Below are 45447 nucleotides of genomic sequence, written 5' to 3' on the forward strand. Positions count from 1 at the left end.
ATATCGCAATGGCGACTGTTTTCAGCCACGCGATCTCTTTTTTCGTTTTCGCTTTCTGCTGTTTCGTTTGTTTCGCTGCCTGCTTTCGTTCTACGCGAGAACGATATTCACCAGACATAAGCAAATCCTGCCTTTCTTACAAGTTTTCACTTCAACGGGTGAAGTACACGTTGTCTACTACACTAATATAATCAATTCTCGGCTGGTAGCCAAGCGGAATGGAATGTCCATGCCGTTCGATCTCTTGTTTCGGAATTGACTTTCGTCCGCCGGCTTCCTGTTTATTCCACCAAGCGATCAAATGAGAGGCGTCAAGCAAATACGTTTCATTGAGCAAAGAAAAACGCAAAATCGCAAAACAAATGCCGCCGTGGGCGACAACTTGCTCCATATGGCGGATTTGATGAGCGTGGAAATTTTTCAGCGGAAACACCGTTTTGTTTTTTGTCTCTTTCGCCTCAAAGTCGATGTACTTGCCGCGGTACACACCGTTGTAGTCGGTCGTCGACGCTTGCCGGAAGTAGGCTTCGGTAATGACGGCGGCGCTCCGTTTCGGATAGTCGACGCGCACGATTTGCACCGGGGTCGGCTTTTTATGGATGACAGCGATGCCGCGTTCCCGGTAATATTCATTCGTCGCGTTTAAGTCGTCTTCGAGCGTCATGCCGCGATTGGCATAATCGGCCGCCGGCCGGCGCGCGGCGTTCGGCTTGTTTCCGCGATACTCTTTTCCGCCCGGGTATTTGAGTGCCATCGCGTTCATCTCCTTTGAATGGTTTTTATTATACCATACGCTCCGGTCATATGCGCTCTTTTTCTTTTCCTCCTTTCGACTGAAGGCAAGCGAAGGAGGTCAATGTCGAATGGCGGCTGCTTGCCACTTTCTTTGCCGAATTCGTTCTACTTTTGTCGCCGCAGCAGGAGTCGTCCTTCCCGCCGCGAATGGAATATCATCATGCGAGAAATGGGGGAGAGGGAATGGAAAAACGGCTCGTGAAAAAAGAGGAGATCGAAAAGCAGCTGCAGGAAATTGTTGCACTCATCGAGCAGGTCGATGCGAAAATGGAAAAAGTGATCGCCGATGTCATCGAAGAGCGTTATACGCAAAATCAAGCGCAGCTCGGGCGGCTTGAAGGGCAGATCGCCGGCGTGGAACAGCGGCTTGAGAAGGAGAAGCAGCGTGCTGCACTTCCGCTTTCGTCGAAACTGTATTTGGTGTGAGCCGGTCGGTATGGTATCATTAAACAGAAGCGCATCGCGGCAAAACGCATCCGTTCTCCGGGCCATAGGGCACATGGGCAAACCGGATTTGCCGGCATGGATAAGGAGGAGGCGCCATGGAAAAAGAGCTTAAGGCGTTGACGAAGCGGCTGCAACAATACAACGAACAGTTGCTTTTGATCGCCCGGCGCGCCCGCGAGCGGAACGAGGAGCCGGATTTTTTTGGCGACGTGAAACCGATGGCCGAAGAGGTGCAGGCCGTTGCCGAACGGTGGAAGGACGCCGCTTCCCGCTGGGTCCGCCATGCGCGGCCGAAATATGTCCATGAGCGGCAAATTGAAGCCGCCGCCGACCATATGGCGAAGCTGTGCGTTGAGGCATTTTATCCATCCGTTCCTGAGCGCCGCATCAAGCAATACAGCCAGGCCGTCGCTTATACGCTGGCGCTCGTCAAGGAACGGCTTGACGACACGAGCGAAGCAGGCAAGGAGAGGCTTTGACAGGGCAGGAGAAAGCGGCCGCACGGAAAAAGGGGCTGACCCAAAACGCGAGTGCGTTTTGGATCAGCCCCCTTTTTTGTTTTATGTGTCTTTGCCTGTTGTGATCGAGACAGGGCCGCCTTCTGCAGTAGCGACGGTGTTGATCTCGTATTCGACCCGCTCCGTATGCTTGGGCGGCGCTGGTTTTCCATGTTTCGGCTTTTCATGGTCATGGCCTTTCAATTTATGGTTAAAGTGGACGCCTCGACCCATCGCCAATCCCCCCTTGCACGACAATTCCTCTTGCCTCTTTAGGGTGGGAAGAAACATCGTTTTTTATGCGTCTTGAGGAACAGGGGCAAAAAAAAGAAGAGAAAAGCTCCCTCATCGTCCTACAGCCCAGCGTATTCCCCTGCTTCATCCGGCTGAGAGGCGCCGGCTTTTTCGAGCTCACGCACGAGATCGCGGTACTCGGCGAGCGAAATTTCCCCGCGCAAATACAGACGGCGGGCAAAATCAAGCAGTTCGTTCGCCTCAGCCGGTTCGCAATGTTTGACCGCCATAAACTTATGCTTTAACTCCGTCACGTTCATTGATGCTTTTCCCCCTTCCCCCTTTTTTACATCGTACCATGAAAATAGGAAGAAAGAATGATTTCGGAAAATTAAAACTTCCGACAAGAGATGACATGTCCGTACACGCCATCGGGCGCCGTCACATATACTAGTGGCAGCCCACCTCTTCGGCCTGGAAGGTTGGTGGCTCATCAGCATGAATGTTGTTCGTTTGCGTGCGAAACAGCGCACGGCCGCATCTTGCCTGTACGAGCCGCTTTCTAGGCAAGGGGGAATGGACACCAACAATGGGGGAGAAGGAATATGCATCGTTACTCGCGCCCGTTTTTACCACCGCCCACGTATGGTCCGTATGGCTTAGGCAGCCATTATCATCCTTACTTCCACTATGGAGGTTCATCTTTTCCATCGGCGCCGGGGCACTGGCCCTTTTTTCCGTCCACCCATGCCGCCCCGCCTCCCCATCCGGCGTCATACCCAAAGCCGGGGCAGCTTTTGCCGCCGCCGCGCCCGTCGTTTCTCGCCCAGTTTAAAAACAGCGACGGAACGTACGATATCAACAAAATGATGAGTACCGTGGGGCAAATGATCAATACGGTCAATCAAGTGAATGGCGTGTTGAAAGGATTGCTCGGTACGTTTAAAAAATGAAACCGCGTCATGGCGCGACGGTCGAGCGCGCTTGAAAAAGGGAAACCGCTCCGCCGTTTGCACGGGGAGCGGTTTTCACGTTGTCAAATGAGCAACTCATACACTTCATTGAGCTGATACACGCGCTCATAATCGCGCTCATCCATCGCATAGCGGATTTCATGGGGCAAAATGCGGTCCAAAAAGGCGCTTTCTTCTTGCGTCAAGTCGCGGACAAATTCCCCTTCGCCTCGGTATGGTTTGCTGATCAGTTTTTTGTAAATGCGTTTTGGGGTGTCGCCGTGGTGATCCAAATAGTTGGACAGCACTTCGCGCAAGTAAGCGAGTGTTTGTTCCATCATCGTCCGCCCCCTTCAAAAAAAGAGACAAACTCTTTGCTTGTGTTTGTGCGGCCTTGGACGTACGGATTTTCTTCCGTCACGTGGTCCGGGTCGAGGTTTGTTTTGATGACAAGCATCGGCTCATCCGACGGCTCGTTGATCAGTCGGTCGTTCAATTGTTTGAAATCGGGCAGTTTCGCCATTCGTTTTGCACCTCCTATCAGTAGCGTAGCTTGTCAGCCGAGAAAGTATGTATGCACATCGTGTTGGCCGCAGCAAGGCAAGCGAATGGCAAACAATAAGGGGGTGATGGCGGTGACAGACCACAACGACAACTGGAAGCGGAAAAACAAATACACGAACCACCGCGAGGAAATCGCCAACGAATGGGTGATCAAAAAAGGAACGCCGGAAGAGGGCGAACGTTCCGGAAATTCACCCCATAAACAATAGAAGCTGGATAAGAAACAAGCCGCTCCCCATGAAGGGAACGGCTTGTTTCACGTCCAAGCGCGGCGCTGGCCGCTGCCAAAATGGTTTTTGAACGCACACACAGGCTGGATCGTCTTCAATCGATATCGATATATTTCCGTTTTTGCGGCAGCTGGATGGTGAGCGTCCCATTTTGAAACGAGGCTTTCACCTCATGCTCAGCGACCGGATACGGAAACGGAATCAGCCGCGCCACGCGCCGCCGTGCGTGGCGGCGTTCGTATACATGGCCGTGATGATCTGCCGATTCAATTGTTTCATTGTGATCGACGATCAGCTGCAGCCCATCTTCCTGCCATTGCAAGCTGATTTGTTCCCTTTTGATGTCAGGCAGCCGGACAATGATTTGGTAATCGTGCTTCGTCTCTTTCACCTCGATCGGAATGTACGCTGCAGCAAACGTTTGTGCGAAATAGTCATCGAGCGTTTCAAACAGTTTTTGCAGCGGCCGTTCATCAAACCATTGATTCATCATTTTCCGCAAATGATGGAACGGGTGATGGCCTCCCCCATTGGCTGGTGGTTGAAACGATTCATTCATTGCGCTCTCCTCCTTTTTTCAAAACAGCGAAATGGTTCTGTCGGGACGCTGCCGATTGGCAAAGCGATTCACTGTCAATGTATGTACAGAGCGCAAAAAAAGCTACTTCATACTTTTTTAGAGAGTTTTCATCTTGTTTTAACCCGGATGGAATATAATGACACCACCATCCATGAGATGCACATCAATAACGCTGTCGGTTGCCCGGCGGCGGGAGGAGGGATGGCGCGATGCATTGGGTTCATCCTATTTCGCGCAGGAGACTCCCACTTCAACGACCAAAGGGAGTAAGTGGGAGAGGAATGTGCGTTCCCCCTTTCTTTTGTGTATGATATAATAAAGGCATGGAGAAAACCGTTCAATAAAGGCACTCCAATAACGGCTGCTCGATGGATGGAGTTGGTTGCAGGAAACGTTGCAACCGTAAAACATCGAGCGTAGGTCTGTCTGTTGTGTGTGGAAGCCAAGTACTGCCAACAGACACACCGAGAGAATCGGTAACGATGCAGGCATGACCTGCGTCGTTGGGTAGTCGTCAACCTGCCCCCTGATGCAACCCCAAGTCAAGGAAGGAGGACGAAGTCCGTTTGCACTTCTGGGGAGTTGCAAGCCCCCACTTCAAGCGTTCGCGAAGTGGGGGTAGTTGACTGGCTGGTGACATTGTTTTTTCGGGAACAGCCGTGTCGCTTCTTTCTTATCAAGTGTTTGAAATCGTTCAAGCCATTGTTGATTGGATCGTTGACCGCCATTCATAAACAGCTGCCTGCGCCGCTTTTTGCCGATTCATTTTTGAGGGCGTCCCTAACAGGCGCCCCATTCCTTTTTTGACTGCTGGCTGCCCGTTGGCGGTGAACGGCTTGACGAACACGATAAAGAGCGGTATATCCAAACGGTGCGCGGCACGGGATATGTGATGCGGCCATGAAGAGGGAGGCGATTCGCCGGCTTTCGCTGAAAGGGAAGCTGACCGTTTTGTCGGCCGGGGCGATTTTCATTACGTATTTTGTGTTTACGTTTTTGCAATATCATATGGTCAAACAATGGCTGCTGAAGGAAGAAGAAAAAACGATGGAACAAACGGTGGCGGAAATTGAAACATATTACGCGGAAAAACGTAATCTATCATGGGAAGGGATTCGCCGCAGCCGCGCGTTTTTGGAAAAGCCGAATGAACGCTACCAGCTCATTCGCGTTACGGATGAGAAAGGAAACGTCATCGTCTCCGTTTCAAATGGGGCGGCGGTGTCGCTATCGCCAAGCGAGATGCCCGACAAGCGGAAGATGGATGAGCATTTCATCAACAATGAGCGATTTTTGCTGCTCCGTCAGCCGCTGCATATCGGCAACTTGCATGGAACGATCGAGATCGCCCGTCGGTTGGCGAGGTTCCAGCAAGTGACCAACACACTCTTTCTCATCATGACGGCGATCGGCTTTTTGGCCATGGCGGCAAGCGCTGTCGCCGGCCGGTTCGTGGCGCAAAGCTTCGTCCGGCCGTTGCAAACGCTGGCCAAAACGATGGCGGACATTCAAAACAACGGGCTGAAACGGCGCATTGATGTGCCTCCGGCGCGCGATGAAATCGCGGAACTGATGGTGATGTTCAACGGCATGATGGATGAAATTGAGCGGTCGTTCGCCATGCAGCGGCAATTTGTCGAGGATGCGTCCCATGAACTGCGCACGCCGCTCGCCATTTTGCAAGGCCATCTTTCGTTGCTGCAACGATGGGGAAAGCACAATCCAGAGATTTTAGAAGAATCGCTCGAGGCGGCGGTGAAAGAAGCGGAGCGGCTGAAGCGGCTCGTTCTCGAGCTCCTTGACTTGTCGCGCGCCGAGGCGATCACGGTGCCGGATGAGGTCGCGCCGATGGATGCCGCGGCGGCTGTCGGACAAGTCGTCAAAAATTTCCGCGTCTTGCACCCGGATTTCCAATTTCTGATTGACCAGCCGGATAAGCCGATTGCGCGCGCGGCGATGGCGAAACATCATTTTGAACAATTGCTGTTCATTTTGCTTGACAATGCGGTAAAATATTCTCAGCGAGTGAAACAAATCGCGATTTCCTTGCGCGAGGAAGGGCCGTTTGTCATCGTGTCCATCCGTGATTATGGCATCGGCATTCCGAAAGAAGAGCTGAAAAACGTTTTTTTGCGCTTTTACCGCGTCGACAAGGCGCGCAGCCGCGAACAAGGCGGCGCCGGGCTCGGCCTTTCGATCGCCAAGGAGATCATCGATAAGTACGGCGGGCAAATTGCGTTGGAAAGCGAAGTTGGGAAAGGAACGACGGTGGAGCTCGCCATTCCGAAAGCGGAATAGGAGAGGAGCGTGAGGCAATGGGACATCCCCATGAGGAAGAGGCGGCAAGCAAAAAAGTGATTCATCACCTCGTTGAAAAATTCCGCAAGCGCGGGGTGAAAATCGCGACATGCAAACCGCGGACGATGATGTCACTGTCATGCTTAGATGAGATCGACAAAATGAGAGGATGAATCGAAGAAAAGAAAATGGAAGCGAAACAGCGCATCATTCCGGCCATTAAAACGATGAAGCAATTTGACGCCTTTTTGTCAAGCGGTTACACGGTCGGCGTGTTGCTTGAGGTGCATATTGCCCAGTTAAAAAGCATCTTTGCCTATGCGCGCCGGCATGGCAAGGAGTTGATCATTCACGTCGACTTGGTGCAAGGGCTGAGCCATGATGAACATGCGGCGGAATACCTTTGCCAAGAGTTCCGCCCGCATGGCCTCATTTCGACGAAAGCGGGCGTCATTATGAAGGCGCGGCAAAAACGAGTCTTGGCCGTGCAACGCATCTTTTTGCTTGATTCTCATGCGTTGGAGAAAAGCTATCAGCTGATCGCCAAAACGAATCCGGACTGCATCGAAGTCATCCCGGGCGCCATGCCGCACATCATCCGCGAAGTGAAAGAACGGACGGGAAAACCGATTTACGCCGGCGGCCTCATCCGCACGGTCGACGATGTCGAGCGGGCGCTTGCAGCTGGGGCGGTGGCGGTGACCACGTCCAACGAAACATTATGGCGCCACTACAATGGATAATGCGTTGAGCTGGCCAAATCGGCCGCAGTCTGCTATAATAAAAGCAACAAGTTAATCATCAGTCAGGAGACAAGGAGAGACCATGCATGCATGGTAGGCGAAGGCTTATCGTGTTTGCAATGGTCTCTTTTTGTCTTTTTCAAAGGAGGAATCATGCATGGCGTTCTCAAGCAAACATCGGAGCGATGTTCTTCAAGCGATGAGCGAAAAACAATATGATCTTCTGATCATCGGTGGAGGGATCACCGGCTCTGGCATCGCCTTGGATGCCATCTCGCGCGGCATGACGGTCGCGCTTGTCGAGATGCAAGATTTCGCCGCCGGCACGTCAAGCCGCTCGACGAAGCTCGTTCACGGCGGCTTGCGCTACTTGAAGCAGTTCGAGGTGAAGCTTGTCGCGGAAGTCGGGCGCGAACGGGCGATTGTGTATGAAAACGGCCCGCACGTCACTACACCGGAGTGGATGCTGCTGCCCATTTACCGCGGCGGGACGTTTGGCAAATGGAGCACGTCGGTCGGCCTTTGGCTGTATGACCGGCTGGCTGGCGTCAAGCCAAGCGAGCGGCGCACGATGCTTGATGCCCGGCAGACGTTGGAAAAAGAGCCGCTCTTAAAGCGCGACGGCCTCCTTGGCGGCGGCTATTACGTCGAGTACCGGACGGACGATGCCCGCTTGACGATCGAGGTGGTCAAAAAAGCGGTCGAGCTTGGCGTCGACGCCGTCAACTATGTAAAAGCCGAACAGTTTTTGTATGACGAGCGCGGCCGCATCACCGGCGCCCGCTGCCGCGACCTGCTCGGCGGACGAGTGTATGACATCCGCGCCAAAAAAGTCGTCAATGCTGCTGGACCATGGGTTGATGCGCTGCGCGACAAAGACGGTTCGAAAACCGGCAAGCGGCTTCGGCTGACAAAAGGCGTCCACATCGTCATCGATCAAAAGCGTTTTCCGCTCAAGCAGGCAGTCTATTTTGACACCCCGGACGGCCGGATGGTGTTTGCCATTCCGCGGGATGGGAAAACGTATGTCGGCACGACCGATACATTTTATGACGATGATCCCGCTCATCCGGCCATGACTGAAGAAGACCGCGACTACTTATTGCAGGCGATTCACTACATGTTCCCGTCTGTCGGCATCACCGCGGCCGATGTGGAATCAAGTTGGGCCGGCGTCCGTCCGCTCATCTATGAAGAAGGGAAAGACCCGTCGGAAATTTCCCGCAAAGACGAGATTTGGACATCGCCATCCGGCCTCATTACGATCGCTGGCGGCAAACTGACCGGCTACCGGAAAATGGCGGAAACGGTCGTTGACCTCGTCGCCAAACAATTGGAAAAAGAAGAGGGAAACACGTTCCGTCCGTGCCAAACGAAACAATTGCCGATCTCCGGCGGCGATGTCGGCGGCTCGCACCGCCTCCCTGCCTTCATCGCCGAAAAAGCGGAAGAAGCGGTGCGCTATGGATTGACGAAAGAAGCGGGAGCGCGGCTGGCGAGACAATACGGCACAAATGTCGACCAGCTGTTTGCTTTAAGCCAGCAATACGACCGCTCGTCCGGCTTAACGCGCGAAACGTTCGTCCGCCTCGTCTACGCCATCGAGGAAGAAATGGCGGTCAAACCAGTCGACTACTTCATCCGCCGCACCGGAGCGCTGTTGTTTGATATTGATTCGGTCCGGCGTGAGAAAGAGGCGGTTGTTGCGTTTATGGCGCGGTATTTTGGGTGGACCGAGGAAGAGCGGGACATGTATGGGAAGGAACTCGATCAGGAACTGCGGCGTGCGGTGTTGGCAGAGGAAGGAGCGAAGTGAACCAATGATCATGAAGGAAATGATGAGCGCCTGAATCCAGGCGCTTTTTTGATGGATCTTTTCGTAAAAATTAAGTAAAATTTAAATAAAAAATCAAAGTGAGGGAAGAGGATGGCAGTTACATACAATCCGCAAACGAAGCAGTTTCATTTGCGGGCGGGCAAGGCAAGCTACGTGATGCAGCTTTTCCGCTCCGGCTATTGGCGCGCGGCGCGTTCCGCGACCGCGAACGTCCGATTTTAATCAACAATTGGGAAGCGACGTACTTTGATTTTAACGAAGAAAAAATCGTCAACATCGCGAGAACAGCAGCGGAGCTTGGCATCGAACTGTTTGTGCTTGACGACGGTTGGTTTGGCGAACGCGACGACGACCGCCGTTCCCTCGGTGATTGGGTGGTCAATCGGCGCAAACTCCCGAACGGCCTGGACGGGTTGGCGAAACAAGTGAACGAACTCGGGCTGCAGTTCGGCTTATGGGTCGAACCGGAAATGGTGTCGCCAAACAGCGAACTGTACCGGAAACACCCCGACTGGTGTCTCCATGTGCCCAACCGCCCGCGCTCGGAAGGACGAAACCAGCTTGTGCTCGATTATTCCCGCCAAGACGTGTGCGACTATATGATTGAAACGATCTCGAACGTGCTTGCGAGCGCCCCCATCACTTATGTGAAATGGGACATGAACCGCCATATGACGGAAATAGGCTCCTCCGCCCTGCCGCCCGAGCGCCAGCGCGAAACGTCGCACCGCTATATGCTTGGGCTCTATCGCGTGATGGACGAGATCACCGCGCGTTTTCCGCACATTTTGTTTGAAAGCTGCTCCGGAGGCGGAGGGCGGTTTGACCCGGGGATGCTGTATTATATGCCGCAAACATGGACGAGCGACAACACTGACGCTGTCTCGCGCCTGAAAATCCAGTACGGTACAAGCCTCGTTTACCCAGTGAGCGCCATGGGCGCCCACGTCTCGGCGGTGCCGAACCACCAAGTCGGGCGGGTGACGTCGCTCAAGACGCGCGGCCATGTCGCGATGTCAGGCAACTTCGGCTATGAGCTCGATATCACGAAATTGACGGAAACAGAAAAACAAATGATTAAGCAACAAGTCGCGTTTTACAAGGAAGTACGCCGCCTCGTCCAGTTCGGCACGTTTTATCGGCTGCTAAGCCCGTTTGAAGGCAACGAGGCGGCGTGGATGTTCGTCTCTGCCGACCGCTCGGAAGCGCTCGTCGCCTACTTCCGCGTTCTGGCCGAAGCGAACGCGCCGCTGTCGCACTTGCGCTTAAAAGGGCTTGACCCGAATCAAGACTACGAAATCGAGGGACTTGGCGTTTACGGCGGCGACGAGCTGATGTATGCCGGAGTGGCGGTGCCGCACCGCTTGGGCGATTTTACCAGCATGATGTGGCGATTGAAAGCTGTTCGATGATGGGGGAATGATGCGGCCTGAGCGGATGCATCAGGGCGAAACAAACGAATCGAACCCGGCATGTTAGATGCCGGGTTCAAACTGTTTGAGCTTCTCGATGATGCGACGCTTCCGATAGAGCATCTTCCCGGTTTCGGCGATGTCTTCCATAAACGATTTGTTAAACAGCGAACCGAAAATGACACCGATGATCGGAACGGCTTGAAACAGCTTTTTCCACCCGTATTGGTCGCGGAACGTCATCATCACTTCCCGCCAGCCTTGCAGTTCGGAAAAGACGCGCCCGCGTTCATTGGAGAACGACGAAAGTTCGTCCAAAATCGCTTTTTTCCCGACGATGTCCGCCGCGGCAAACTGCAGGCATTTGACGACAAACACGCGCTCCTCTTTTTCCTTCGGGTCATATCCGTACACGATGGCGATCTCTTGCAGCGTTTTCAGCGCTAAGCCGAGAAGCGCCGGAATGTCCACCGCCAGCGTCAGCGCCCCGCCAATTCCAGTTGCCGCCCCTTGCAGCTGGGCGAACGTGACGCGCGCATCGATCAACTCATTGCAGACGCGGTCCATCGTCTCAAGCGGCAAGTGCGGCACTTCGGCAAGCGACGATACGCCAAGCTTGTCCAATACCTTTCCTTCATTCACCAAGTATTGCCCGCCGCTTTGAATATAGCTGCCCAATTCATCAAGCAGCTGCCCGAGTTTTCGATGGACGACTTTTGGCGTCAGCTTATCGAGCACTTGAAACGGCAAGCGGCCGAGCTTTTCCCAAAACCATAGGTCTTTTTGGGAGTGTTCCCACTGTTCGATTTGCTTTAGTTCTTTTTGCAGCTCCAGTATGGCATCCATGCTTGGGCCTCCTGTTCCTTCTTTATGTTTAGGATAAGTTGATTGTAACGAATTATACGGATGAAGGAAGGGCTTTGTTTCTAACAAGAAGCTTGTCGGTATAATCAAAATCGGAATTTTTCGTTGACGGATAGTAAAATTTTAACTAAAATATTTATTAGACTAGATGACCTTAAGGAGGCCCTCTCATGATCCCCATCTTAAAACAGCAATTTATCGAACTTTTCGGCGGCTTGGGCGAAGGCATCCGCGCTTTCTTCGCCCCTGGCCGCGTCAATTTGATCGGTGAGCATACGGATTACAACGGCGGGCATGTGCTGCCGTGCGCGCTTGCGATCGGCACGTATGTGCTTGTTCGGCAGACGAAAGAGCCATTTGTCCGCTTTTATTCGCAAAACTTCCCGGAAGCGGGAGTGGTCACGGTCTCTTACGGCGACTTGTCTTATCGTCGCGAACACGGTTGGGCGAACTACCCGAAAGGGATCTTGGCCGCGTTTCAAGCGTTACGTCCGCTTGAGACCGGATTGGATATTTTGTATTACGGCACGATCCCGAACGGCGCCGGGCTGTCGTCATCCGCGTCGATTGAGCTTGTGACCGCGGTGATGCTCAACGAACTGTTCAGGCGCGGGCTTGATCAGCTGGAGCTTGTGAAAATGAGCCAAAACGTAGAAAATAAATACATCGGCGTCAATTGCGGCATTATGGATCAGTTTGCCGTCGGCATGGGGAAACAAGATTGCGCCATTCTATTGAACTGCCAGACGCTCGAGCACCGCTATTTGCCATTGGTGCTTGACGATTGTGCGATCGTCATCGCGAACACAAACAAAAAGCGCGGCCTGGCGGACTCGGCGTACAACGAGCGGCGGGCGACGTGCGAGGCGGCTCTCGCGAAGCTGCAAAGCGTGCGGAACATCGCCTCGCTCGGCGAGCTGACAAGCGCAGAGCTGGCCCGTTATGAACATCTTCTTTCCCCGCTTGAGCAAAAACGGGCCCGCCATGCGGTGACGGAAAACGAGCGGACTCTTGAAGCCGCCCAGGCGCTTGAGCAGGGAGACCTCGTCCGCTTTGGCGAGTTGATGAAACAGTCGCATTTGTCGCTGCGCCATGACTATGAAGTAACCGGAGCCGAACTTGATACGCTCGTGGAGGCCGCATGGTCGCACGAAGGAACGGTCGGGGCGCGCATGACCGGAGCCGGATTCGGCGGCTGCACGGTGAACATTGTGAAAAAGGCATGCGTTCAAGATTTCATTGAACGGGTCGGAAACGCGTATGCCGAAAAAATCGGTTATGAAGCAAGCTTTTATGTCGTTGACGTTGGTGACGGGGCGAGAGAACTCACGGAACTGGAGGAGATGAGCCGATGATTTTGGTTTGCGGAGGGGCAGGGTATATCGGCAGCCATGCGGTGTACCGTCTGCTTGAAAAAGGGGAGCGCGTGGTCGTGGTGGATAACTTGCAGACGGGGCACCGGGAGGCGGTTCACCCTGATGCGGTGTTTTGCCAAGGCGATATTCGCGACCGCGATTTTTTGCGCGAGGTGTTTCGCCAGCATGACATTGAGGCGGTCATTCATTTTGCGGCGAACTCATTGGTCGGTGAAAGCATGGAAGAGCCGCTGAAATATTACGACAACAATGTGTACGGCACACAAGTGCTGCTTGAAGTGATGAGAGAATTTGGTGTCAAGCAAATCGTCTTTTCTTCAACCGCCGCGGTGTATGGGGAGCCGAAACAAATCCCGATCATCGAAACCGATCCGACCGAACCGACGAACGCGTATGGAGAAACGAAGCTGGCGATGGAAAAAATGATGAAATGGGCGGACCGCGCCTATGGCATCCGCTCGATTTCGCTCCGCTACTTTAATGTCGCCGGGGCGTACGGCACGACAATCGGTGAGGACCACAACCCGGAGACGCATCTGATTCCATTGATTTTAAAAGTGCCGCTTGGCCAGCGCGAGGAAATCTACATTTTCGGCGATGACTACGACACGCCCGACGGCACGTGCATCCGCGACTACATTCATGTGCTTGATCTCGTCGATGCCCATTGGCTGGCGCTCGAGAAATTGCGGAGCGGGGCAGACAGCGATGTATACAATTTAGGCAACGGAAATGGATTTAGCGTCAAAGAAGTGATCGAAGCGGCGCGGCAAGTGACCGGACACCCGATCCCTGCCCGCGTCGTGGCGCGGCGGCCGGGCGACCCGGCGCGGCTTGTCGCTTCATCGGAAAAAGCAAAGCGCGAGCTCGGCTGGGAGCCGAAATACCCGTCCATTACGGATATCGTCGCGTCGGCGTGGGAGTGGCACAAAGCGCGGCCAAACGGATATCGGGGTGTGTAAACATGGAAACGATTTTTGCGGCGATTGAACAACTGATCCGTTATGCCGAGCAACGCGGCCTTTTAGCGCCGGAAGATGTGGTGTACGCGCGCAACCGCCTGCTGGCAACGCTCCGACTCACGGAATGGCAGCCGGCCGAGGTCAAGGACGTTCCCTTGGCCTCGCCCGCTCCCATATTGGACGCTATGATTGATTGGGCGTATGAACAAGGATTGTTGGAAACGAATACAACGACCGAGCGCGATATATGGGATGCGAGACTGATGGACTGCGTCATGCCGCGGCCGTCGGAAGTGATCCGCGCCTTTTACGAGCGATACCGCCGCGACCCGCAGGAGGCGACGGACTGGTTTTATTCGTTGAGCCAAGCGTCCAATTACATTCAAACGGCGCGCATCGCCAACAATCAGCACTGGAAAGTGTCAACCATCTATGGAGAATTGGATATCACCATTAACTTGGCGAAGCCGGAAAAAGACCCGAAGGAAATCGCCAAATTAAAAGAGATGCCGTCATCCTCGTATCCAAAATGTGTATTATGCAAAGAAAACGAAGGGTATGAAGGAACGTGGCGTCATCCAGCCCGTTCCAATCACCGTGTCATCCCGATCACGTTATTGGATGAACAGTGGTATTTCCAATATTCTCCCTATGTGTACTATCATGAACATTGCATCGTCTTTTCCGCCGAACATGCGCCGATGAAAATGGAGCGGAAGACGCTTGAGCGTTTGCTCGATTTCGTCGAAAAGTTCCCGCACTATTTCATTGGCTCGAACGCCGATTTGCCGATTGTCGGCGGCTCGATTTTAGTGCATGACCATTTCCAAGGCGGGCGCTATCCGTTTGCGATGGAAAAGGCGGAGATCGAAGAGTGTATCCCGCTGCCATCGTTTCCGTCGGTCACAGCCGGCATCGTGCGCTGGCCGATGTCCGTCATCCGTTTGACTGGACCAAAAGAGGACGTGTTGGATGCGGCTGCCTTTTTGTATGAAACATGGCGGACGTACAGCGACCCAAGCGTCGAGATTATGGCCTACAGCGGCGATGTTCCGCACAACACGATCACCCCGATCGCCCGGCGGCGCGGCGATTTGTTTGAGTTGGACATCGTGTTGCGCAACAACCGGACGTCAGCGGAACATCCGTACGGCATTTTCCATCCGCATGAAGAATTGCATCATATTAAAAAAGAAAATATCGGCTTGATCGAAGTGATGGGGCTGGCGGTGCTGCCGGCACGGCTTGCCGTGGAACTGGAGACGCTGGCCGATTATCTCGTGCATCGGACAAAAAAAGAAGACTGGGACGAGTCGATGCATAAACATTGGGATTGGTGCGAAGCCATTCGCTCGGCCTATCCGGACATCACGAAGGACAACGTCCATGACATTTTGCGGCACGAAGTCGGGCAACGGTTTGTGACCGTGTTGGAACATGCCGGGGTGTTTAAACGGGACCAAAACGGGAAAGAGGCGTTTCGCCGCTTTCTGCAGCACGCGGTGGAGCGCATGTCGTCTCTTGTTTAAATGCGGCGAAAAAACGCGTTTCATATGAAACAGAAAGGGGGGCGCGAACAGACGATGGCTACGTTAAAAGAAATCGCGGAAAAAGTCGGCGTTTCGGTCGCGACGGTGTCGCGCGTGCTTAATTACGATGCAACGCTGTCCGTTTCCGATGAAACGAGAAGGCGCATTTTTGAAGTCGCCCAAGAGTTGAACTACAAAACATTGCGGGAACGAAGCCAGCAAGCGCGCGAATCGTTTCGCTTCGGGCTCATTCACTGGTATTCGGAGCGCCAGGAAATCGATGACCCGTATTATATGGCGATTCGCCTCGGAGTGGAAAAAGAGTGTTTTGACCGCGGCATCGAACTCGTCAAATTGTTTAAACAGCACGGCGCCTATCCGATCGAACGGATGGAGGCGCTCGATGGCATCATCGCTGTCGGAAAATTCGGGTCGAAGGAAGTCGAGGTTTTTGCCGCCGGGGCCAAACAAATTGTGTTTGTCGACTGTTCGCCTGATGAGCATCGGTTTGATTCAGTCGTCATCGACTTGCGTCAAGCGACGGTGACAGTGCTTGATTATTTGCTTCGGTTGGGGCATACGAAAATTGGTTATATCGGCGGCCGTGAATATGTCGACGGGGAAACGCCGATCCGCGATGAGCGCGAAGCGGCGTTTTACGAATATTTGTATGTCAAAGGGCTGTATGATTCCCGCTATGTATGGATCGGTGCCTTCACTGCTGAAGATGGCTATCGGCTGATGAAAGAGGCTGTTTCAGGCGGCGACTTGCCGACGGCGTTTTTCATTGCCAGTGATTCGATGGCGATTGGCGCCCTGCGTGCGCTGCATGAAGCCGGGATCGCTGTTCCGGAAGAGGCGGCGATTGTCGGATTCAATGATATTCCGACGGCAGCATTTCTTCACCCGCCGCTTTCGACGGTGAAAGTATACACAGAATTTATGGGTGAAACAGCGGTTGAGCTGCTCATCGAACGGTTGACGACGAAACGAGCGATTTGCAAAAAGGTCGTCGTGCCGACAGAGCTCGTCATCCGCTCAAGCAGCGAGGGCAACGAAAAGGGGAGCGGTCGATAAGCCGCTCCCTTCTGCATTAATGGAACTCGATATCAACGCGTTTTTTCGTTCCTGTCGTTGTTTTCGGGATATGAATGTCAAGCACACCGTTTTTGTACGTCGCGCGAATGTTTTCCGTCGCCGCATCCGCCGGCAGGGTGATCGAACGCTGGAAGCGACCAAAGAAGCGTTCGCGCCGGTGCATTTGTTCTTCTCTTACATCGTGTTGGCGTTGAATCGTGCCGCTGATCGTCAACACGTTATTGTGCACATCAATGTGCACATCCTCTTTCCGCTCCAGCCCCGGTAAATCGCACGAAACGACGTATTCGTTGGCCGTTTCATGCATGTCGATGCGCGGCATCCAGTGCTGCTCATCCATATGAGTGAACAGCGATGGAAAATCACTAGCAAAAAAGCGGTTCATATCCCGGCGAATCGATTCCAAGTGCCGGAACGGGTCATACGGAATTAACGCCATAACTGCCATCCTCCTTAACAAGAAATGTTTTTTCGCTCAGTAGTATGAACCGGATTCGTCTGTTTTATGTATGATTGGCTTGCAATTGTTCCATCACCGTCAAATACGCTTGAATGAGTGCTACTTTCATGCCATCCGGCAAGTCAGAAGCGGCCACCCGCTTAACGGCGTAATAAAACTTCACTTCGGACGATTGCCGCACGCGCGGATGCGTCCATTCATCGCGCAACTCTTGCCTTATCGTTTCATACAAAAGAGTTTGGCTTTCTTGTTCATCAAGCGGTCCGGCCGCCAGCGATCGGTTCGGCCAAAGTCGGCGGTAGCCGTCAAGCAGTGCAGAAAATGGATAGGTCACGGCTGTTTCCCTCCTTAAAAAATATACATAGCGATCCTCGAGGTCTGCTCCTTGCAACATATTCTTTTTAAGAAATTATATCATACAGCAGTCGAAGCGATTCGGGAGGCCAAGTCGAATGTAGATAGTGGGGGCTGGTTTCGTTTGCTGTCGTTGTAAGGCAGCCCAACCGTGGGACGCACGGGGATGGCTTGGTTGACAGCCTGCCGTGGGGCGGGTGTTCCCAAGAATCTCCCACCTCTAAGCGTTAGCGTAGGTGGGAGAGCGTTCAACCTAAAAAAGTAGTTGACATAAGGTGAGATAGTGTATAAAATAAAAATCGCCGCTTCGACGGAATGTCGGAGTGCAACGATCGAACAATCATGAAATAAAAAAACTATTGACAAATAGTTAACACTGCGTATAATGAATAATTGCCGCGACGAAATGAACGCGGTAATAATTAGAAGAGAATCAGTAGTTGACATTTTTGAAAGATTGTTTATAATAGTAACTGTCGTTCCTTGAAAACTGAACGAAACGAAGCGCGAAAGAAAAGCTGAGGCCCGCGGGTCGCCGCGATGGGCAAATGTTCTTCGCCTGCAGGGATTTACAATCCCGAAGGCGAAGGTGATTTGACCCCGAGCGGCGGCGGGCCGAAGCTGGACAATGCGAAAAGCCAATCAACTTTCTTTTGGAGAGTTTGATCCTGGCTCAGGACGAACGCTGGCGGCGTGCCTAATACATGCAAGTCGAGCGGACCAAATCGGAGCTTGCTCTGATTTGGTCAGCGGCGGACGGGTGAGTAACACGTGGGCAACCTGCCCGCAAGACCGGGATAACTCCGGGAAACCGGAGCTAATACCGGATAACACCGAAGACCGCATGGTCTTTGGTTGAAAGGCGGCCTTTGGCTGTCACTTGCGGATGGGCCCGCGGCGCATTAGCTAGTTGGTGAGGTAACGGCTCACCAAGGCGACGATGCGTAGCCGGCCTGAGAGGGTGACCGGCCACACTGGGACTGAGACACGGCCCAGACTCCTACGGGAGGCAGCAGTAGGGAATCTTCCGCAATGGGCGAAAGCCTGACGGAGCGACGCCGCGTGAGCGAAGAAGGCCTTCGGGTCGTAAAGCTCTGTTGTGAGGGACGAAGGAGCGCCGTTCGAAGAGGGCGGCGCGGTGACGGTACCTCACGAGGAAGCCCCGGCTAACTACGTGCCAGCAGCCGCGGTAATACGTAGGGGGCGAGCGTTGTCCGGAATTATTGGGCGTAAAGCGCGCGCAGGCGGTCTCTTAAGTCTGATGTGAAAGCCCACGGCTCAACCGTGGAGGGTCATTGGAAACTGGGGGACTTGAGTGCAGGAGAGGAGAGCGGAATTCCACGTGTAGCGGTGAAATGCGTAGAGATGTGGAGGAACACCAGTGGCGAAGGCGGCTCTCTGGCCTGCAACTGACGCTGAGGCGCGAAAGCGTGGGGAGCAAACAGGATTAGATACCCTGGTAGTCCACGCCGTAAACGATGAGTGCTAAGTGTTAGAGGGGTCACACCCTTTAGTGCTGCAGCTAACGCGATAAGCACTCCGCCTGGGGAGTACGGCCGCAAGGCTGAAACTCAAAGGAATTGACGGGGGCCCGCACAAGCGGTGGAGCATGTGGTTTAATTCGAAGCAACGCGAAGAACCTTACCAGGTCTTGACATCCCCTGACAACCCAAGAGATTGGGCGTTCCCCCTTCGGGGGGACAGGGTGACAGGTGGTGCATGGTTGTCGTCAGCTCGTGTCGTGAGATGTTGGGTTAAGTCCCGCAACGAGCGCAACCCTCGCCTCTAGTTGCCAGCACGAAGGTGGGCACTCTAGAGGGACTGCCGGCGACAAGTCGGAGGAAGGTGGGGATGACGTCAAATCATCATGCCCCTTATGACCTGGGCTACACACGTGCTACAATGGGCGGTACAAAGGGCTGCGAACCCGCGAGGGGGAGCGAATCCCAAAAAGCCGCTCTCAGTTCGGATTGCAGGCTGCAACTTGCCTGCATGAAGCCGGAATCGCTAGTAATCGCGGATCAGCATGCCGCGGTGAATACGTTCCCGGGCCTTGTACACACCGCCCGTCACACCACGAGAGCTTGCAACACCCGAAGTCGGTGAGGTAACCCTTACGGGAGCCAGCCGCCGAAGGTGGGGCAAGTGATTGGGGTGAAGTCGTAACAAGGTAGCCGTACCGGAAGGTGCGGCTGGATCACCTCCTTTCTAAGGAGAAAAGCGAAGGCGAGCGTTTCGCCGCGATGAGCAAATGTTCTTCGCCTGCAGGGATTTACAATCCCGAAGGCGAAGGTGATTTGACCCCGAGCGGCGGCGAGCCGGAGCTAGACAATTCGAAAAGCGGAGGCCGCAATGGCCAACCTACCAATCCATCGCGCTTCTGTTTCGTTCAGTTTTGAAGGAATGAGAAATTCCTTCAAAAGCGCCTGTGCCTGCGTCTGCTAGCAGGTTCAGGGAAGTAGCTTCGTTTGCGTCTGCGTCTACAAGCGGATTCGGAGAAGCCGAATTCCTCGACGCAAACCAGCGAAGAAGCGAATTCAAAGGAGCTACTTTGCGCCTTCGTCTTCCAGCAGGTTCAAGGAAGATGGATTCCTCGGCGCAAAGCTGCAAAGAAGCAGACTCAAGGCAGCAGCTTCGTTCCTTGAAAACTAGATAACCGGAAACGCAAAGGAAGAAGCCGAGAGCGCAATAGGTTAAGCTAGAAAGGGCGCACGGTGGATGCCTTGGCACTAGGAGCCGATGAAGGACGGGGCAAACGCCGAAACGCTTCGGGGAGCTGTAAGCAAGCGTTGATCCGGAGATGTCCGAATGGGGGACCCCACTGTCCGTAATGGGGCAGTATCCATGCCTGAATCCATAGGGCATGGAGGGCACACCCGGGGAACTGAAACATCTTAGTACCCGGAGGAGAAGAAAGCAACCGCGATTCCCTGAGTAGCGGCGAGCGAAACGGGAACAGCTCAAACCAAGAGGCATGTCCTCTTGGGGTTGTAGGACCGCTCACGATGGGAGTGAGAAAGGGACGGGGTAGACGAACCGGTCTGGAACGGCCGGCCAGAGAAGGTGAGAGCCCTGTAGTCGAAACTTCGTTCCCTCCCGAGCGGATCCTGAGTACGGCGGGACACGAGGAATCCCGTCGGAAGCAGGGAGGACCATCTCCCAAGGCTAAATACTCCCTAGTGACCGATAGTGCACCAGTACCGTGAGGGAAAGGTGAAACGCACCCCGGGAGGGGAGTGAAAGAGAACCAGAAACCGTGTGCCTACAAGTAGTCAGAGCGCGTTCATGCGTGATGGCGTGCCTTTTGTAGAATGAACCGGCGAGTGACGATGGCGTGCGAGGTTAAGCCGAAGAGGCGGAGCCGCAGCGAAAGCGAGTCTGAACAGGGCGTGTGAGTACGTCGTCGTCGACCCGAAACCAGGTGATCTACCCATGTCCAGGGTGAAGGCCGGGTAACACCGGCTGGAGGCCCGAACCCACGCACGTTGAAAAGTGCGGGGATGAGGTGTGGGTAGGGGCGAAATGCCAATCGAACTTGGAGATAGCTGGTTCTCCCCGAAATAGCTTTAGGGCTAGCCTCGGGTTTGAGAGTCTTGGAGGTAGAGCACTGATTGGGCTAGGGGCCCCAAACGGGTTACCGAACCCAGTCAAACTCCGAATGCCAACGACTTATGCCCGGGAGTCAGACTGCGAGTGATAAGATCCGTGGTCGAGAGGGGAACAGCCCAGACCGCCAGCTAAGGCCCCGAAGTGCACGTTCAGTGGAAAAGGATGTGGAGTTGCGGAGACAACCAGGATGTTGGCTTAGAAGCAGCCACCATTTAAAGAGTGCGTAATAGCTCACTGGTCGAGTGACTCTGCGCCGAAGATGTACCGGGGCTAAACGTGCCGCCGAAGCTGCGGGATGACCGTTGGTCATCGGTAGGGGAGCGTTCTAAGGGCAGAGAAGCCAGACCGGAAGGACTGGTGGAGCGCTTAGAAGTGAGAATGCCGGTATGAGTAGCGCAAACAGAGGTGAGAATCCTCTGCGCCGAAAGCCTAAGGGTTCCTGAGGAAGGTTCGTCCGCTCAGGGTTAGTCGGGACCTAAACCGAGGCCGAAAGGCGTAGGTGATGGACAACAGGTTGAGATTCCTGTACCACCTTCTTCCCGTTTGAGCGATGGGGGGACGCAGGAGGATAGGGCGAGCAGGCGGCTGGAAGAGCCTGTCCAAGCCGTGAGGCTGATCCGCAGGCAAATCCGCGGATCATAAGGCCAAGCGGTGACGGCGACGGATTGATCCGGAAGTCCCCGATTTCACACTGCCAAGAAAAGCCTCTAGCGAGGGAAGAGGTGCCCGTACCGCAAACCGACACAGGTAGGCGAGGAGAGAATCCTAAGGCGCGCGGGAGAACTCTCGTTAAGGAACTCGGCAAAATGACCCCGTACCTTCGGGAGAAGGGGTGCGCTTTGGGGTGGAGAGCCCTGAAGAGCCGCAGTGAAAAGGCCCAAGCGACTGTTTATCAAAAACACAGGTCTCTGTGAAGCCGAAAGGCGACGTATAGGGGCTGACACCTGCCCGGTGCTGGAAGGTTAAGGGGAGCGCTTAGCGGAAGCGAAGGTGCGAACCGAAGCCCCAGTAAACGGCGGCCGTAACTATAACGGTCCTAAGGTAGCGAAATTCCTTGTCGGGTAAGTTCCGCCCCGCACGAAAGGTGTAACGACTTGGGCGCTGTCTCAACGAGAGACCCGGTGAAATTATACTACCTGTGAAGATGCAGGTTACCCGCGACAGGACGGAAAGACCCCGTGGAGCTTTACTGCAGCCTGATATGGAATTTTGGTATCGCTTGTACAGGATAGGTGGGAGCCTGGGAAGCCGGAGCGCCAGCTTCGGTGGAGGCGTCGGTGGGATACCACCCTGGCGGTATTGAAATTCTAACCCGCACCCCTTAGCGGGGTGGGAGACAGTGTCAGGTGGACAGTTTGACTGGGGCGGTCGCCTCCCAAAAAGTAACGGAGGCGCCCAAAGGTTCCCTCAGAATGGTTGGAAATCATTCGGAGAGTGCAAAGGCACAAGGGAGCTTGACTGCGAGACGGACAGGTCGAGCAGGGACGAAAGTCGGGCTTAGTGATCCGGTGGTTCCGCATGGAAGGGCCATCGCTCAACGGATAAAAGCTACCCCGGGGATAACAGGCTGATCTCCCCCAAGAGTCCACATCGACGGGGAGGTTTGGCACCTCGATGTCGGCTCATCGCATCCTGGGGCTGTAGTCGGTCCCAAGGGTTGGGCTGTTCGCCCATTAAAGCGGTACGCGAGCTGGGTTCAGAACGTCGGGAGACAGTTCGGTCCCTATCCGTCGCGGGCGCAGGAAATTTGAGAGGAGCTGTCCTTAGTACGAGAGGACCGGGATGGACGCACCGCTGGTGTACCAGTTGTCCCGCCAGGGGCACCGCTGGGTAGCTATGTGCGGACGGGATAAGCGCTGAAAGCATCTAAGCGTGAAGCCCCCCTCAAGATGAGATTTCCCACCGCGTCAGGCGGGTAAGATCCCTCGAAGATGACGAGGTCGATAGGTCCGAGGTGGAAGCGTGGCGACACGTGGAGCTGACGGATACTAATCGATCGAGGGCTTAACCTAGAAAAGCGCAGGCGAGCGGTTCGCCGCGACGGGCAAATGTTCTTCACCTGCAGGGGTGCTAGCACCCCGAGGGGGAAGGTTATTTGACCCCGAGCGGCGGCGAGCCGGAGCTAGACAATGAAAAGTGAAAGCGCCGCGGCTTCTTCCGACGGTTATCTAGTTTTGAAGGAATGAATTCTTCTCATGATGCGGAAGTAGTTCAGTGGTAGAACACCACCTTGCCAAGGTGGGGGTCGCGGGTTCGAGTCCCGTCTTCCGCTTTTTCATCATGCGCTCGTAGCTCAATTGGATAGAGCATCTGACTACGGATCAGAAGGTTAGGGGTTCGAATCCTCTCGAGCGCGTTTATTAACTAACTTCAAAAAAGATATTGACAAAAAAAACAATTAGCGATTATATTTTTATTGCAATCGTTTCTAAGACAAGTCCTAATGATATTGATCATGCGGGTGTAGTTTAATGGTAAAACCTCAGCTTCCCAAGCTGAAGTCGTGGGTTCGATTCCCATCACCCGCTTTCCTTTATTTTATCGTGAATATCGTATGGATATTGTTCCAGCAGCTCAGCTGGATAGGGCAACGAGCAAAGTCATCTTCGAAATGGCTACGAGTTGTCCCGACGCATCAAGCTTCCTTGAGTAGGCTTGTAGAGGAAGGGACAGCGGGAATGTTGGGGTGTCCTGTTGATTATGTCCCAGCAGCTCAGTAGGATAGAGCAACGAGCAATAGCTTCTTTGAAACAACTGCGAGTTGCCCCGACGCATCGGGCTTCTTCGAATCGGCTTGTAGAGGAAGGGGCAGCGGAATAATGAGAGTGTCATCATGATTACTATGTCCCAGTAGCTCAGTAGGATAGAGCAGCGGCCTTCTAAGCCGTCGGTCGGGAGTTCGAGTCTCTCCTGGGACGCCACTTACATAAGAAAAAGAACGCGCAAAAGGCGCTGGAACGAAGTTCCCTGATCGCTAAGTCTATGTGCGAGAGGGGAATTTTTTATTTGGTTATAAGAGCCGACAGTGGGAATATTGGAGTGTTCTGTCGATGATGTCCCAGCAGCTCAGCAGGATAGAGCAACGAGCAATAGCTTCTTTGAAACAACTGCGAGTTGCCCCGACGCATCAAGCTTCCTTGAGTAGGCTTGTAGAGGAAGGGGCAGCGAGGATATTGGAGTTTCCTAATGGATTGTGTCCCAGTAGTTAAAACGGTTACGTGCTTTTTTATTTTCCCTCGTCTTTTTAGCATTTGTAGACGTAAAAGAACAAAGTGGTTCGTGGCCGTAACCACCATTGAAAGTTCCTTTGGTTGGCCTCATCGCATATTGGGTCGAATTTTGTCTCGCAAATGAAAACAAATTGAAACGTTCATGGCGGCGAAAGTTTGTTAAAATGTATAGGATGGAAATAAAATTCGAAAACGTGCCATACAATGAACATGCATGGCAAATATACGAGTCAGGTGATCGACATGGGGTTTGAACAGCAACTTGTTCATAAAACATTTTACGAGACGCTCGTCGAGGCGGGGGAACGCGACGTTGTCAGCGCGCTTGGCGATATGTTTTTCACGGCGCATCGGGATGGCGCTGATTTGTCGTCGATTCGCTTTGCCCAAGGGGAAGTGTATTTCCACCGCCGCGACTACGAAGCGGCGATCTTGAAATGGGAACAAGTCCATCACGACGATTTGCGTCCGTGGGCGCAAAAAAATATCGCCGACAGCTACTATGAGCTTGGACGGCTCGAGCTGGCCGAGGAGCTGTACCGTTCGATTGAGACGGAAAGCGAAACGTTGCATGCGGAAATCATTTTGCGCCTGTTTTCGCTCTACCGTGAGTTGGGGGAAAACGCGAAAGCGGATGATATGATTAAGCGCGGTGTGACGTTGTATCCGGATTATCCGAACATGACCGAATGGGCGCGCGCCTTTTTCGAGGAGCAAGGTGATTGGGAAAGCGCCGTCGAGCTTGCTTTAGGAGAGGCGGTGCGGACGTCGGCGCGCCGCTGGGCGGACATCTTGACCGGTTATGTGGAACAAGGACATGCGCGAACGATGGCGCCTGCGCGGTTTTCACGCTGCCTGGCGCTGTTGTACGAAACGGATCGGGTGAAGTTTGAACGGCTTGTGCAGGCGCTATGGAACGGTTATCGGGATGGTGACCTCTATTTTTCGTGGCTCGCGGAGTGGAATCGCCTCTATGATGAGTTGTCGATCGGCCGCGACTACGACTGGAAGCGAATTCCTGGCCTTTTAGAGGAAGCCTATGCAGGATTGATGAAAGGCCCGTACCGATTGAAAGAGTTGGTGGAAGTGGTGCCACCGCTTGTCAAAAGCTGGGTGAGTTTAGCCGACGGTCCGGAGACAGCGGTGGCCGCGGCTGCCTTGTTGGCGTGGAGTGAGAAATTTCCTGAGGCGTTTGAAGAAGAGACGGTCAACGACGCCGCTAAGCGGCTCGTCCATGCGAAACGGCAAGCTGGGGAAGCGGGTGTGTCGCTATTTGAAGAAATTGCCGATTGGGCGGAAGAGCAGCGGGCGGGCTCGCATTTCCGCTTCCGCTGGTTCGTGCGGCAGCTGTCTGATTCGCGGACCCATTTCGTTTTGGTCGCTGGGGCGTCGCGTCATGAGCGGTTGGCGTTTTTGCGGACGTTGGTCGGCGAGGCAGCGTTGGCGGCGCCATCTGCGCCGGTGCTTGCGTGGAGAAACGGCGGGGAGATGGAAGTCGCGAAAATCAGCGACGACCAGTTTACCGTTTTTTCGAGCATTGACGAATTTCAACAGGCAACGGGCGGCCGCGGAAGCCGATTCTCCGATGACGCTGTCATTGAATGCACGGCGCCGTTTTCACTCGTGCCGCAAGGGATTGTCTTGTTGGATATCGGCCCGCTCGGCGGGCGCGCTTCATCCGACCATGAAGCGCTTGTGTCGTTTTCGCTTGCTGACAGCATTCTTTTTCTTCTCAACGGCGAGGATCCGTTTTCTAGCGCCGATGAACAGTTGATGCTGCAGCTTCGCGAGCGGGCGCCGTCTGTGCCGATGTACGTTTTGCTTCCTCCGGGCGACGGGATGGTGGATGAAGAGGAGACGGCGAGAATCGTTGAGGAAGTGGAAGCGCACGTTCGTACGATCGTTCCGGAGGCCAATGTCATGGTCTATTCGCCGCATGCGCCAAGCCGCAAGCAGCAGCAAGCCCTCGTCGGCTGGCTTGAGGAGATGCGCCGATGCGTGTCCCCTGTCCGCCGCGAGGAAGCGATTTTAACGACGATCCGCCAGTTCATCGCTCATTTGTTCCGGCAGCGAGCCGAGGCGGAAAGTCGACTGGCGGAGCTGGTCGTATGGAAAAAAGAAATGGCGGCCAAACTCAGCGGCGCCATTCATCAGCTTGGCGACCTGCAAGAGGAGAAAACGGCCAAAGTGGCCAAGTCATTCCACACCGTCTTGGCGGACATGCGGGGTGAGCTGTTGACGGCGATTCCCGATCTGTTGCGCAACATGGCGGAGCTGGTGGGCGAAAACAGCGATTTTTCCCGCTTGCCTCTTGAACTGAACGACAAAGCGAACGAACGGCTTCGCGCTTACCTTGATGAAGAGGCGCTGCCAAAGCTGCGCCGCGCCATGGAACAGTGGATTGCAGCGACGGAAGACGAATTCAACGAATGCCAGGTGTTTTTGCATGAAATGGGCGAAGGGTTTAACGCCATGTTCGGCCAGGAACGGCTCAAGCTCGAATGCGATTTTCGCCTTCTCGCCGATTGGCGGCGCGATACGGATCGGTTGATCAACGGGGTGCAAATTGACAAGGTGAACGTTTTCTTGCGGAGAACGCCAAGCCAGCTGCTGTTGAAAGGGGCGGGCAAACTGCTCGGCGCCTTTGCGCAAAACAAGGCGATGCTGGCGCAAAAGTATAAGCAGTTGATCCAGACGCAAGATTACGCTGAGGTGGTGGAGGCGATCATCCAGCAGTTGTTGCTGCCGTTTGAATGGTTTGCCAAATCGCTTGAGCGTGATGTCACTCAATTTTTCCATGCGCCATTGACGGCGCTCGATGAAACGTTGAAACGGCTGGAGCTGGAGATCGCTGCCCAGGAAGGCGAGCTCAAACATATGCGCAAAAACCCTGAGGCGTACCGCGACCCGCTCGTGCTCTTTGGCATTCGTTTGCGGCAATGCGAGCAGCTGGCGCAGGCGGCATCGGCCGCTGTGCACTTGCGGCAGGATGAAAACAACCCCATCGGTTCGGTCTGATCGTTCCGTGTGAAACCGTGCTTGAACGGAATAAGGCTGCGCCAACGGTCGGGTCTGGCCGCTCGTTTGGCGCAGCCTTATTGTTTAGAGCTGGCGAAACCGATTACGCCAGTTCGAATGCCCAGTTGCCGCTGCGGAAAATCGGCTCGCGCTTCCCGTCTTTCGTCACGCCGTCAATGTTCAGATCAGCTGAGCCGATCATAAAGTCGACGTGGACGAGGCTGTCGTTGACGCCGCGGCGGTCAAGCTCCTCTTTGGAAAGAGAGGCGCCGTTTTCGATATTGGTCGGATACGCCTTGCCGAGCGCCAAATGGCAAGCGGCGTTTTCATCAAACAGCGTGTTGTAAAAAATGAGATTGGACAGCGACACCGGCGATTGGTGCGGCACGAGGGCGACTTCCCCGAGGCGGCGCGCCCCGTCATCGGTGTCAAGCAAATGCTTAAGCGTCTCATATCCTTGTTCGGCGCTGAAGTCGACGACTTGACCGTCTTTGAACGTGAGCGTAAACCGATCGATCACGTTGCCGTTGTAATTGAGCGGCTTCGTGTTGCGCACCGTGCCGTTGACGCCGTCTTTATGCGGCATGGTAAACACTTCTTCGGTCGGAATGTTCGGATTGAAGCGCACGCCGCTTTGACTCGTCGCCGCGCCGCCGTGCCAGACGTGCCCGTCGACGAGCTCGACCGTGAGATTGGTGCCTGGCGCTTCATAAACGAGTTGTTTGTATTGCTTGTTGTTTAAGTAATCGACGATGCGGGCGAGCCGGTCGTTATGTTCGCTCCAGGCAGCGATCGGATCGTTTTGGTCGATGCGGGTGATGCGGAAAATCGCTTCCCATAATTTGTCGATGGCTTCTTCATCGCGCAGATCGCCAAATACTTTTTGCGCCCACGCCGGTGTGGGGACGGAAATGAGCGACCAGCAGTTCCGGTCGGCCATAATGGCGCTCCGATAGTTGGCGAGCGCTTGCGCCGCTGTTTTATTGGCGGTCGCGATCCGCTTTGGATCGACGTCTTTTAACAAGTCCGGATTCGGGGCGTAAATGGATAAAAAGGCAGCGCCTTGTTCGGCGAGTTCTTCCATCGCTCTTGCCCGCCACATCGGATATTCGGAAAACGCTTCCTCTGGGGCGTGGTGAAATTTAATGTATGTAAGCGCCTCGTCGTTCCACTCGACATACACATGCTTTGCCCCGGTTTCGTACGCCGTTTTGGCGATTTTGCGGACGAGCGGCGCCGCCTCGAGCGGGGCGTTGACGAACAGCGTCTGCCCGGGCTGAATGTTCACCCCGACTTTCACCGCCAGTTCGGCGTATTTGTCCAATTCCTTCTCCCAACGGTTCATCTTCCTCACTCCTTTTTTGGACTGACTCATCTCCACTTTATTATAATTCCCGCCGCCTCGCAACTTAGGGAGCTTTACATGTGGATGCTGTCCGGACGAGAGCGAAACGTTCCGATGTAGGACGCGCCTCATGTTGGAATAACAGGATGGGTTGACACATATTGGGTGGCCGTCGGCATTGTCATCGGCATTGTGTGCGCCTGGCTCTTTTTGGCGGACCGGTTTCGCCAGGAGGCGGAGCGGTACGGCGCGCTGACCTTGCCCGGCTATTTAGCGAAACGGTTCGGCGCGCATGGGCAAACGATTTTATGGCTTTCGACCGTCCTTATTTTTAGCTTTATGATGTTTTACTTCAGCGCACAAATTGCCGGAGCGGGCAAGACATTGTTTGCCGTTTTCCATATCGACCCAGCGCTTGGCATGGTCATCAGCGTGGCGATTGTCATTATCTTGTCATACACCGGCGGATTTGTCAGCGTCGTCTGGACGGATATGATTCAAAGTGTGCTCATGCTGGCGACGCTCGTGATTTTGCCTATCGTGGCAGTGGTGGAAATTTACAGTGGTGGCTTGTCGATCAGTGAAGCGCTCCATCACGCAAAACCGGGCCTCGATTCATGGACGGGGGGAGTCACTGGATTTGCGCTCGGGCTATTGCTGTTTAACAATTTTGCCTGGTTTTTCGGCTATCTTGGCGGACAGCCGCAACTGAGCGTCCGCTTCATGGCGTTGAAAGACGCCCGCGAGGCGAAAACGGCCAAAACAGTGGCGATCGTTTGGACATTATTGGCGTATGGCGGAGCGTTTTTGATCGGCCTTGCGGCGATTGCCCTTTACCAAGGACAATCATTCACCGATGTCGAGACCGTGCTGCCGAAAATGGTGTTGGACTTGTTGCCGCCATGGTTGGCCGGGCTGCTGTTATCCGGCATTTTGGCCGCCATCGTGACAACGGCCGATTCGCAGCTGCTCGTGATCACGAGCTCCATCAGCGAAGATATTGTCCGCCGCTCGCTGCGCCTCCGCCTGTCGGAAAAACGGCTTGTCGCGCTTTCCCGCGCGGTGGTGGTCATCGCCGGGTTGCTTGGCTTGGTGCTGGCGATGACATCCGAATCGCTTGTGTATTTCATTGTCAGCTGGGCGTGGGCGGGAATCGGCTGCACGCTGTCGCCGGCGATTTTGCTTTCTTTCTTCTGGAAGCGGTATTCCGGAATCGGCGCCATCGCGACGATTGTGGCCGGTTTTGTCAGCACGGTCATTTGGATTTCCTCGCCGCTTGAGGCCATCGTTAGCTCGCGGTTTGCGACATTTGCCATTGTGCTGGCGGCCGGGGTGCTGTTCAGCTTGTTGTTCCCTGATCGTCAGCGGACGAGGTAGCCTGCCAAGCGGCTGATACGGGTGCCTCCTCCGTCAGGGCAGGGGGAGGCATCGCTGTCATGGCTGTTCGCTCTCCAAAAACTGACGCACGATCTGAAAGGGGAGGAACAAAATGGTTGTCAAATGGCTGCGCGAACACGTCACAGCGTCGTGGTTGATGATGGTGTTCCTGTTGTATTTAGGGTATGAGTGGGTAATGGCGGGATGGGGGAAAATCACGCAAGGGTTTGACGCCACCGGATTTTTAAAAGGAGCGTTGGCGAAGGCCACGGGCGAACACCCGGCCGTGCAAAGCTGGTGGGCGGGCTTTATCGAAAACGTAGCGCTGCCGAATGCCGGATTGTTCAACTTCCTCGTGCCATGGGGTGAATTTCTCGTCGGGATCGCGCTCATTCTCGGATTGTTTACGACGTTTGCCGCACTCATGGGAGCTGTCATGAACTTCGCCTTCATGTTCTCGGGCACGACGAGCACGAACCCGCAAATGGTGCTGCTCACCGTCTTCATCCTCGTCGCCGGAGCCAATGCCGGACGCTACGGTTTCGATCATTGGGTGCTGCCATATCTCCGCCATTGGTGGACGGATAAAACGCATCGTCCACACCGACCGGCGGCAACGCATCAATGACCGCCATCAAGCCGCGTGCGCTGCTTCAGGCTTCCTCCTTTTCCGAACGGCCGCTCCTTCTCCAACGTGGAAGGGGGCGGCCGTTTGCCGCGTCGGAGAAAATAGTTTGGCTGTTCGAGAAAGGAAATTGACGAATGACGGCGAAATGATATGCATATGGATGAAGCAGGAGACGTGAACAAGTGTTTGAAAGCGTTTTCTAAAAAGGGGACATACTAACCGTTCAGTATTTTTAATAAGGGATGGTGAAACGGATGAACAAAACACGCCCGTATTGGCCGAGCGGATTGCCGAAGAAGCTCCACTATGTGCTCGGCGAACATCCGCTCTATCATTATTTGCGTCACCGCGGTGAACGCGAGGAAAACGAGCCGGCGTACATCTTCTACAACAAGGTGGTCACTTGGGGAACATTGCTGGATCACGTCCGCCGTTTTGCCCGCTATTTGCGGGAAAAAGGGGTGGAAAAAGGAAGCTATGTCGCCTTGTACATGCAAAACTGTCCGCAATACATCATCGCCCACTTCGCCATCCAGCAGTTAGGCGGCGTCGTCGTCCCGCTCAACCCGATGTACCGGGAATCGGAGCTCGCCTATTTTTTCGCTGAAGTGCCGCTTGTCGGCATCATCGCTGGGGAAGAAGGATTATCCCGCATTCAACAAGCTGAACAACAAACGGCGCCTCTGTCGTTTATCGTAACGTGCCACTACGGCGATTACGCCGATCCGGCAGGGGGCATCCCGCTTTGCGCCGAGCTTGTGCAACCGAAAGAGGCGGTGAGCGCCGCGGACGATTTTGCGGCCATCATCGCCGCCTATCCGCCGCTTGATGAGACCGCTTCTATTGACTTATGGAACGATGTCGGGTTGATCATTTTTACATCGGGTACGACCGGTCGGCCGAAAGGAGCGATGCTCACCTATGGCAATGCGCTATTTAAGACGGCCGCATCCGCCCAGGCGAACCGGCTGACGGAAAAACGCGAACAGCTTATGGCCCATGCCCCGCTTTGCCATATTGCCGGCATGGTGATGGGACTGAATACGCCGGTGTACACGGGACATCCATGCGTGCTGTTTACCCGCTTTGACCCGCTAGCGACGATCAAGGCCATCGAAACGTACAAAGTCACGGCATGGTACAGCATCGCGCCGATGAATGCGGCCATTTTGCAAGTGCTGTCAACCACCTCTGCCGACTTGTCGAGTTTAAAACGCAACTTGGCGACGAGCTTCGGTCTGCTGGTGACGAAAGACCTTGCCGAGCGGTGGGCGGAAGCGACCGGCGGCTGCCTGTTGTACGAAGCCGCCTACGGGCTGAGCGAGACGCATACGTGTGACACGTTTATGCCGGATGACCGTGTGAAATTTGGCTCGTGCGGCATCCCGACGTATGAGACGGACATTCGCATCATCGATCCGGAAACGAAACGGGAGCTTGGGCCCGGACAGTCGGGGGAAATTGTCGTGAAAAATCCAGGTGTCTTTAAAGGCTACTTTCGCCGTGATGACGCGACGAGCGAGACGCTGAAAGATGGGTGGGTGTACACCGGTGATATCGGGTATGTCGATGAAGACGGCTATTTGTATTTCCAAGGGCGGTTGAAAGAAATGATTAAAGTGTCCGGCTACAGCGTCTTTCCGGAAGACGTCGAGGCACTGTTGAACGAACATCCGGCCGTCAAGCAATGTGCGGTCATCGGCGTGCCTGACCCGATGAAAGGGGAAGTGCCGAAAGCGTTTGTCGTTCTCCATGATTCGTACAAAGGAAAGGTGGCGCCGTCTGACTTGATCGAATGGGCGAAAGCGCATATGGCGGCGTTCAAATATCCGCGCTATATCGAGTTCATCGATGAACTGCCGGCGACGCCGTCAGGCAAAGTATTGCGAAAGCTGCTTCCGAGGGAATAACATCGCGGCGGGGTTTTGGCGCGGGCCGCCCCGCCTTTTTCTGGAAAAGGGGGATCACGATGGAGAATTTGCGGCAATTAACAGACGAATTGATGGCGAAAAAAGCGCGCGCCGCGCTAGGCGGCGGCGAAGAAAAGATCGCCAAGCAACACGCGAAAGGGCTGCTGACGGCTAGAGAGCGGATCGACCTGCTTGTCGATGCCGAAACGTTTATCGAGTTCGGACAGCTGAACACATCCGACCAGCCCGGCTTGGAAGAAACGACGTACGGAGACGGGCTTGTCGCCGGCATCGGCAAAGTGAATGGCCGCTCGGCGGTCATCATCGCCGGGGATAAAACGGTGCTCGCGGGAACGGAGGGGAGCGTTCATTTGCGCAAGTCGCGGCAGATGCATGCGTTGGCTGTCAGAAACGGCTTGCCGATGTTTTTCCTCCATGAAGGCGGCGGGCTGCGCATGCCGGATGGAATGGGGGCGGACGGGATCAGCGACAAATTGTTTCCGCGCGAGCTGCTCACCCACCACCGGCAAGCGCCGACGATGGCGGCGATTTTAGGGGACAGCTACGGCGGTCCGACATGGACGGCGGTCAGCTGCGATTTTGTCACGCAGCTGAAGGGGACATGCATGGCGATCGCTGGGCCGCGCATGCTCGAGCTGGCAAACGGGCAGCGCGTTTCTCCAGAAGAGCTTGGGGGCGTAGACATTCATTACCAGTATACAGGGCAAATTGACGCCGATGGCGAGACAGAGGCAGAATGCATCGAGCAACTAAAAAGGTTTTTTTCATACATGCCGCAAAACGCGAACGAGCGGCCGCCGATGCGGAAGACGGACGATGACCCATACCGGATGGTTGAGGAAGTGTTTTCAATTTTGCCGGACAAACGTAGCCGCGTCTATGATATGCGAAACATCATCGCCTGCCTTGTTGATGAAGGGGACTATTTTGAGTACCAGAAACAATTCGGCAAGGCGCTGATCGCCGCTTTGGCGCATCTGAACGGTCATGTGGTCGGCATCATCGCCAATCAGCCCAATCAATATGCAGGAGCGCCCGGGCCGCAGGAATGCCAAAAGGCGACGGAATTCATTTGCTTGTGCGACTCGTATCATATTCCGCTCATCTTTTTGCATGACACGCCGGGGTTTCGCATCAGCGTCGAGGCGGAAAAAGCGAAAATGGCGACGAAAATCATGGTGTGGAATCAGGCGCTTGCTCTATCAACTGTCCCGAAAATTTCGGTTGTCATCCGCAAAAGCATCGGGGCGGCGTACGGCAATATGTGCGGACCGGGGATGGGAGCGGATGTGGTCGTCGCTTGGCCGAGCGCGGAAATCAATTTCACCGGTCCGGAAGTTGGAGTGAATGTTGTATACGGCCGCGAGCTTGAACGCGCCGACAACCCGCATGAGCGGCGTCAAGAGTTGCTTAAGCAGTGGTCGTTTGACAGCTCGCCGTATGAGGCGGCGCGCAAACATTTGATCGACGATGTCATCCATCCAGCAAAGACGCGGAAATTCCTTTGCCAGACGCTTGAATATTTGCTTACATCCAAGCGCGAAAAAAGCGAGCGGCTGCTCGCCGCTTGGCCGACGGGGTTTTAATGGAAGTTAATGGGGAATCCCCCTCTGCCAGTGGTGGAGGGGGCTGTGCTTGGCTATTTCTCTTCCATGGAGGGAGAGCAGCCGCCCATCGCATGTGAGATATGAAAAGTCGGAACATACATTGACAATTCAATGGAAATGGAATATTCTTTAATTAGAAAGATGTCTAAATATCGAATGTTTTTGTCTGTATTTAGATAATTTTCTAAATGCCTAACTATAGACCGGCATGAAAAGTCGGTTGCATGCGCCGCACGCGAAGCTGTGATAAACGAAAGATGCCCCTTTAGCGGTTTATCCAACGAAAACTCGTTTGCAAGGTGGGATCGCTATTGTCATTCAACGAAGCGTTTAAAGCGATCGCCGATCCGACGCGGCGGAAAATTTTATCCTTGTTGCGGAATGGGGAGTTGACGGCAGGGGAGATCGCTTCGCATTTCGATATGCAAAAGCCGAGCGTCTCGCATCATTTGAAAATTCTCAAGCAGGCTGATTTGGTGCAAGACAGGCGTGAGGGACAGCATATCTACTACTCTCTGAACACGACGGTGTTTCAAGATTTGCTGCGCTGGTTTTACGATTTTGTCGAAAAGGGGGAGAGACATGGTGAACGTTAGCCGGCTGACGATCGTGTTGACGGTTCTCGCTTATTTCTTGAGTTTGGCCGCCCTTCCGTATTTGCCGGATCAAGTGGCGATCCATTGGAATGCATCAGGGGAAGCTGACGGCTTCAGCAGCAAATGGTTTGGCGCGTTGTTGCTGCCCGTTCTCATGACGGTGTTCACGTTTTTGATGGCGGTCTTGCCGAAGCTCGACCCGAAAAGAGAAAATTACGCCCGATTTCAAACAAGCTATCGTATGGTCAACGCGGCGCTTTCCTGCTTTTTCTTGGCGCTGCATGCCGTGACGTTGGCGTACAATCTTGGATTTTCCATCGATGTTGGGGCGGTCATGCCGCTTGGCATCGGCGGCCTGTTTCTTGTCACCGGAAATTATATGCCGAAAATCAAACACAATTATTTCATTGGCATCCGCACACCGTGGACATTAGCGAGTGAGACGGTTTGGCATAAAACGCACCGCCTTGGCGGCAAGGTGTTTATCGCGATGGGGATTTTGTCGATGCTCACCGCGTTTTGGCGCGGAGAGATGAGGGCTGTTTTGTTTCTCGTCATCATCGTTGTCGGCAATTTGTATCTCATCGTTCAATCGTTTCTTTATGAGCAGCAAGAACAGCGCAACCGTTCATAAATAAGCGGCAGGGGGGAGAGGGACGTGGGAATGATCGGTGCGGCGGTGCAGCTTGCCATTTCACTGCTTGTTCCTGTTGGTCTCGCATGGTACGGGAGAAAAAAAGGATGGCTTTCATGGAAAGCGCTCGGCGTCGGGGCTGTTGTGTTTCTCGTTTTCTCACAAGTATTGGAAAAAGCGCTGCACATCGCTGTGCTCGAACCGGGCCGGCCAGCGTTAAAAGGAACAGACAGCGTTTGGCTCTTTGTCCTGTACGCCGCGCTCGCCGCCGGCGTGTTTGAAGAACTTGGCCGCTATGTCGGGTTCCGTTGGCTGCTAAAGCAACATCGCGGATATGGCGATGGTTTATCATTCGGGCTTGGGCACGGCGGGACGGAAGCGGTGTTGCTCGGGGTGGTTGGCGCGGTCAACGTCATCGTGCTTGCGAGCTTGATTCAATCCGGATCATTCGACAAAACGATCGCCCCGTCGCTTCCGGCAGAGCAGGCGGAGCTGATCAAGGAGCAAGTGTTGCACACGCCGTTTGCGATGTACGTGTTAGGCGGCTTGGAACGGCTGTTTGCGCTTACAGTGCACGTGGCGCTGTCGCTCCTCGTTTTGCTCGGCGTGCGTCAGCGGCAGTTCCGTTATGTCCTGTACGCGATTTTGCTTCACGCGGCGATGGACGTGATGCCGGCGCTTTACCAAGCGAAAGTGGTCACGAACGTTTGGGCGGTCGAAGCGGTGCTGCTTGTTTGGGCGATCGCCGCTGTTTCGTTCATTCGCCGCATGAAACCGGCATTCGAACAGGGAGGAGAGAAACGATGATTCGTGTAAAACGGCTTGACCATGTGCAAATTTGCATTCCGTTTGGCGCCGAAGACGAAGCGCGCGCCTTTTACACCGGTGTGCTTGGTTTTCAAGAAATCGAAAAGCCGGAATCGCTGAAAGGAAACGGTGGACTTTGGTACAAAGTCGGCGATATCGAGCTCCATATCGGAGCAGAAAACCGCGACGGCTACAACAGCAAAAGCCACCCCGCTTTCGAAGTGGAAGATGTGGAAGCGGCGCGCCGTTATTTGGAAGAGCACGGCGTCGCAACGCAAGACGAAAAACCGATCCCAGGAGTGAAGCGCTTTTCATTTCGCGATCCGTTCCGCAATCGGATCGAGCTGTTGGAAAAAATCAGGTGAAACCGTGCTTGAGGCGAGAAGGGCCGCTTTCCCCTTCGCTATCGTAAACCCGTCTCATTTGGGGCATGCTAGGGATGAAGGAGGGGAGGGCGATGAAACGGAAACCGGACAACCAACGCGCCGGGCATCCGGCCCGCGCCGCCGACACACGGACGGCAGGCCGAGCAGCGATGAAGGAACAAACGGTGCAAGAGGCCTACAAAGAGCGGGAAGAGCTGACGGCCGATTAAATCAAAAAGCGGGAGAAAGGACGCGTCCTTTCTCTCGCTTTTTTGCGGTTAAGCATGCTCTTGTAAGCTTGCGACCGGCACGCTTTGCTTTTGATTCGGGTTGTCAAGCGGGTGAATCGTTGCTACGCCTTTTTGCTGATCGACATGCTCAATGTAAATGCGCTGGCCGTTGTACGTGACGTTTGCCATCACCGGCGACGACGCGATTTCTTGCGCCCGACGGACATCCATCTGAAACACCTCCTTATTTGCCGATAACACGCATAGTATGACATGTTTGCGATTGAACTATGCATGTGGCTGAGATCGGAAAGAATAATTTCCAAAACAATGTGCTAAATAATCAATTAACAAAACCGATCATCTTTTCCTAGCCGATTTGCGGATTTTAATGTAAACTATTTTTTATGAACAGTTTACATAAAAGGGGGATAGGGATGAAAACCGAACTAACCGCCCAACTGCTCGAATGGGAACAAAAAGCGCAAAAACGCCAGCTGCGCCGGGCAGAGGCGTCAGGCGCTACGGTCATCCTGAACGGAAAGCCGATGTTGAATTTAGCGTCCAATAATTATTTAGGGTTGGCGGATGATAGGCGGCTGATTGAGGCGGGCTGTGAGGCGTTGCAGGCCTATGGAGCCGGAGCGGGCGCGTCGCGGCTCGTCGTCGGCAATCATCCGCTCTATGAGCGGGCGGAAGCCGCGTTGAAACAGTGGAAAAAAGCAGAGGCGGCTCTTATTTTCAACAGCGGCTACACGGCCAACATCGGCGTGTTGACAGCTTTAATTGGCCGAGATGATCTTGTCTTTAGCGATAAGTTGAACCATGCGAGTTTAATTGATGGCATCCGCTTGAGCAAAGCCGCCTGTTTCCGCTACCGACATCATGACATCGATCAGCTGGAATCATTGTTGAAGCAATCTCCGCCCGCGAAGCGGAAATGGATCGTCACCGATGCCGTCTTCAGCATGGACGGCGATATGGCGCCACTCGAGGAGCTGGTCGAGTTGAAGCGGCGCTACCGCGCGATATTGATTGTCGACGAAGCGCACAGCGGCGGCGTGTTCGGACCGAACGGTGAAGGGCTGCTTCACCATTTCGGGCTTGAGAAGGAAGAGGATGTGATCGCCATCGGCACCTTCAGCAAAGCGCTTGGCAGCTTCGGAGCGTATGTAACGGGAGAGCCGTGGCTGGTCGACTATTTGATCAACAGCGCCCGCAGCTTGATTTTTACAACCGCCTTGCCGCCATCGGTCCTTGCCGCCAATGAGGCTGCCATTCATATTGTCCAAGCTGAGCCAAAGCGGCGCGAGCGGCTGCACGCCCTAAGCGAAAGATTCCGCACCAAGCTGAAGCGGCTTGGGTTTGACACAGGCGGCAGCGAGACGCCGATCGTTCCCGTGATCGTCGGTCCGAACGACCGAGCCGTGGCCATGAGCGAGCAGCTGCAAGAAGCTGGCATCGCGGCCGTCGCCATCCGGCCGCCGACCGTCCCTGAGGGGACAGCGCGCATTCGCTTTTCCATCACCGCCGCGATGACGGAAGAAGACATTGATATGGCCGTTGACTGCATCGCTTTGGCGGGGAAGCGGATTGGACTGATTTCGTAGGAGGAAACAGCATCATAATGATGGAACTGATGGAACGTGGGGGAAGAAAAACAAAAAACCAGCCGAACGTTTTTTCGGCTGGTTTCCTTCGATCGGGATGACAGGATTTGAACCTGCGACCCCACGCACCCCATGCGTGTGCTCTACCAAGCTGAGCTACATCCCGAAATGGATGGTGAGACATTTCCGATTATACAAGAAAAGTAGGACAAAATCAATGGCGAATTTTGCGTTGAGTTGGAAAAGGATGCCGTTGAAAGACTAGCGGCATCCTTGTTGCTGACAAGTCTGTGTTTTTCTGTTTTCACGCTCCTTTGAACGTATCTTCCTCTGTCTACCCGCCCCTGCTTTTGCGACAGAGAATTCGCCATTGATTATACGGCAAAGCATGCAAGATGTCCCGCTAAAGAACTCGTGATTGGAAACGAGTTGTTCAGCAGAGACTCTTTTTAGGTTGAGAAACTTTGCAAAATCGACTCGCCTTCCGCCACAAAAACCGCCGATAGGCCGAAAAGAATTGTTTTCCCCGTCTTCTACACGCCTTGGAACACGAGCGCGGTGTCAATCGTTCCGATAACAGAATCGAACGTTTCTCCGCAGGCGATGATGGTCTCGGCGTATCGATCATGTTCGAGTGTGCACTGACGGATCGTTTTGTTGTATGGGTCGGCGATCCAGTATTCTTCCACTCCGTAGGCACAGTACAAATCTTTTTTCAGCGTCACATCGATTTTGTAGGTTGACGGGCTGACAACTTCGATGACGATGAGCGGCCGCCCCTTATAGCCGCCGATGATTTTTTCCGGCCGTTCGCAATAGACAGCGACATCCGGCTGGATAAACTCGTTCATCACTTTTCCGTGAAAATCCCCACCACTTGGTGAGTGCGGTATACGCTCCTGATCCGTGAGGGTATACTGAAAATGGCCAAAAAAGGCAATAGGAAAGCAGAGGTGCCCGATTTTAGGCATCTCGTATAACCTGTCTGCCTTTTGGCTAGACTAAATAAGTTGTGGTTGGCGGAACGGCTCTTTGCGGGAGATCATGCAAAAGATGATCACCAACATCCGCCGAGCTGTGGCGATGAGGGCTTTTTTCTTCCCGCACCGGGCCGCCAACGACCAAAACTTTCGGGACAAGGGATGCGTCTTGGATCGAGCTGCTGACCATGCCGCCTCGCATAACGCCGATCGGAGATGGGGATTGCCTTTTGTCGTGCGCGTGCTCTTTCGCTTTCCGGCGCTTTCATGGTTGCCGGGGGACAATCCAGTCCATGAAGCCGCCCGTTCCGGCGTTTCAAAGACGCTCATGTCGGTTCCCATCTCGGCTATGATGACGGCGGCGGTTTGTTTTTTCACTCCGGGCATGGTCATCAACAGGTTCACTTCCTCGCGATACGGCTCGAGCAGGCGGTCGATGTGTTGGTCGACTTCTTCGATGAGCCGCTCCAATTCCTCAACGTGTTTCCACAAGAGGCGAAGGAGACGGAGCTCGTGTTCGGTCAAGGTGCCGAGCAGCGAATCGTACACCGCTTGCTTTTTCTTTTTGAGCCTTCCGCGCAGGCATTGATCCAACTCGTCCTTGTCCACGTATCCCTTCTCAAGCAGCCGGGCGAGGATGTCTTTTCCGGAAACGCCGAAGAGATCGGAGAGGACCGAGCCGAGTTTGACATTGGAAGACTCGAGCACTTTTTGAATCCGGTTTTTCTCCGAAGTCAGCTGTCCGACCCACTTTTTGCGGAGGCGGGTAAAATCCCGCAATTCGCGAATATCCGCTGGGGGGACGAAACTTTTTTCAACGAGTCCATGGCGGAGCAGCTTGGCGATCCACTCGGCGTCAGAGACATCGGTTTTTCTTCCCGGGACATTTTTGATCCGCTGCGGATTGGCCAGTGTCAAGTCGACATAGCCCTCGAGGAAGGCAAAGACCGGTTTCCAATACACGCCGGTGGATTCCATGGCGACATGGGTGACCCCATGTTCTTCGAGCCACTCGAGCAGGTCGCCAAGTCCTTTCGAGAACGTGGAGAAGGTTTGAATGTCCTTTTGAATGTGTCCATCTTCTTCCCATAGCGCGCAGGCGACGATGGTTTCGGCATGAACATCCAATCCTGCGCAGCGAGGATAGATGACATCCATGATGAAAATCCTCCTTTTCGATGATCGAGTGCGCAAACAGCGAATCCACGGGAGAAATGCGGCAGTTTTCCGTTCGTCGTCACCTTTCCTCTATCACAGGAAAGGGCGGACAATGGGTGGTGCACCCAGTGGATTCAAACACTTTTCCGTACAGGGTCTAAGCCACCATTAAGCATAACGTCCTGTTGAACTGTTTGCGCCTATTCTTCATTATGGGAAGAAAAGGGGGATTTTCATGCCCGCAAAAATTGCAAAAATTGCTCATGGAACTTTTCCGTGGAAATCCCCACCACTTGGTGAGTGCGGTATACGCTCCTGATCCGTGAGGGTATACTGAAAATGGCCAAAAAAGGCAATAGGAAAGCAGAGGTGCCCGATTTTAGGCATCTCGTATAACCTGTCTGCCTTTTGGCTAGACTAAATAAGTTGTGGTTGGCGGAACGGCTCTTTGCGGGAGATCATGCAAAAGATGATCACCAACATCCGCCGAGCTGTGGCGATGAGGGCTTTTTTCTTCCCGCACCGGGCCGCCAACGACCAAAACTTTCGGGACAAGGGATGCGTCTTGGATCGAGCTGCTGACCATGCCGCCTCGCATAACGCCGATCGGAGATGGGGATTGCCTTTTGTCGTGCGCGTGCTCTTTCGCTTTCCGGCGCTTTCATGGTTGCCGGGGGACAATCCAGTCCATGAAGCCGCCCGTTCCGGCGTTTCAAAGACGCTCATGTCGGTTCCCATCTCGGCTATGATGACGGCGGCGGTTTGTTTTTTCACTCCGGGCATGGTCATCAACAGGTTCACTTCCTCGCGATACGGCTCGAGCAGGCGGTCGATGTGTTGGTCGACTTCTTCGATGAGCCGCTCCAATTCCTCAACGTGTTTCCACAAGAGGCGAAGGAGACGGAGCTCGTGTTCGGTCAAGGTGCCGAGCAGCGAATCGTACACCGCTTGCTTTTTCTTTTTGAGCCTTCCGCGCAGGCATTGATCCAACTCGTCCTTGTCCACGTATCCCTTCTCAAGCAGCCGGGCGAGGATGTCTTTTCCGGAAACGCCGAAGAGATCGGAGAGGACCGAGCCGAGTTTGACATTGGAAGACTCGAGCACTTTTTGAATCCGGTTTTTCTCCGAAGTCAGCTGTCCGACCCACTTTTTGCGGAGGCGGGTAAAATCCCGCAATTCGCGAATATCCGCTGGGGGGACGAAACTTTTTTCAACGAGTCCATGGCGGAGCAGCTTGGCGATCCACTCGGCGTCAGAGACATCGGTTTTTCTTCCCGGGACATTTTTGATCCGCTGCGGATTGGCCAGTGTCAAGTCGACATAGCCCTCGAGGAAGGCAAAGACCGGTTTCCAATACACGCCGGTGGATTCCATGGCGACATGGGTGACCCCATGTTCTTCGAGCCACTCGAGCAGGTCGCCAAGTCCTTTCGAGAACGTGGAGAAGGTTTGAATGTCCTTTTGAATGTGTCCATCTTCTTCCCATAGCGCGCAGGCGACGATGGTTTCGGCATGAACATCCAATCCTGCGCAGCGAGGATAGATGACATCCATGATGAAAATCCTCCTTTTCGATGATCGAGTGCGCAAACAGCGAATCCACGGGAGAAATGCGGCAGTTTTCCGTTCGTCGTCACCTTTCCTCTATCACAGGAAAGGGCGGACAATGGGTGGTGCACCCAGTGGATTCAAACACTTTTCCGTACAGGGTCTAAGCCACCATTAAGCATAACGTCCTGTTGAACTGTTTGCGCCTATTCTTCATTATGGGAAGAAAAGGGGGATTTTCATGCCCGGGTGGAGAGCAAAAATTGCTCATGGAACTTTTCCGTTCTTTTCGAGTTTCACGGACAAGTTTGAAATCGGTTGACATGGGCTTTTTCCTTTGATCATGGAAACAAGATTGTCGCAAACGATTTGATGTTCCCATGACGGGGACGGGGACATGTTGATGGCTTCTTGCATGCTCCTCACCTCTTTTTCATTTCTTTTTCATTATACTTGAAACCGGTCTCCCTTGCCTACAACGGGTTGTTGAGAAAAAGAAAACGCTAGGTTGCCAGGTGGTATTCAAGTATACTAAAAGAAAAAGGGGAAAGGAGGCTGTTTTGATGCCGATGCCGGAAAAAGGGCAGCCGTTCACTTATGCGCAATACATGATGCTCGACGAAGATGTACGCTATGAGGTCATTGACGGCCAAGTCTTCAACATGTCCCCCGCTCCGACGCCGAAACATCAGGCGGTGCAACGTGAATTGTTGGTGGAATTTGCGGTATATTTGCGGGGGAAAGAATGCACCGTATTTGGCGCTCCAATCGACGTTTGTTTGGCGGAGAGAGATGATCCGGAACAAATTCGTGAATGGGTTGAGCCGGATCTTGTCGTTGTCTGCGACAAAAGCAAAATTCGCGAAAAACGAATTGTTGGCGTGCCGGATCTCGTTGTGGAGATTATTTCAAAATCGACGGTTCGCAAGGACAAAATTGTCAAATTTCACCGTTACGAGCGGGCAGGGGTGAAAGAATATTGGATTGTCGATCCGGTGAATGAGACGATTGATGTCTATGTGCTCGAAGAAGGGAGATTCCGCCATCAAGGGATGTATGTCCGCGATGATACGATTCCTGTCCGCATGTTTCCCGGATTTGCGATCGAATTGAAAAACGTGTTTGCCGAAGAAGGATAAGAAAAACGGCTGCTGTTCAAACAGCAGGCTCAGGTTGCTGCCTTGAGAGGAGTGGGGCGGTTTTTTGCCGGCGGTCCGCTTGGTGAGCCCCGTCGGAAACCTCAGCTGTTTGAAGCGTTTGGGCATAGAAACGGAAAAAATAGGCGATACTAACCATCGGTGATGCTTGTGTACAACCAAGAAGAACTGGTCCGCTTTGTCGAAGAAGCGAAGCAGTACGCCCGCTACGGAAAAGTGGCTGACTACATCCCCGCCTTAGGCAAGGCGAACCCGAATGAGCTGTCGATCGCCATTTACACGCCGGATGACGAGGTGGTAAGCGCCGGGGATGTGACGGTGAAAGTGACGCTGCAAAGCATTTCCAAAATTATTGCGCTCGCCCTTGTGCTCATCGACCGGGGCGAGGATGAGGTGTTCCATAAAGTCGGCATGGAGCCGACGGATTATCCGTTTCATTCCATTGCCAAATTAGAGGAAAAGCCTGCCAAGCCGCTGAATCCGATGATTAATGCCGGCGCGCTTGTCGTCACGTCGATGATTCAAGGCAACTCGGTGTCCGAACGGCTGGAACGGCTGTTAGCGTTCGTCCGCCGTCTCGCTGGCAACGAACGCATTTCGTACTCCGACGAAGTGGCTCGCTCCGAATTTGAAACCGCGTTTTTAAATCGTTCGCTTTGCTATTTTCTCAAGCAGCATCGTATCATTGATGAAGATGTCGAAGAGCTGATGGAATTGTACACGAAACAGTGCGCCATTGAGATGACGTGCATCGACTTGGCGCGCATCGGCTTGGTGCTCGCGCTTGACGGACGCGATCCGCATTCGAGTGAGCCGCTCATGCCGCTTGATGTCGCCCGCATTTGCAAAACGTTCATGGTCACGTGCGGCATGTACAACTCATCAGGTGAATTTGCCATCAAAGTCGGCATCCCGGCGAAAAGCGGCGTCTCGGGCGGCATTCTCGCTGCCGTGCCCGGGCGGTGCGGCATCGGCGTTTTCGGCCCGGCTCTCGATGATAAAGGGAACAGCTTGACCGGGGTGAAACTGCTCGAGCGGCTGTCAAAAACGTATTCATTAAGCATTTTCTAAGGAGGAAATCACGATGAAAACATTTACGGTCCAGTTTCACCGCGAAGACGACGTCGAAGCGATGAACGTCGGCAAGTTGAGCCAAGAGGATTTTGACAAGGCGACCGAAGGCGGGACGCGGCATCTGTTTGACCTTGACACGAACATCGGCTATTTCGTCTTTTTTGACGCCGAGGACAACGAAGGCAAGGTATCGTATTTAATGCTTCAATACGAAGAAGACAGCGAAGACCCGAGCGCGTGCTACAGCTTTGAGCTGAAAGACTTTTACGAATTTATGGCGCTTTACTTAAACGACCTTGAATTCGCCGACGAAGAAGAAATGGCGGAAGATGGCGAAGAGGAATACGGCCCGATTCACCATTTAGCCCATTTGCTTTATCATATCGTCGAGGAAGGGAAGACGGTGGAGGTATGAGGCATATCCCAAGCCAAACGGCTTGGGATTCTTTGTTTATAGGGCAAAAAAAGAATTTGGGGGCTTGACGAACGATTTTACGGCGATGTAAGATGGTCTTGTAATCGATTACATAATAAGCCGACAAAGCGGACAAGGGCGCGATGCTGATAGACAGGCTGTCTTCATTGAAAAGGAGAAACGGAAAACGATGCCCGCTTTTCGGCTTTTGGCGAGAAAAGAACAGACAAGCGAAAACGAGGAGGATTCGCCCATTTGTATGTAATCGATTACAAACAATCGATGCATAGACAAGCAGTGGGGGATGCCAAGTCAAACGTCAATGGATGTCATGTCCAGGAGGTGATTGGGGCAGTCGAAGCAACCACTATACGCGATGCCATGCGGTGTTTGACAAATCCAAAATTTAACTTAATTAGGCGAGAAGACTCCCACTTCAACGAAGCGAAGCGGAGTAAGTGGGAGATGAATCGCCTTAAGTGTGAGTAAAATATTTGTGGGTGACATTCAGGAATGATTCCCCGACGAGGGTTGCGAACTTTTGTTCGCGACGCTCGTCGGGGCCACCAAGCGAAGCGCGGTGGAAAAAGCAAATGTCGTGCAAAAAGGACTCTCTCCCTGCTATGATGGTGATGACCAACATCCATAAAACAGGAGGGAGAGAGTCCATGAAACATCTTACCACAGAATGGCCTTTATTAAAAGAGCTGGAGGAACAATTAGTCAGAACTCTTCAAAAGGTGTTCGCTGTCTTGTTGGCGGCCCTTTTGGAGGAGATTGATCAACAACTGGCGGAAGCGCGGGACAAGCGCCGGTATCAGCTGAAAGACAAACGGCCGACCACGATCCAAACGCTGTTTGGAGAAGTGACGTTTCGACGGAACTACTACTATGA

At 53.9% G+C, this 45447-nt stretch carries 42 protein-coding genes, 5 tRNA genes, 2 rRNA genes and 2 pseudogenes (1 of these 51 cut by a window edge); 35 read left to right on the forward strand and 16 right to left on the reverse strand.

The genetic code is table 11. The features are described 5' to 3' along the window. Together CD000_RS04750 and recU are read right to left on the reverse strand one after the other, a co-directional pair. Window positions 1–118: the beginning of a PBP1A family penicillin-binding protein gene (locus CD000_RS04750; protein WP_096224999.1), read on the reverse strand. 2573 nt of this gene lie to the left of the window's left edge; the window shows 118 of its 2691 coding nt (coding positions 1–118); it begins with the start codon at window positions 116–118; its stop codon lies beyond the left edge, outside the window. Window positions 119–151: 33 nt separating this feature from the next. Continuing rightward, the gene (gene recU, locus CD000_RS04755; RefSeq protein WP_096225000.1) at window positions 152–754 is read right to left on the reverse strand and encodes a Holliday junction resolvase RecU; all 603 of its coding nucleotides are present in this window, start codon (window positions 752–754) and stop codon (window positions 152–154) included. Between the two features lie 224 nt (window positions 755–978). On the opposite strand from recU, the gene CD000_RS04760 reads away from it, so the two are divergent. Further along, on the forward strand, window positions 979–1221 hold the full coding sequence (locus tag CD000_RS04760) for a hypothetical protein (RefSeq protein WP_014196179.1): 243 nt from the start codon (window positions 979–981) through the stop codon (window positions 1219–1221). 116 nt (window positions 1222–1337) lie between these two features. Next, complete coding sequence (locus CD000_RS04765; protein WP_013144929.1) at window positions 1338–1721, forward strand: YppE family protein; 384 nt, start codon at window positions 1338–1340, stop codon at window positions 1719–1721. Window positions 1722–1802: 81 nt separating this feature from the next. On the opposite strand, the gene CD000_RS18685 is transcribed toward CD000_RS04765, so the two are convergent. Together CD000_RS18685 and CD000_RS04770 are read right to left on the reverse strand one after the other, a co-directional pair. Beyond that, complete coding sequence (locus CD000_RS18685; protein ID WP_013144930.1) at window positions 1803–1973, reverse strand: hypothetical protein; 171 nt, start codon at window positions 1971–1973, stop codon at window positions 1803–1805. A gap of 119 nt (window positions 1974–2092) precedes the next feature. After that, on the reverse strand, window positions 2093–2293 hold the full coding sequence (locus tag CD000_RS04770) for a YppF family protein (protein ID WP_011231648.1): 201 nt from the start codon (window positions 2291–2293) through the stop codon (window positions 2093–2095). Window positions 2294–2578: 285 nt separating this feature from the next. On the opposite strand from CD000_RS04770, the gene CD000_RS04775 reads away from it, so the two are divergent. Next, entirely contained in the window at window positions 2579–2926 is a 348-nt protein-coding gene (locus CD000_RS04775) for a YppG family protein (protein ID WP_096225001.1), read from the forward strand. 83 nt (window positions 2927–3009) lie between these two features. Here CD000_RS04775 and CD000_RS04780 read toward each other — a convergent pair whose 3' ends face one another. Further along, a complete protein-coding gene (locus tag CD000_RS04780) occupies window positions 3010–3264 on the reverse strand; it encodes a sigma-G-dependent sporulation-specific acid-soluble spore protein CsgA (RefSeq protein ID WP_011231646.1) in 255 nt (84 codons plus the stop codon). Then, the gene (locus tag CD000_RS04785) at window positions 3264–3449 is read right to left on the reverse strand and encodes a hypothetical protein (protein ID WP_096225002.1); all 186 of its coding nucleotides are present in this window, start codon (window positions 3447–3449) and stop codon (window positions 3264–3266) included. Before CD000_RS04785 ends, CD000_RS04780 begins: the two co-directional genes overlap by 1 nt. An 85-nt stretch (window positions 3450–3534) precedes the next feature. Between CD000_RS04785 and CD000_RS18690 the strand changes: the two genes are divergently transcribed. Next, complete coding sequence (locus tag CD000_RS18690; protein WP_185968123.1) at window positions 3535–3699, forward strand: hypothetical protein; 165 nt, start codon at window positions 3535–3537, stop codon at window positions 3697–3699. A gap of 115 nt (window positions 3700–3814) precedes the next feature. Here CD000_RS18690 and CD000_RS04790 read toward each other — a convergent pair whose 3' ends face one another. Then, on the reverse strand, window positions 3815–4279 hold the full coding sequence (locus CD000_RS04790) for an Hsp20/alpha crystallin family protein (RefSeq protein ID WP_011231644.1): 465 nt from the start codon (window positions 4277–4279) through the stop codon (window positions 3815–3817). A 921-nt stretch (window positions 4280–5200) separates the two neighbouring features. On the opposite strand from CD000_RS04790, the gene CD000_RS04800 reads away from it, so the two are divergent. From CD000_RS04800 to CD000_RS04815, 6 genes and pseudogenes are all read left to right on the forward strand, one after another. Continuing rightward, on the forward strand, window positions 5201–6598 hold the full coding sequence (locus CD000_RS04800) for a HAMP domain-containing sensor histidine kinase (protein ID WP_096225003.1): 1398 nt from the start codon (window positions 5201–5203) through the stop codon (window positions 6596–6598). A gap of 17 nt (window positions 6599–6615) precedes the next feature. After that, window positions 6616–6771: a hypothetical protein gene (locus CD000_RS18695; RefSeq protein ID WP_011231640.1), complete on the forward strand. Its 156-nt coding sequence runs from the start codon at window positions 6616–6618 to the stop codon at window positions 6769–6771. Between the two features lie 15 nt (window positions 6772–6786). Beyond that, entirely contained in the window at window positions 6787–7341 is a 555-nt protein-coding gene (locus CD000_RS04805; RefSeq protein WP_011231639.1) for a glycerol-3-phosphate responsive antiterminator, read from the forward strand. A 157-nt stretch (window positions 7342–7498) separates the two neighbouring features. Beyond that, window positions 7499–9157 carry a glycerol-3-phosphate dehydrogenase/oxidase gene (locus CD000_RS04810; protein WP_096225004.1) on the forward strand — a complete coding sequence of 553 codons (1659 nt, stop codon included), beginning with the start codon at window positions 7499–7501 and terminating at the stop codon, window positions 9155–9157. A 111-nt stretch (window positions 9158–9268) separates the two neighbouring features. After that, window positions 9269–9400: a hypothetical protein gene (locus CD000_RS19355; protein ID WP_255404847.1), complete on the forward strand. Its 132-nt coding sequence runs from the start codon at window positions 9269–9271 to the stop codon at window positions 9398–9400. Then, window positions 9358–10590 (forward strand): annotated as a pseudogene (locus CD000_RS04815) (alpha-galactosidase); the annotation flags it as partial. The gene CD000_RS19355 and the pseudogene CD000_RS04815, both read left to right, overlap by 43 nt. A 63-nt stretch (window positions 10591–10653) precedes the next feature. Here the strand turns inward: CD000_RS04815 and CD000_RS04820 are convergent. Continuing rightward, the gene (locus CD000_RS04820; RefSeq protein ID WP_096225005.1) at window positions 10654–11436 is read right to left on the reverse strand and encodes an EcsC family protein; all 783 of its coding nucleotides are present in this window, start codon (window positions 11434–11436) and stop codon (window positions 10654–10656) included. Between the two features lie 188 nt (window positions 11437–11624). Here CD000_RS04820 and CD000_RS04825 point away from each other — a divergent pair, with 188 nt between their 5' ends. Genes CD000_RS04825 through CD000_RS04840 form a run of 4 tightly spaced genes read left to right on the forward strand, consistent with a single transcriptional unit; the run spans window position 11625 to window position 16398 of the window. Beyond that, window positions 11625–12809 carry a galactokinase gene (locus CD000_RS04825; protein WP_096225006.1) on the forward strand — a complete coding sequence of 395 codons (1185 nt, stop codon included), beginning with the start codon at window positions 11625–11627 and terminating at the stop codon, window positions 12807–12809. Further along, window positions 12806–13792: a UDP-glucose 4-epimerase GalE gene (galE, locus tag CD000_RS04830; RefSeq protein WP_096225007.1), complete on the forward strand. Its 987-nt coding sequence runs from the start codon at window positions 12806–12808 to the stop codon at window positions 13790–13792. The genes CD000_RS04825 and galE overlap by 4 nt, the downstream gene beginning before the upstream one ends. Before the next feature lie 2 nt (window positions 13793–13794). Then, a complete protein-coding gene (gene galT / locus CD000_RS04835; RefSeq protein WP_096225008.1) occupies window positions 13795–15321 on the forward strand; it encodes a UDP-glucose--hexose-1-phosphate uridylyltransferase in 1527 nt (508 codons plus the stop codon). Window positions 15322–15375: 54 nt separating this feature from the next. Continuing rightward, complete coding sequence (locus CD000_RS04840) at window positions 15376–16398, forward strand: LacI family DNA-binding transcriptional regulator (RefSeq protein WP_096226232.1); 1023 nt, start codon at window positions 15376–15378, stop codon at window positions 16396–16398. A 16-nt stretch (window positions 16399–16414) separates the two neighbouring features. Here CD000_RS04840 and CD000_RS04845 read toward each other — a convergent pair whose 3' ends face one another. Further along, on the reverse strand, window positions 16415–16858 hold the full coding sequence (locus CD000_RS04845; protein ID WP_096225009.1) for an Hsp20/alpha crystallin family protein: 444 nt from the start codon (window positions 16856–16858) through the stop codon (window positions 16415–16417). Between the two features lie 64 nt (window positions 16859–16922). Further along, the gene (locus CD000_RS04850) at window positions 16923–17213 is read right to left on the reverse strand and encodes a hypothetical protein (protein WP_011231630.1); all 291 of its coding nucleotides are present in this window, start codon (window positions 17211–17213) and stop codon (window positions 16923–16925) included. 670 nt (window positions 17214–17883) lie between these two features. Between CD000_RS04850 and CD000_RS04855 the strand changes: the two genes are divergently transcribed. The 7 genes from CD000_RS04855 to CD000_RS04885 all read left to right on the forward strand — a co-directional run bounded on the left by CD000_RS04855 (window position 17884) and on the right by CD000_RS04885 (window position 27090). Further along, window positions 17884–19441: ribosomal RNA gene (locus CD000_RS04855) — 16S ribosomal RNA — on the forward strand. A gap of 483 nt (window positions 19442–19924) precedes the next feature. Next, window positions 19925–22854, forward strand: a 23S ribosomal RNA gene (locus CD000_RS04860). Together the 16S and 23S rRNA genes with 4 tRNA genes alongside form the textbook arrangement of a ribosomal RNA operon. Before the next feature lie 188 nt (window positions 22855–23042). Then, window positions 23043–23114: transfer RNA gene (locus tag CD000_RS04865), tRNA-Gly, on the forward strand. A 10-nt stretch (window positions 23115–23124) separates the two neighbouring features. After that, window positions 23125–23198 (forward strand) — tRNA-Arg (locus CD000_RS04870). A 101-nt stretch (window positions 23199–23299) separates the two neighbouring features. Beyond that, window positions 23300–23370 (forward strand) — tRNA-Gly (locus tag CD000_RS04875). A gap of 316 nt (window positions 23371–23686) precedes the next feature. Then, window positions 23687–23763: transfer RNA gene (locus CD000_RS04880), tRNA-Arg, on the forward strand. A 513-nt stretch (window positions 23764–24276) separates the two neighbouring features. After that, window positions 24277–27090, forward strand: a complete 2814-nt coding sequence (locus CD000_RS04885; protein ID WP_096225010.1) for a tetratricopeptide repeat protein — start codon at window positions 24277–24279, stop codon at window positions 27088–27090. Between the two features lie 103 nt (window positions 27091–27193). On the opposite strand, the gene CD000_RS04890 is transcribed toward CD000_RS04885, so the two are convergent. After that, a complete protein-coding gene (locus CD000_RS04890) occupies window positions 27194–28435 on the reverse strand; it encodes an aminopeptidase (protein WP_096225011.1) in 1242 nt (413 codons plus the stop codon). Window positions 28436–28567: 132 nt separating this feature from the next. Here CD000_RS04890 and CD000_RS04895 point away from each other — a divergent pair. The 9 genes and pseudogenes from CD000_RS04895 to CD000_RS18700 all read left to right on the forward strand — a co-directional run. Beyond that, window positions 28568–29812: pseudogene (locus CD000_RS04895) on the forward strand (sodium/proline symporter); the annotation flags it as partial. A 112-nt stretch (window positions 29813–29924) separates the two neighbouring features. Further along, window positions 29925–30440: a DoxX family protein gene (locus CD000_RS04900; RefSeq protein WP_096225012.1), complete on the forward strand. Its 516-nt coding sequence runs from the start codon at window positions 29925–29927 to the stop codon at window positions 30438–30440. 254 nt (window positions 30441–30694) lie between these two features. Further along, window positions 30695–32350 (forward strand): AMP-binding protein, encoded by a 1656-nt coding sequence (locus CD000_RS04905; RefSeq protein WP_096226233.1) that lies wholly within the window; start codon window positions 30695–30697, stop codon window positions 32348–32350. A gap of 59 nt (window positions 32351–32409) precedes the next feature. Then, complete coding sequence (locus CD000_RS04910) at window positions 32410–33957, forward strand: acyl-CoA carboxylase subunit beta (protein ID WP_096225013.1); 1548 nt, start codon at window positions 32410–32412, stop codon at window positions 33955–33957. Between the two features lie 332 nt (window positions 33958–34289). Then, window positions 34290–34574 carry an autorepressor SdpR family transcription factor gene (locus tag CD000_RS04915; RefSeq protein ID WP_044743727.1) on the forward strand — a complete coding sequence of 95 codons (285 nt, stop codon included), beginning with the start codon at window positions 34290–34292 and terminating at the stop codon, window positions 34572–34574. After that, window positions 34561–35208 (forward strand): SdpI family protein, encoded by a 648-nt coding sequence (locus tag CD000_RS04920; protein WP_096225014.1) that lies wholly within the window; start codon window positions 34561–34563, stop codon window positions 35206–35208. The genes CD000_RS04915 and CD000_RS04920 overlap by 14 nt, the downstream gene beginning before the upstream one ends. 24 nt (window positions 35209–35232) lie before the next feature. Next, complete coding sequence (locus CD000_RS04925) at window positions 35233–36015, forward strand: YhfC family intramembrane metalloprotease (RefSeq protein ID WP_096225015.1); 783 nt, start codon at window positions 35233–35235, stop codon at window positions 36013–36015. Beyond that, the gene (locus CD000_RS04930) at window positions 36012–36380 is read left to right on the forward strand and encodes a VOC family protein (RefSeq protein ID WP_096225016.1); all 369 of its coding nucleotides are present in this window, start codon (window positions 36012–36014) and stop codon (window positions 36378–36380) included. Before CD000_RS04925 ends, CD000_RS04930 begins: the two co-directional genes overlap by 4 nt. A gap of 92 nt (window positions 36381–36472) precedes the next feature. After that, a complete protein-coding gene (locus CD000_RS18700; protein ID WP_198962486.1) occupies window positions 36473–36610 on the forward strand; it encodes a hypothetical protein in 138 nt (45 codons plus the stop codon). 48 nt (window positions 36611–36658) lie between these two features. Here CD000_RS18700 and CD000_RS04935 read toward each other — a convergent pair whose 3' ends face one another. Then, window positions 36659–36841, reverse strand: a complete 183-nt coding sequence (locus CD000_RS04935; protein ID WP_025948849.1) for a small acid-soluble spore protein H — start codon at window positions 36839–36841, stop codon at window positions 36659–36661. Between the two features lie 206 nt (window positions 36842–37047). Here CD000_RS04935 and bioF point away from each other — a divergent pair, with 206 nt between their 5' ends. Beyond that, window positions 37048–38220 (forward strand): 8-amino-7-oxononanoate synthase, encoded by a 1173-nt coding sequence (bioF, locus tag CD000_RS04940; protein WP_096225017.1) that lies wholly within the window; start codon window positions 37048–37050, stop codon window positions 38218–38220. Between the two features lie 92 nt (window positions 38221–38312). On the opposite strand, the gene CD000_RS04945 is transcribed toward bioF, so the two are convergent. The 4 genes from CD000_RS04945 to CD000_RS04965 all read right to left on the reverse strand — a co-directional run bounded on the left by CD000_RS04945 (window position 38313) and on the right by CD000_RS04965 (window position 41912). Then, window positions 38313–38386: transfer RNA gene (locus CD000_RS04945), tRNA-Pro, on the reverse strand. A 367-nt stretch (window positions 38387–38753) separates the two neighbouring features. Continuing rightward, window positions 38754–39071 carry a Uma2 family endonuclease gene (locus CD000_RS04955; protein ID WP_233130398.1) on the reverse strand — a complete coding sequence of 106 codons (318 nt, stop codon included), beginning with the start codon at window positions 39069–39071 and terminating at the stop codon, window positions 38754–38756. 150 nt (window positions 39072–39221) lie between these two features. Further along, window positions 39222–40358, reverse strand: a complete 1137-nt coding sequence (locus CD000_RS04960; protein WP_096224841.1) for an IS110-like element ISGka2 family transposase — start codon at window positions 40356–40358, stop codon at window positions 39222–39224. Window positions 40359–40775: 417 nt separating this feature from the next. Next, entirely contained in the window at window positions 40776–41912 is a 1137-nt protein-coding gene (locus CD000_RS04965; RefSeq protein WP_096224841.1) for an IS110-like element ISGka2 family transposase, read from the reverse strand. 557 nt (window positions 41913–42469) lie between these two features. Here CD000_RS04965 and CD000_RS04970 point away from each other — a divergent pair. The 4 genes from CD000_RS04970 to CD000_RS18070 form a co-directional block, all read left to right on the forward strand. Further along, window positions 42470–43045 (forward strand): Uma2 family endonuclease, encoded by a 576-nt coding sequence (locus CD000_RS04970; protein WP_096225018.1) that lies wholly within the window; start codon window positions 42470–42472, stop codon window positions 43043–43045. 162 nt (window positions 43046–43207) lie between these two features. Further along, window positions 43208–44134 (forward strand): glutaminase A, encoded by a 927-nt coding sequence (gene glsA / locus CD000_RS04975; RefSeq protein WP_096226234.1) that lies wholly within the window; start codon window positions 43208–43210, stop codon window positions 44132–44134. Window positions 44135–44147: 13 nt separating this feature from the next. Further along, on the forward strand, window positions 44148–44552 hold the full coding sequence (locus tag CD000_RS04980) for a hypothetical protein (RefSeq protein ID WP_020279271.1): 405 nt from the start codon (window positions 44148–44150) through the stop codon (window positions 44550–44552). 668 nt (window positions 44553–45220) lie between these two features. Further along, window positions 45221–45447 (forward strand): UPF0236 family transposase-like protein (locus CD000_RS18070; protein ID WP_033013094.1); only part of this gene is annotated, 227 nt, incomplete at its 3' end.

The organism is Geobacillus sp. FJAT-46040, from assembly GCF_002335725.1.
Classification (GTDB): Bacteria; Bacillota; Bacilli; order Bacillales; family Anoxybacillaceae; genus Geobacillus; species Geobacillus thermoleovorans.

Bases quoted from the DNA above. Each gene is read 5' to 3' on its own strand.
- CD000_RS04765 (WP_013144929.1), top strand. From the start codon at position 1,338: ATGGAAAAAGAGCTTAAGGCGTTGACGAAGCGGCTGCAACAATACAAC.
- CD000_RS04845 (WP_096225009.1), bottom strand. From the start codon at position 16,858: ATGGCGTTAATTCCGTATGACCCGTTCCGGCACTTGGAATCGATTCGC.
- CD000_RS04965 (WP_096224841.1), bottom strand. From the start codon at position 41,912: ATGGATGTCATCTATCCTCGCTGCGCAGGATTGGATGTTCATGCCGAA.
- CD000_RS04930 (WP_096225016.1), top strand. From the start codon at position 36,012: ATGATTCGTGTAAAACGGCTTGACCATGTGCAAATTTGCATTCCGTTT.
- CD000_RS04800 (WP_096225003.1), top strand. From the start codon at position 5,201: ATGAAGAGGGAGGCGATTCGCCGGCTTTCGCTGAAAGGGAAGCTGACC.
- galT (WP_096225008.1), top strand. From the start codon at position 13,795: ATGGAAACGATTTTTGCGGCGATTGAACAACTGATCCGTTATGCCGAG.
- CD000_RS18690 (WP_185968123.1), top strand. From the start codon at position 3,535: ATGGCAAACAATAAGGGGGTGATGGCGGTGACAGACCACAACGACAAC.
- CD000_RS18695 (WP_011231640.1), top strand. From the start codon at position 6,616: ATGGGACATCCCCATGAGGAAGAGGCGGCAAGCAAAAAAGTGATTCAT.
- CD000_RS04920 (WP_096225014.1), top strand. From the start codon at position 34,561: ATGGTGAACGTTAGCCGGCTGACGATCGTGTTGACGGTTCTCGCTTAT.
- galE (WP_096225007.1), top strand. From the start codon at position 12,806: ATGATTTTGGTTTGCGGAGGGGCAGGGTATATCGGCAGCCATGCGGTG.
- CD000_RS04780 (WP_011231646.1), bottom strand. From the start codon at position 3,264: ATGGAACAAACACTCGCTTACTTGCGCGAAGTGCTGTCCAACTATTTG.
- CD000_RS04960 (WP_096224841.1), bottom strand. From the start codon at position 40,358: ATGGATGTCATCTATCCTCGCTGCGCAGGATTGGATGTTCATGCCGAA.
- CD000_RS04840 (WP_096226232.1), top strand. From the start codon at position 15,376: ATGGCTACGTTAAAAGAAATCGCGGAAAAAGTCGGCGTTTCGGTCGCG.
- CD000_RS04785 (WP_096225002.1), bottom strand. From the start codon at position 3,449: ATGGCGAAACTGCCCGATTTCAAACAATTGAACGACCGACTGATCAAC.
- CD000_RS04760 (WP_014196179.1), top strand. From the start codon at position 979: ATGGAAAAACGGCTCGTGAAAAAAGAGGAGATCGAAAAGCAGCTGCAG.
- CD000_RS04825 (WP_096225006.1), top strand. From the start codon at position 11,625: ATGATCCCCATCTTAAAACAGCAATTTATCGAACTTTTCGGCGGCTTG.
- CD000_RS04770 (WP_011231648.1), bottom strand. From the start codon at position 2,293: ATGAACGTGACGGAGTTAAAGCATAAGTTTATGGCGGTCAAACATTGC.
- CD000_RS04890 (WP_096225011.1), bottom strand. From the start codon at position 28,435: ATGAACCGTTGGGAGAAGGAATTGGACAAATACGCCGAACTGGCGGTG.
- CD000_RS04900 (WP_096225012.1), top strand. From the start codon at position 29,925: ATGGTTGTCAAATGGCTGCGCGAACACGTCACAGCGTCGTGGTTGATG.
- CD000_RS04955 (WP_233130398.1), bottom strand. From the start codon at position 39,071: ATGAACGAGTTTATCCAGCCGGATGTCGCTGTCTATTGCGAACGGCCG.
- CD000_RS04810 (WP_096225004.1), top strand. From the start codon at position 7,499: ATGGCGTTCTCAAGCAAACATCGGAGCGATGTTCTTCAAGCGATGAGC.
- CD000_RS04905 (WP_096226233.1), top strand. From the start codon at position 30,695: ATGAACAAAACACGCCCGTATTGGCCGAGCGGATTGCCGAAGAAGCTC.
- glsA (WP_096226234.1), top strand. From the start codon at position 43,208: ATGCTTGTGTACAACCAAGAAGAACTGGTCCGCTTTGTCGAAGAAGCG.
- CD000_RS04775 (WP_096225001.1), top strand. From the start codon at position 2,579: ATGCATCGTTACTCGCGCCCGTTTTTACCACCGCCCACGTATGGTCCG.
- CD000_RS04885 (WP_096225010.1), top strand. From the start codon at position 24,277: ATGAACATGCATGGCAAATATACGAGTCAGGTGATCGACATGGGGTTT.
- CD000_RS18700 (WP_198962486.1), top strand. From the start codon at position 36,473: ATGAAACGGAAACCGGACAACCAACGCGCCGGGCATCCGGCCCGCGCC.
- CD000_RS04820 (WP_096225005.1), bottom strand. From the start codon at position 11,436: ATGGATGCCATACTGGAGCTGCAAAAAGAACTAAAGCAAATCGAACAG.
- recU (WP_096225000.1), bottom strand. From the start codon at position 754: ATGGCACTCAAATACCCGGGCGGAAAAGAGTATCGCGGAAACAAGCCG.
- CD000_RS04935 (WP_025948849.1), bottom strand. From the start codon at position 36,841: ATGGATGTCCGTCGGGCGCAAGAAATCGCGTCGTCGCCGGTGATGGCA.
- CD000_RS04970 (WP_096225018.1), top strand. From the start codon at position 42,470: ATGCCGATGCCGGAAAAAGGGCAGCCGTTCACTTATGCGCAATACATG.
- CD000_RS04980 (WP_020279271.1), top strand. From the start codon at position 44,148: ATGAAAACATTTACGGTCCAGTTTCACCGCGAAGACGACGTCGAAGCG.
- CD000_RS04805 (WP_011231639.1), top strand. From the start codon at position 6,787: ATGGAAGCGAAACAGCGCATCATTCCGGCCATTAAAACGATGAAGCAA.
- CD000_RS04790 (WP_011231644.1), bottom strand. From the start codon at position 4,279: ATGAATGAATCGTTTCAACCACCAGCCAATGGGGGAGGCCATCACCCG.
- CD000_RS19355 (WP_255404847.1), top strand. From the start codon at position 9,269: ATGGCAGTTACATACAATCCGCAAACGAAGCAGTTTCATTTGCGGGCG.
- CD000_RS18685 (WP_013144930.1), bottom strand. From the start codon at position 1,973: ATGGGTCGAGGCGTCCACTTTAACCATAAATTGAAAGGCCATGACCAT.
- bioF (WP_096225017.1), top strand. From the start codon at position 37,048: ATGAAAACCGAACTAACCGCCCAACTGCTCGAATGGGAACAAAAAGCG.
- CD000_RS04910 (WP_096225013.1), top strand. From the start codon at position 32,410: ATGGAGAATTTGCGGCAATTAACAGACGAATTGATGGCGAAAAAAGCG.